Raw genomic sequence first — 52,085 nt, 5'->3', positions numbered from 1 at the left:
CGTCAGATGTTTTTCATAGACAGCCCTGGCCGACCCACGTCCTCGAACGCCGGAGGGGCTGCTCTTCAGCCCCTCCGGCGTTCGAGGAGCGGGGGTCCGGGGGCGCCGTCCCCCCGGGGACACTGGGGTCCCCGCTCGAGCGAAGCCGAGAGCGGGGAGGGAAGGGGCGGCGGGGGCGATCACGGTGGGACGGTGTGCGGGCGGCAGGCGTCCGCCGGGCCCCGCGCCGCGGACCTGACGGTGTTGGCCCCGGAGGCCGGCCGACGGGGCGGATCCCTCGCCGTGGGACGGACCTGCGTGCGGGGCGGACCGGGCGACGCGCGAAACTGTGGGGCATGAGCGAACACACCGTCCCGTCCCGCACCGTCCTGCTTCGCCGCGGGGAGGTCCACAGCCCCGCCGACCCCTTCGCGACCGCGATGGTCGTCGAGCGCGGTCAGGTCGCCTGGGTCGGCTCCGAGGGCGCCGCCGACGCCTTCGCGGACGGGGTCGACGAGGTGATCGACCTCGACGGTGCACTGGTCACGCCCGCGTTCACCGACGCGCACGTCCACACCACGGCCACGGGCCTCGCCCTCACCGGCCTCGACCTGACCACCGCCCCTTCCCTCGAGGTCGCACTGGCCCGCGTACGGGAGTTCGCCGCCGCCCGTCCGGACGACCGGGTCCTCCTCGGCCACGGCTGGGACGCCGCCCGCTGGCCCGGTGGCCGTCCCCCGACCCGCGCCGAGCTCGACGAGGCCACCGGTGGCCGTCCCCTCTACCTGAGCCGGATCGACGTCCACTCCGCGGTCGCCACCACCGCGCTCCTCGACCTCGTCCCCGCCGCGGTCACCCGCGAGGACCGCCCGCTCACCGGGGACGCCCACCACGCGGTGCGCGCCGCCGCCCTGGCCGCCGTCACGCCGGGCCAGCGCACCGGGGCCCAGCGTGCCGCCCTCGCCCACGCCGCCTCCCTCGGCATCGGCACGGTCCACGAGTGCGGGGGACCGGAGATCTCCTCCGAGGACGACTTCACCGGACTGCTGCGGCTCGCCACCGAGGAGAGCGGCCCGCGTGTCGTCGGCTACTGGGCCGAACAGGACGTCGCCAAGGCGAAGGAACTGGGCGCGATCGGCGCCGCGGGCGACCTGTTCGCCGACGGCGCCCTCGGCTCGCACACCGCGTGCCTGCACGAGCCGTACGCCGACGCCGGACACACCGGCACCGCGCACCTGGACGCGGCTGCCGTCGCGGCCCACGTCGTCGCCTGCACCGGGGCCGGTCTCCAGGCCGGCTTCCACGCCATCGGTGACGCCGCCGTGAGCACCGTCGTCGACGGTGTGCGGGCCGCCGCCGGCACACTCGGCCTCGCCCGCGTCCGCGCCGCCCGGCACCGCGTCGAGCACGCCGAGATGCTCACCCCCGAGACCGTCGCCGCCTTCGCCGAACTCGGTCTGACCGCCTCCGTCCAGCCCGCCTTCGACGCCCTGTGGGGCGGCGAGGACGGCATGTACGCGCGGCGCCTGGGACCGGAGCGGGCCCGCACCCTGAACCCCTTCGCGGCGCTGCTGCGCGCCGGTGTCCCGCTCGCCTTCGGCTCCGACAGCCCGGTCACCCCCCTCGATCCCTGGGGTACGGTCCGGGCCGCCGCCTTCCACCGCACACCTGAGCACCGCGTCTCCGTGCGTGCCGCGTTCACCGCGCACACGCGTGGCGGCTGGCGGGCGGTCGGACGCGACGACGCGGGCGTCCTGGTGCCCGGGGCATCCGCCGACTACGTCCTCTGGCGCACCGGTGAACTCGTCGTCCAGGCGCCCGACGACCGGGTGGCGCGCTGGTCCACCGATCCCCGCTCCGGCACCCCCGGCCTGCCCGACCTCGCCCCCGGCCGTGACCTGCCGGTCTGCCTGCGGACCGTGGTCGGCGGGCGTACGGTGTTCGTACGGCCGGGCGAGTGATCTACGAGGGTGGCGTGGTGACGATCGTGCGCCGCGCCCCCCGTCTCACGACCTGCGTATCCTCGCCGCTGACCAGGCATTTGAACCACATTACGCAGGTCAAACGACTGTTGACAGGCGGCGGCGGAGGGCCGGTAGGTTCGGCCGGGTCCACCACCGGACGCCCGACCGGAGAACGTCCGGCCACTCGTGTCGGCGCCGCTGGGTCAGGGACGGTGTGCCGCACCGGAGCACTGTCACTGGGAGCCAGGCTCAGCGGCGGCGCGGTACCGAGGGACGTGCCGGCCGGCCGGGGAGGTGCGACCCCGGGTGGGGCCCGGGTGCTCAGTAGACAACGGCTTCAGGTCGATCCGCAGCCGGCGGGTCCCGGGCCGGCCCGAAGGGCGCCGGGCCCCCATCCGCTGTCCCTCTTCTCGCACGCCCCAAAAGTGTGTTCTTACCCGATCTTCGGTAAACGACACCACCATATGAACGTCCCGTCACGTCGGCGCAGGCAGTGCCCACTATGGTGGGATCCTGCGCACAGGACATGAAGGGGCAGCAGTGAACGACGGCGACGGGATCCTCGCGGCAGGATCCCAGGGGAGGAACTCCGGCCCGCTCGGCACGGTTTTGGTGATCATCCCGACCTACAACGAGGCAGGGAACATCAAGGCGATCGTCGGCCGGGTGCGCGAGGCCGTTCCCGAGGCGCACGTTCTCGTGGCCGACGACAACAGCCCCGACGGCACGGGCAAGCTCGCCGACGAACTGGCCGCCGGGGACGAGCGCGTCCAGGTGCTGCACCGCAAGGGCAAGGAGGGCCTGGGTGCGGCCTATCTCGCGGGCTTCCGCTGGGGGATGGAGCACGGCTACGGCGTACTCGTCGAGATGGACGCCGACGGCTCCCACCAGCCCGAGGAACTTCCTCGTCTGCTGACCGCCCTCAAGGGCGCCGACCTGGTGCTCGGTTCGCGCTGGGTACCCGGCGGCCGGGTGGTGAACTGGCCGAAGTCCCGTGAGTTCATCTCGCGCGGAGGCAGCCTCTACTCGCGCGTGGCGCTCGATCTGCCGCTGCGCGACATCACCGGCGGCTTCCGCGCCTTCCGCCGCGAGACGCTGGAAGGGCTCGGCCTCGAGGAAGTGGCCTCCCAGGGGTACTGCTTCCAGGTCGACCTGGCCCGCCGCGCGGTGAAGGCCGGTTACCACGTGGTCGAGGTTCCCATCACCTTCGTCGAGCGCGAACTCGGCGATTCCAAGATGAGCCGCGACATCCTCGTCGAGGCGCTGTGGCGGGTCACGGCGTGGGGCGTGGGGGAGCGGGTCGGCAAGGTCCTCGGGCGCGGCGATGACAGGCAGCAGGCCGAACCGGCCGTCAAGCAGCAGGCCGAGCCGGCTGTCGGGCGGACCGGACCGGACGTCAAGCGGTCCGAGCCGTAGGCGTACGACCGCCTGCTCATCCCGGTGATCCCGCTTATCCCGTGCTGAACCGGGCCCAGGCACACTGGGAGCATGACGACTGGCGCTCAGACCCCGTATCCCGCCCGGCCCCGGCGCTCCCGGCTGCGCACCTTCCTGCCGCTGGGTGTCGCCGCATGGCTCGTGCTGGAGATCTGGCTGCTCACGGTGGTCGCCGGGGCGTCGAACGGACTGGTGGTCTTCCTGATCCTGGTGGCCGGCCTCGTCCTCGGCTCGGTTGTCATCAAGCGGGCCGGCCGGCGGGCCTTCAAGAACCTGACCGAGACGCTGCAACAGCAGCAGGGCGGGATGCTGTCCGAAGCCCGGCCGAACAGCGAGGGCAACGGCCTGACGATGCTGGGCGGCCTGCTGCTGATCATCCCCGGTGTGGTGTCGGACGCGGTGGGGCTGCTCCTGCTGGTGCCGCCGGTGCAGAAGGCCGTGAGCCGTTACGCCGAGCGCACCTTCGAGCGCAAGCTCCGCGAGGCCGCGCAGGGCTCTCTCGGGGACGCCTTCCAGCAGGCCCGTATGCGCCGGCCCGACGGCAAGGTCGTCCAGGGCGAGGTCGTCCGGGACGAACCCGGAAGCGCTCCGGGGGACACCCCGCAGGGACCGCGCCCGCCGCTCACCCGCTGAGGGCGGCCGGGCCCCGCACGCACGCAGGACCGCGGGCGCCGTACGTGATGTACGGCGCCCGCGGTCCTGTGCCGCTGTGCGTGTGTGGCTTCGCCCAGGTTCCCGGCGGGATCAAGCCGACTTTCGGCTGTCCCTGGGGTGAACCGCGATGTTCATCGCACCGGAGCGCAGAACGGCGAGACGCTCCTCGAGGACCTCTTCGAGTTCCTCTCGGGTGCGCCGCTCCATCAGCATGTCCCAATGCGTACGCGCGGGCTTGGCCTTCTTCTCCTCGGGGCCGTCACCGTCCACCAGGAGTGCCTGGGCACCACAGACCTTGCACTCCCACTCCGGCGGGATCTCCGCCTCGACCGAGAAGGGCATCTCGAAGCGGTGCCCCTTCTCGCATGCGTACTCCACGGCCTGGCGCGGGGCCAGGTCGATGCCGCGGTCCGTCTCGTAGCTGGTCACCACGAGGCGCGTGCCGCGAAGAGCTCGCTCACTCATGAATCGTGCCTCCCGGGCTTGTCGCCCACAGGACAGGTGTCGCTGTCGTCGTCATCCGGTCAACGTCCGGACGGCGGTAAAGATTCCCGTCCGGAGCCCCGATCCGGGTCATGCGTCGCCGTCGTAGCCGCAGCCTTGTCAACCAGTGCAGTACCCCCCGGCGTCCGGTTTGTCACATCTGCAAGGAGATGTGACTCAGCGTTCGGCATCTTTGACGCGCAGTAACGGTACGCCTGGCAGGCCAAACGCGTACACTACAGCCCTTTCGCGCCCAGTGCTAAATCCTTTCGGGAACCGGGTTGCCCGCTTCGGCGATCGCCCGTCGCACCGGCAGCCGCGCGAGCAGCACGAATCCCAGGACGAAGAAGCCCACCAGGGAGATGATCGCGTCCCGGTAACTGCCCGTCAGCTGGTAGGTGAGACCGAACAGCAGCGGCCCGAGCCAGCTCGTCCCGCGGTCGCTCACCTCGTACGCCGAGAAGTACTCGGCCTCCTTGCCGGGCGGTACGAGGTGGGAGAAGAGCGAGCGGGACAGCGCCTGGCTGCCGCCGAGGACCAGACCGATGCCGGCCGCCAGTACGAAGAACCACGCGGGGGCGCCGGCGGGCAGGAAGTACCCGGCGGCCAGGGTCAGGGTCCAGGCGACCAGGGAGCCGAGGATCGCGCGCTTCGCGCCGTACCGCCGGGCCAGCCGGCCCAGCGCCAGGGCGCCCGCCACCGCCAGCACCTGGACCAGCAGCACGGCCACGATGAGTGTCGACTGTCCGAGCCCCAGTTCCTTCGAGCCGTACACCGAGGCCTGGGTGATCACCGTCTGGATGCCGTCGTTGTAGACGAGGTACGCCAGCAGGAACGCCAGTGTCAGCGGGTGCCGGCGCATGTCGCGGACGGTCGCCGCCAGCTGCCGGAAGCCCGGCAGGGCCGCCTCCCGCGCGGGAGCCCGGCGGTCGCGCAGCCGGCGCAGCGGCACCAGCGCGAAGGCGCCCCACCACAGGCCGGCCGACGCCAGGCAGATGCGCACCGCCATGCCCTCGGAGACACCGAAGCTGTCGTGGCCGGTGTAGAGGACGAGGTTCGCGACGAGGACCAGGGCCCCGGCCGCGTATCCGAAGGCCCAGCCGCGCGAGGAGACCGCGTCGCGTTCCTCGGGCGGGGCGATCTGCGGGAGGTAGGAGTTGTACAGCATCATCGCGACGGACTGCGCGGCGTTCGCCACCACGAGCAGCAGGCCGCCGAGCAGGTAGCGCTCGCCGTCCAGGAAGAACATGCCCGCGGTGGCGGCGGCACCGGTGTAGGCGGCGGCCGCGAGGAGCGGCTTCTTGCGTCCGGTGCGGTCGGCGGCGGCGCCCACCAGCGGCATCACCAGCACGGCCACGATCACCGACAGGGAGACCGTGTAGGCGAAGAAGGACCCCGCGCGCACCGGTATGCCCAGCGGGTGGACGAACCCGTCCGCGTTCGCCGCCGACTCGGCGACCGACGTCAGATAGGGGCCGAGGAACACCGTGAGCACGCTCGTGGAGTACACGGAGCACGCCCAGTCGTAGACGTACCAGCCGCGCTGCTCGCGCCGCCGGCCGGCGGCCTCGTCCGGCGCCGGTGACCGCACGGTGTCGGTGCCCACCCGTGCCCTCGCTTCCCCGTGAACGCGCGCAGGCGGTCGGGCACGGGCTCTCAGACCCAGATGCCGCGGTCCTCCATGACCTTGCGCAGTGTGTCGATGTGATCGGTCATGATGCCATCCACCCCGAGGTCCAGAAGCCGGTGCATCCGTTCCGCCTCGTTGATGGTCCACACGTGTACCTGCAGGCCGTGCGCGTGGGCGGCCCGCACGAACCGGTGGTCGACCACCTGGATGCCCGACTGCTGTTCGGGCACCTGGGCGGCGACGGCCGACCGGCGCACCGCGGCCGGCATCCCCCAGGACCGCAGCCGCAGGTGCAGCACGCCCCGGGTGCCGTAGGAGGTGGCCAGCCGCGGGCCGGCCAGCCGCTGGGCGCGCACCACCCGGGCCTCCGAGAACGAGCCGAGGCAGATCCGGTCCCAGGAGCCGGTGCGTTCGACCAGGTCCAGGAAGGGCAGGAGGGCCGGTTCGGCCTTCACGTCGACGTTCCAGCGCACCTCGGGGAAGGTCTCCAGGAGCTCCTCGAACAGGGGAACCGGTTCCTCGCCCGCCACGCGCGCGTGCGCCACCTCCCGCCACGGCAGATCGGCGATCCGGCCCGCGCCGTCCGTCACCCGGTCGAGGGTCGCGTCGTGGAAGGCGACGAGCCGGCCGTCGCGCGTGGCGTGGACGTCGGTCTCGATGTACCGGTAGCCCGCCTCGACGGCGTACCGGAACTGCCGGACGGTGTTCTCCGGGCCGTCCGCCGCCCCGCCCCGGTGGGCGAAGGCGATCGGGCCGGGATGGTCGAGGTAGGGGTGGCGTATCCGCGGGGTCACGGACGCAGTATCGCGCGCCGTGGTTGACCGGCGGCAACGACCGTGCTGCCGTCGGATGCCGGGGGGACGGCGAAGACCCGCAGGAACAGCTGGGCGAGCGGACCGATCGTCACCGCGTACAACAAGGTGCCGAGGCCCACCGTGCCGCCGAGGACGAAGCCGGTGGCGACGACCGTGATCTCGATGGCCGTGCGGACCAGACGGACCGACACCCCGGTGCGCCGGTGCAGGCCCGTCATCAGTCCGTCGCGCGGGCCCGGGCCGAAGCGCGCCGCGATGTACAGCCCGGTCGCCGCGCCGTTGAGCACGATGCCCGTCACCATCAGCGGCACGCGTACGGCCATGGCGTGCGCGTCGGGGACCACGGCCAGGGTCGCGTCCATCGCCGCGCCTATCACCAGCACGTTGGAGACGGTGCCAAGGCCCGGCCGCTGACGCAGCGGGATCCACAGCAGCAGCACCGCCGCGCCCACGAGGGTCAGCACCAGGCCCATCGACAGCCCCGTCCGCTCGGACAGGCCCTGGTGCAGCACGTTCCACGGTTCGAGGCCGAGCCCCGACCGGACCAGCAGCGTCGAGCTCGCGCCGTACAGCGCCAGACCCGCGTACAGCTGGAACAGCCGCCGTGCGAGATGCCCGTGCCGGGACGAGTAACTGGCCAAAACGTGCCCCCTGTGGTGGAAGTGGACCGACACGTGACACCCTGTGGCTTGGTCGATGATGTCATCCATGGCCAATTCGGGGAAGGTGGACTGATTATCGTGGTGCAGTGGACTTCCGCAGTGGGTGCGGCGCAGCTCGCCCGGCTGCTCAACTCCCAGCAGGACCGCCCGGCCGGCCCCGGGACCCGCCGCCCGCCCGCCTACCGCGCGCTCGCCGACGGCATCCGCCTGCTGGTGCTGGAAGGGCGCGTACCGGTGGCCGCGCGGCTGCCCGCCGAGCGGGAGCTGGCCCTCGCCCTCTCCGTCAGCCGTACCACCGTCGCCGCCGCCTACGAGGCGCTGCGCACCGAGGGATTCCTGGAGTCACGGCGCGGCGCGGGCAGCTGGACCGCGGTCCCGGCCGGCAATCCGGTCCCCGCGCGGGGACTGGAACCGCTGCCGCCCGAGGCCCTCGGCTCGGTGATCGACCTCGGCTGTGCCGCGCTGCCCGCGCCCGAGCCCTGGCTCACCCGGGCCGTCCAGGGCGCGCTGGGGGAGCTTCCGCCGTACGCGCACACCCATGGCGACTATCCCGCCGGGCTGCCCGCGCTGCGCTCGACGATCGCGGACCGCTACACCGCGCGGGGCATCCCGACCATGCCCGAGCAGATCATGGTGACGACCGGCGCCATGGGCGCCATCGACGCCATCTGTCACCTCTTCGGGGGACGCGGCGAGCGCATCGCCGTCGAGTCGCCGTCCTACGCCAACATCCTCCAGCTGATGCGGGAGGCAGGCGCCCGGCTCGTCCCCGTCGCCATGGCCGAGGGACTGACCGGCTGGGACACGGACCGCTGGCGCCAGGTGCTGCGTGAGGCGGCGCCCCGTATCGCGTACGTCGTCGCCGACTTCCACAACCCGACCGGCGCGCTCGCCGACGAGGACCAGCGGCGCCGCCTGGTCGACGCGGCGCGTTCCGCGGGCACGGTGCTGGTCGCCGACGAGACGATGAGCGAGCTGTGGCTCGACGCGGACGTGGAGATGCCCCGCCCGGTGTGCGCGTTCGATCCGGCCGGGTCCACGGTGATCACGGTCGGCTCGGCGAGCAAGGCCTTCTGGGCCGGCATGCGCATCGGCTGGGTGCGCGCGGCACCCGACGTCATCCGCAGCCTCGTCGCCGCACGCGCGTACGCCGATCTGGGCACGCCCGTACTGGAACAGCTGGCCGTGAACTGGCTGTTCGGCACCGGCGGCTGGGAACAGGCGGTGGAGGTACGGCGCGCCCAGGCCCGGCAGAACCGGGACGAGCTGGTGACCGCGGTACGGCGGGAGCTGCCCGACTGGGAGTTCGAGGTGCCGCGCGGCGGGCTCACGTTGTGGGTGCGCACCGGCGGCCTCTCCGGCTCGCGCCTGGCCGAGGCGGGCGAACGAGTGGGCGTACGGGTGCCGTCCGGGCCCCGCTTCGGCGTCGACGGAGCGTTCGAGGGCTACGTACGGCTGCCCTTCACGGTGGGCGGCGCGGTGGCGGAGGAGGCGGCGGTCCGCCTCTCCACAGCGGCCCGCATCGTCGAAACGGGCGGCACATCCGGCACGGAAACCCTCCGGACGTTCGTGGCGTAGGCAAGGCATGGTCGTTCAGGCGGGCGCCAGTGCCCCTCTGACTGCGGGCAGTCGTGCCTTCCCCAGTGCCTCAAGGGACTGGGAGGTACCCCCAGGGGCGATGGGGTACCTCTCCCGCTCGAGCGAAGCCGGGAGCGGGGGAGGGCGGGCGCAGCGGCACGTGCCACAGGGCACCCGCTCCACCGGCAGGACCTGTGGGCACCGACGGCCGGCTAGGTACTGGGCTCCGCCACCGCCGCCTCGGCGCTGACAGCTTCGGAGGACGCCTCCCCCGGCCCTTCGGTTTCGGCGCCGGCCGCCGCCGCGGCCGCCTTCTCCACCCTCACCTTGTCGAGGCGCACGGCCTCCACCACACCCGCCTCCAGCCGCTCCGGCTCCTCGTCCGCAGGTGTCGTCCGCGGCGGCAGCAGGTCCAGCACCGCCTGCCGCTCCGCGTCGCTGGTCGCGTCGTCGTACGGGTCCGGGGTCGCCGGAACCTGAAGACGGTGGACCGGTCCCGAGCCCAGCCGGGCGTAGCCGCGCCCCGGCGGGACCTGGTCGACCGGCGTGGTGTGCGGCGGCGCCCCCAGAACGGCTTTCAGCTGCTCCGCCGTCGCGGGCCCGAGGACGACCCGCGCGCGCGTGTGCTGCCGTACCGGATCGCCGAGGCCCTCCAGACCGTCGAGCTGTTCGGCGACGACCACGGTGACGTTCGCCGGGCGGCCGTGCCGCAGCGGAACCTGGAGCAGCGACCGGGGATCCTTGCGACCGTCCGCGGCGGCCAGGTGCGTGAACGCGCTCGGCCGGTCCAGCAGCAGCCACAGGGGACGCCTGGTGTCCTCGGGCGGCGGGTCGCCCGCCTGATGCGCGCGGTTGGCCGCGATCAGCCGGCGCTCCGTCTCGTGCGCGGCCCACTCCAGGCTCGTCAGCGCCCCCGTCAGCCCGCACTCCACGGCGAGCACGCCGTCCCGGCCGGTCAGGCAGGCGTACTCGCCGGTGCCTCCCCCGTCGACGATCACCACGTCGCCGTGGTGGAGGGCCTGCAGGGCGATCGAGCGCAGCAGTGTCGAGGTGCCGCTGCCCGGCTGGCCGGCCACGAGCAGATGGGGCTCGGTGGAACGGATGCCGGTGCGCCAGACGACGGGCGGAACATCACGCTGCTCCTCGCCGTGGGCGCCGTGGGTGAGCGGCAGCGTCCGCTGCACCCCGGTCGGGTCGGTGAAGCCGAGGACCGTCTCGCCGGGGGCCGTGACGAAGGGCTGGGCGGCGATGTCGGTGGGCAGGGGGGCGAGGACGCGGACCGTGAGCTGGTTGGCCTCCTCGTCCCACGCGAAGTGGTACTCGCGGCCGCGCCCCGACTTCGCGCCGAGCAGATGCTCGATCCGCGTCCGTGACTCCGGCTCGCCGTCGGTGAAGTAGGCGGGGTAGCCGATCACCAGGCGAGCGATCCGGCCGGTGGAGTCGAACTCGTACTCGGAGAAGACCTTCCCCCAGTCGCCGCCGTGGGCGTAGAGCGGTTCGGGGTCCCCGGTGGCGGAGAAGTACGGCACCAGGGCCTCGTAGAGCGACTTCAGGCGCTGGGCCTGTGACGCGTCGGGCCCGGCGGGCGCCGACAGGGCGCGGTCCCGGCCCTGCCAGGCCGCCGCCGCCATCAGGGTGATGACGGCGAGCAGGGGACCGTACGGCGCGAGCGCCACGACCAGCAGGACCGACGCCACCAGGAAGAGCAGCGCGCCGCGCCGGTCCTTGGGCGTGGCGGTCCACCTGCGCCGCCCGGCCGAGGCCAGCCGGCGCAGACCGCGCGTGATGGTGATCAGCGGGTGGAGGACGTCCGTGGCGCCGTCGGCCGCCGTCCTGGCCAGCTCCCGGCTCCGGGCGAGCTGTGCGCCGCCGTTGCTCAGAACGCGGGGGAGGGGGCGCCGGGCCACTACTGTCTCCAGAGGGTGTGTACGGGTGGGCGGTGCGTGGTCGGGCGGATCAGAACTTGAATCCGCCCAGGAGGCCGGCCAGGCTTTCGCCGCCCGCCTTGATGCTGGGTGCGATGGCCGTACTGGCCAGATAGAAGCCGAAGAGCATCGCCACCAGGGCGTGCGACGCCTTCAGCCCGTCCTTGCGGAAGAAGACGAAGACGACGATGCCGAGCAGCACCACGCATGAGATCGAGATGATCATGTGAGTTCTCCTGGTTCGCGGGGACAGTCACCATGAGTACGTCCAGGATCACAGAATGTATCTATACGATAAAAGGTGCAACTGGGTCGATTTCCGTCCCTTGCCCCGAATGGACCTGCCGTGATCATTACCTCGGGCGCAGCAGGTCATGTGCCCGGCGAGCCAGTACCCTGGCGATTCACCCGTACGGCTCTGCACCGCTCGCAGACGTACGTCCTGTCCCCGATGCGTGAAGCACGTGCAGTGAGAGGCGGTCCGGCGATGACTGAAGCCCCCGACCCCGAGGTCGTGGAGCTGGCGACCAAGATCTTCGATCTGGCCCGGCGCGGCCGGACCGAGGAGCTCGTGGCCTACGTCGACGCGGGTGTGCCGGCCGACCTCACCAACGACCGGGGCGACTCCCTCGTGATGCTCGCCGCGTACCACGGTCACGCCGGGGCGGTGCGCGCGCTGCTGGAGCGCGGCGCCGACGCCGACCGCGTCAACGACCGGGGCCAGACACCACTCGCGGGAGCGGTCTTCAAGGGCGAGACCGAGGTGATCCAGGCCCTCCTGAAGGGGGGCGCGGACCCGTCCGCGGGCACCCCCTCGGCCGTCGACACGGCCCGGATGTTCGGCCGTACGGAACTGCTCGACCTCTTCGGCGAGCGCTGAGCGACACGCTCTGACCAGCGACGACACGGAAAACGGGGGAGGCGGTACAGGGCCGCCGAAATTTCGGTCGCGGTAGATGTGACCGCCGGGTCATCATGACGACGTGATTCACGGACGCGATGGCTGGGCAGGTGTTGCCGCACCGCGCGGGCCGTGATGCGGTCCGCATGGGCCACCGACGAGAGGCAGAGAGATGGTCTACAGCAAGCAGGAAACGGCGGGCGCCCCGACGCGTTGTCACGCGGCCAGGTAATGCACGTCCCCGGTTGCGTCGACGCTTGATGTGAGGCTGTTTCCCATGTTCGATCCGGTCATAGCGCCCAGCGGTACGCTGCTCGGCCTGCTCCAGCGGGGCCGTGGCGACGGCACGCTGCACGCGCTCACCGCCCCGCGCTCCGAAGCGCTCATGGCGCTGAACCACTGTGTGCTGCGCGACCCGCGCCACGACTGGCAGCTGGAGAACCGCTCCCTCTACTACGCCCGCCTCTACCTCGATCTGCACGGCGAACTGGACGCGATCGAGGCCCACCTCTTCGACCCCGAGGACGTCCTCGACACCGACGAGTCCCGCACCGGACTCGCCCTCGCGGTCCTCGGACACCTCGCCTCCTACGGCAGGCGGGACGCCCTCGACCTGTTGCGCGGGTACGCCGCCCACGGCACCAACTGGGCCTGGGCCCTGGACGAGCTGGCCCTGCGGGACGACGACGCGGGCCTGCGCGCCCTGGCCGCCCCGGTCCTCGCGCGGTTCGCCACCGACGCCGAGGGCGAGGCGGAACTCGCCGCCACCGTCCGTGACGCCTTCGAGCCACGGCCCTGGCGACTGTGGGCCGACGACCCCCGCGAGTCCGTCGCCACGCGCGTGCGCGCCGCCCAGGAGGCCGGGTCCTTCGACCGCTGGCAACGGCAGATGCGCCCCACCGGGCCCCGTCCCGGCTGGAGTGTGCGGGCGGTGTTCGAGTGGGCGCAGCAAGGCGTCGAGCGCGGCGCCGCGCTCCATGTCCCGGCCGCCCGCTGCCTCACCGCCGTGGCGGGCCCCGAGGACCGGCTCGAGATCGTCCGGGCCGCCCAGGACGGCACCGAGGGAGCCCGGTGCACCGCCCTGCGGTATCTCGCCGACCGCGACGATCCCGACGCCCTCGGCCTGATCGAGGGCGCCGTGGCCACCGGCTCGACGGTCGTCGTGGAGGCCGCCGTCGACGCCTTCGAACGCATGCGCGGTCTCGCCGCCGTCGACCGGGCGCGCGGCTGGGTCCGCCGGCCCGATCCGCTCGGCGCCGCCGCCGGCCGTGTCCTCGCCTGCCGGGGCGGTGCCCAGGACCACGACCTGGTCCTCGCGGCGCTGCGGGAGGCGGTACGGGGCGAGGGCCCCGACGCGCCCACCCTGTGGACCCTCGTCGACGGCGCCGGACGCCTCGGCATCGCCTGCGCCGCCCCCGTGCTCCGCCACGTCTACCGCGAGACCGCCTCGTCCCATCTGCGGGGCCGCGCCGCCCGCGCCCTCGCCGCGACCGACCCCTCCTACGGCACCGGCTTCGCCGTCGAGTGCCTGTGGGACTGCGAGGAGTCCACCCGCGAGATCGCCGCCCGGCACGCCGAGACCGGGGACACCCGGGTCGTGGAGCGCCTGCGCCGGCTCGCCGCGGACCCGGCCGAGGAGGCCGAGGTGCAGACCGCCGTACGCAGCCGGATCGGCCCCGAGGAGCCCGCCGTGTGACCGTCTCCCGCGCGGGCGGTGAACGACGGATGACCCGTGGGTCAGGTGTACGTGGATGCCGCCTGACCTGCGAGGGTGAGGAAGGCAACGCTCACGGCGCGTTCCCCGCCAGGAAAGATCCACGTTGACGTGACCACGTCCGGCGCGGCGACAACACCGGTATGCGTGTCGTCATCGTGACCGAGTCCTTTCCCCCCGATGTGAACGGCGTGGCCCACTGCGCGCTCCAGACCGCCCGACACCTCGTCGACCGCGGTCACGCCCCCCTCGTCGTCGCCCCCGCCATCGCGGGTGACGACCCCGACGGCGGGGCGCCCTGCCCCGTCGTCCGCGTCCCCTCCCTTCCGCTGCCCGGCTACCCGCAGGTCCGCGTCGCCCTCCCCAGCCGGCGCCTGGCCGCCGCGATCACCGAACACCGGGCCGACGTCGTCCATCTCGCCAGCCCCTTCGTCCTCGGCGTGCGCGGCATGGCGGCCGCCACCCGCCTGGGCCTGCCCGCCGTCGCCGTCTACCAGACCGACCTCGCCGGATACGCCCGTACATACGTGGGCGCCGGAGAGGCGGCGGCCTGGCGGCGCATCCGCTCCGTGCACACGGCCGCCGACCTCACCCTGGCCCCGTCCGGCGCCGCCCTGCGCGACCTGGAGGCGCACGGCGTGCCCCGGGTCCGGCTGTGGCCGCGCGGTGTGGACACCGCCCGCTTCCGGCCCGGTCTCCGCGACGAGGCACTGCGCCGCACCCTCGCCCCGAACGGCGAGCTCGTCGTCGGCTACGTGGGCCGGCTCGCCCCGGAGAAGCAGGTCGAGCTGCTGTCGGGGGCCTGTGAGCTGCCCGGCGTGCGGGTCGTGGTCGTCGGCGACGGGCCCAGCCGGCCGGCGCTGGAACAGGCGCTGCCCGGCGCGGCCTTCCTCGGCCGCCGCACCGGCGAGGACCTCGCGCGGATCTTCGCCTCACTGGACGTCTTCGTGCACACCGGACCGTTCGAGACCTTCTGCCAGACCGTGCAGGAGGCGATGGCGAGCGGGGTGCCCGTGGTCGCGCCCGCGGTGGGCGGACCGCTGGACCTGGTCGCGCACGGCCGCACCGGGCTGCTCGTCCCGCCGCGCGACGCCGCCGCCGTACGCGACGCGGTGTGGTCCATGGCCGCCGATCCCGCCCTGCGGGCCGCGTACGGGGCGGCCGGGCGCGCGGCGGTCGAGGGACGCACCTGGGCGGCCGTCGGCGACCGGCTGATCGGGTACTACGCCGATGTGCTCGCCGGACGCAGGACGGCGGTGGCGGCATGAACGGGTCACTGCGGATCGTGCGGCTGGCGAACTTCGTGGCACCCGCGTCCGGAGGGCTGCGCACCGCCCTGCGGGAACTCGGCAAGGGCTACCTGGGGGCGGGGCACCGGCCCGTGCTCATCGTCCCCGGTGAGCGGGAGAGCGACCACGAGACCGAGCAGGGGCGGGTGATCACCCTCCCGGGCCCGCTGCTGCCCGGCACCGGCGGCTACCGCGTCCTCACCGACAGACAGCGGATCGCCGGCCTGCTCCAGGACCTGGCCCCCGACCGGCTCGAGGTGTCCGACCGCACGACCCTGCGCTGGACCGGCCGATGGGCCCGGCGGGCCCGGGTCCCGGCGGTCATGGTCTCCCACGAGACCGCCGACGGAGTGCTGCGCACCTGGGGACTGCCGGAACGGGCCGCCCGGCGCACCGCCGACGCCCTCAACACCCGTACCGCGCACACGTACGCGCGCGTGGTGTGCACCACCGAGTTCGCCGAGCGGGAGTTCGTACGCATCGGGGCCCGTAACGTCGTACGCGCCCCGCTGGGCGTCGATCTGGCGGAACGGCACCCCGCGCTGCGCGACCCGGCGCTGCGCGCCCGGTACGCGCGCGTGCCGGAGACGCTGCTCGTGATGTGCTCCAGGCTGTCCCTGGAGAAACGGCCGGGGACCGCGCTGGACGCGCTGGAGGCGCTGCTGCGGCGCGGGCGGCGGGCGGTGCTGGCCGTCGCCGGGGACGGGCCGCTGCGGGCGCGGCTCGAACAGCGCGCGCGGGAGCGCGGGCTGCCGGTCGCCTTCCTGGGGCACGTCCGCGACCGGAGGACGCTGGGCGCGCTCCAGGCGTCCGCCGACGTGTGTCTGGCACCGGGACCCGCAGAGACCTTCGGGCTCGCCGCGCTGGAGGCGATGGCGTGCGGCACCCCCGTGGTGGCGAGCGCGTCCTCGGCGCTCCCGGAGGTGATCGGCGCGGCGGGCGCGGTCGCCGAGGACCGCGGGGAGGCCTTCGCGTCCGCCGTCGAGCTGCTGCTGGAGCGTGCGGAGACGGACCGGCGCGAGGCGGCACGCGCGCGTGCGGAGCGTTTCGGATGGGGGACGGCGGTGACGGCGTTCCTCGCGGCGCACGACGCGCCGGCGACGGTGCCGGAAGCGGCGACCGACGGTGCTGCCCCGGTGCGGCCGGTCGTGTCCCGGGGGCTCTCGTGAGACCGCTGCGGTTCGTGGCCCTCGGGGACTCGCTGACCGAGGGGATCGGGGACCGGACCGGCGGCGGATGGCGCGGGTGGGCCGCGCTGCTCGCGCCGTCGCTGGATGCCGGGCCCGTGCGGTTCACCAACCTCGCGGTGAGCGGGGCACAGACGCGCGACGTGCTCGAACGGCAACTGCCCGCCGCGCTGGAGCTGCGGCCCGACCTCGTCTCCGTCGTCGTCGGCGTCAACGACACCCTGCGCCGCACCTTCGACATCCGTGACGTGGTGGCACGGCTGGACCGGGTGTACGCGGCCTGCACCGGCCAGGGTGCCGTGCTGCTGACCGCGTGCCTGCCCGATCCCGGCGGGATGCTGGGACTGCCGGGGGCGCTGGCCCGCCCGCTCGCCCGGCGGCAACGGGCGGTGAACACCGTGGTCCACGCCCTGTCCGACCGGTACGGCGCGGTGCACCTGCACGCCTGCGAGGGCGACTGGATCACCGACCGCGCGATGTGGAGCGCGGACCGGCTGCACCCCGGTGAGCCGGGGCACCGTCAACTGGCCCTGCGCTTCCACGGGCTGCTGACGGAACACGGTCTCGCGACCGGGCCCGCCCCGTCGCCCGAGCCGGACTGCCCGGCTCCCACCGGGTGGGCGAACCTGCGGTGGCTGGCCACGGCCGGCACCGGCTGGGTGGCCCGCCGGTGCACCGACCTGCTGCCGCAGCTGCTCTCCCTGGCCGTCGACGACATGCGCCACCACGCGCGGGGCACCGGCGTCCGCCTGGACCTGCGCACCTCCGCCGCGGTCTCGGCGGCCCTGGCCGCATGGTCGACGGGGGAACAACGCCCCGGCGCCGCCTAGGAGTGCCGGCGGCGGCGTACGGCGACGAAGCGGACCGGCGTGCCGGGGCGTGCCTGGGCGGCGGCCGGGAGGCCGGCGGGGTGGACGACCGCGATCACCGGGTAGCCCCCGGTGGTCGGATGGTCGGCCAGGAAGACCACCGGTGTGCCGTCGGGCGGCACCTGGACCGCCCCCAGCACCATGCCCTCGCTGGGGAGTTCGTCCCGCCGGGCCCGTTCCAGGGCCGGCCCGGTCGTGCGCAGCCCGATGCGGTTGCTCGCCGGCGACACGTGGTAGGCGCGGGACGTGAAGAGCCGTACGGCGGCCGGGGTGAACCAGTCGTCGCGCGGGCCCGGCGTCACCCGCAGCACGAGCTCGTCCGGGGGCGCCGGCTGCGGGGCGACGTCCACGCGTGCGTGGCCCTCCCGCGGAGGGCCGAGGGGGAGCACGGCACCGTCCGTGAGGGGGGCCGGGCCGAGGCCGGAGAGCAGATCCGTGGAGCGGCTGCCGAGCACCGGTTCGACGGCGACCCCGCCGGAGACGGCCACATAGGCGCGTACTCCGGAGACCGCCGCCCCGACGTCCAGCACGGACCCGGCGCGCACGCGTACCGGCGCGCCCCAGGCGGCCGGCCGGCCGTCCACGGTGACCGGGCAGGGGGCCCCGGTGACCGCCACGGTGACCGTCGAGCGGGGCCGCAGGGAACAGCCGTCGAGGGTCGTCTCCAGGACGGCCGCGTCCGGCGGGTTGCCGGTCAGCCGGTTGGCGAGCGCCGCCGCGGGCCCGTCCAGCGCCCCGGAACGGGGCACACCGAGGTGGGCGTGCCCAGGGCGGCCCCGGTCCTGCACGGTGGTGAGGGCTCCCGCGCGGACGACGGCGAGCGCACGGTCCGTCATGTCGCGGACCCCGCCGCGGCCACCGGGACGAAGCGCACCCGCGTACCGGGGGAGAGCAGCGCCGCGGGCACGCGCGCGTGGTCCCACAGCACGAGGTCGGTCGTACCGATCAGCTGCCAGCCGCCCGGCGAGGACCGCGGGTACACGCCCGTGTAGGGACCCGCCAGCGCCACCGAGCCGGCCGGGACGGCGGTGCGCGGAGTGGTCCGGCGGGGCACGTCGTAGCGGGCCGGCAGACCGGTGAGGTAGCCGAAACCGGGCGCGAACCCGCAGAAGGCGACACGGAACTCGGTGCCCGCGTGGACGCGGGCCACCTCCCGCGCGGGGACCCCCCAGTGCGCGGCGACGTCCGCGAGGTCCGGGCCGTCGTAGCGCACCGGGATCTCGACCGTCTCCCGCGCGTGCGGGGGCACGGGCGGGAGACGGAGGGCGGTCAGCTCGGCGGCCAGCCGGGCCGGATCGGACAGGCCGTCGAGCAGCACCGTGCGCGCTGCCGGGACGATCTCGCCGACCGGCAACGAGCCCTCCGCGCGGCGCCGCAGCAGCTCCGCGTGGAGCGCCTGGGCCTCGTCGCCCGAGGAGACCTCGACGAGCAGGGCGTCCTCGCCGACGGGCAGCACCCTCATACGAAGGCCTCCACCCTGACCCCGGACGCCTCCAGCGCGTCCCGCACCCGTCGCGCCAGATCCACCGCGCCGGGCGTGTCACCGTGCAGGCACAGGGAACGCGCCCGCACCTCGATACGCCGTCCCGAGTGCGCGTCGACCTCCCCGTGGCGGGCCAGGTCCACCGAGCGGGCCACCACCGACTCCGGGTCGGTGACCACGGCGCCCTCCTGACGGCGTGGCACCAGCGTGCCCCCGTCGGTGTACGCCCGGTCGGCGAACGCCTCCGTGACCACCGGCAGACCCGCTTTCCGGGCCAGTTCCAGCAGCCGGGAGCCGGGCAGGCCGAGCACGGGCAGCGTGGCGTCCGCCAGGAGCACCCCGTCGACGACCGCGCCGGCCTGCTCCTCGTCGCGCACCACCCGGTTGTACAGCGCCCCGTGCGGTTTGACGTACGCCACGCGGGCGCCCGCCGCGCGGGCGAACACCTCCAGGGCGCCGATCTGGTAGGCGACCTCGGCCGCCAGTTCGGCGGGCGGCACGTCCATCGCGCGCCGCCCGAACCCGGCCAGGTCCCGGTAGGAGACCTGGGCGCCGATCCGCACCCCGCGCCCGACCGCGAGCTCGCACACCCGGCGCATGGTGACCGCGTCCCCGGCGTGGAAACCGCACGCCACGTTGGCACTGGTCACCACGGACAGCAGTCGCTCGTCGTCGGTGAGCCGCCAGCGGCCGAACCCCTCGCCGAGGTCGGCGTTCAGATCGATCGACGTCATGGGTCCTTCGTTTCTCCTGTTTCGTGCCGCACAGGCCGGTCAGGCCACGCGGAACTGCTCGTCGCGGGCGTCGCTGAGGAACATCTGTCCCGGTGCGTGCGTGAGGGCGAACGGCGGGCGGGAGGCCATGACCGCGGCCTGCGGGGTCACCCCGCAGGCCCAGAACACCGGGATGTCGTCCGGCTCGAGGTCCACCGGGTCACCGAAGTCCGGGCGGCCGAGGTCGTCGATGCCCAGCCCGGAGGGGGTGCCGCAGTGCACGGGCCCGCCGTGCACCGCCGGCAGCAGACTGCTCTCCCGGATCGCCGCGGAGAGGTGCTCCGGCGGCACCGGCCGCATGGACACCACCATCGGCCCGCGCAGCCGCCCCGCCGGACGGCACTGCCAACTCGTCACGTACATGGGAACGTTGCGGCCCTGCTCGACGTGCCGGACCGGGACGCCCGCCGCCGTCAGCGCCCACTCGAAGGTGAAGCTGCAGCCGATCAGGAACGACACCAGATCACCGCGCCAGTGCGCCCGCACGTCCGTCGGCTCGTCCACCAGCTCGCCGTGCTCCCACACGCGGTAGCGCGGCAGATCGGTGCGCAGGTCCGCGTCCGGGGCGAGGACGGTGGTCGTGGACCCGGCGTCGGTGACGTCCAGGACCGGACAGGGCTTGGGGTTGCGCTGGCAGAACAGCAGCATGTCGTACGCCCAGTCGGCGGGCACCGAGATCAGATTGGCCTGCGTGTACCCCGCGGCCACGCCGGCCGTGGGGCCCGCCAGCCCCTCCCGGAAACGGGCGCGCGCCGTTCGCGGGCTCCACGCGGGCGCCTGCCCGTCGACCAGCGCCACAGGGCGGTCGTCCACGACGGTCGGCGTACGGTCGTCGGTGTGGTTCACTCCAGTTCCTTCCCGCGCGTCTCCGGCAGCCCCAGCAGCGCCAGCGCCGCGATGCCGTAACCGATCGCGCCGAAGACCAGCGCCCCGCCCACGCCCCAGCTGTCGGCCAGGAAGCCGACCGTCGTGGGGAAGACGGCGCCCACGGCGCGTCCGGTGTTGTACGTGAAGCCCTGCCCCGTACCGCGCACCGCCGTCGGGTACAGCTCGCTCAGGTAGGAGCCGAAGCCGCTGAAGATCGCCGACATGCAGAACCCGAGCGGGAAACCGAGCACGAGGACCACGGTGTCGGCGCCGCTCGGGATGTTGGCGTACGCCAGGATGCAGATCGCGGACAGCAGCGCGAACAGCCAGATGTTGCGCCGCCGGCCCAGCCGGTCGGTGAGGTGGCCGCCGGTCAGATAGCCGATGAAGGCACCCGAGATCAGGAACGTCAGATAGCCGCCGGTGCCGACGACCGACAGGTCGCGCTCCGTCTTCAGATAGGTCGGCACCCAGGTGGCGAGGGTGTAGTAGCCGCCCTGGACGCCGGTGGAGAGCAGCACGGCGAAGAGCGTGGTGCGCAGCAGGCCCGGTGATCCCGCCCGGCCGGGCCGGAAGATCACCGCGAACGAGCCCTTCTGCGCGCTCCTCTCCCGCGCGGCGGCCGCCTCGGGCGCGTCCCGCACACTGCGCCGCACCCACACCACGAGCAGCGCCGGCAGCGCGCCGGTCCAGAACATCACGCGCCAGGCCAGGTCGTCGTCGGCCAGCGAGAAGATCATCGTGTACACGATCACGGCCAGCGCCCAGCCCACGGCCCAGGAGCTCTGGACCGCGCCGAGGGTGCGACCGCGGTGCCGGGCGCTCGCGTACTCGGCGACCAGGATCGCGCCGACCGCCCACTCACCGCCGAAGCCGAGGCCCTGCAGCGCGCGGAACACCAGCAGCGTCTCGTAGTTGGGCGCGAAGCCGCAGGCCACGGTGAACACCGCGTACGTGATCACGGTCAGCAGCAGCGCCTTGACCCGGCCGACGCGGTCCGCCAGTACGCCGGCGAGGGCGCCGCCGACCGCGGAGACCACCAGGGTGACGGTCGTCAGCAGGCCGGTCTGGCCGCTGTTCAGACCGAAGTACGCCGACAGCGCGACCATCGTCAGTGGCAGCGTGAAGTAGTCGTACGAGTCCAGGGCGTAGCCGCCGAACGCGCCGCCGAAGGCGCGTCGGCCGCGCGGTCCCAGTGCCCGCAGCCAGCCGAACGCCCCGTCGTCAAAGGCTTGTTCTGGCGGTGCGGGGCGTGGGGTGTCGGTCAGGGCCCGCGGTGGTGGGGTCGTGCTCATGGGCACCTCGCAGAGGGAGGACGAAGGGTGCGGGAAGGAGTGAGCCGTGCCACTGCCGAGCAAGGTAGAGGATCGTTGAACGATCCTTCAATACCCGTGTTGTCTCGTCCTTTCATGTGCGATTGAATTCCGGCATGGCAGAGCAGTTGAGCGGACTGGCCGACGACCGTGCCCTGCTGGGTCGTACCAGCACCGCCGAGCGGGTCGCGGACATCCTCAGGAGCCGTATCGCCGAGGGCTACTTCCCGCCGGGAACGCGGCTGTCGGAGGACAGCATCGGCGGCGCGCTCGGCGTCTCCCGCAACACGCTGCGCGAGGCGTTCCGGCTGCTCACGCACGAACGGCTGCTCGTCCACGAGCTGAACCGGGGCGTGTTCGTCCGGGTGCTGACCGTCGAGGACGTCGAGGACATCTACCGCACCCGCCGGCTCGTCGAGTGTGCCGTCGTACGCGGGCTCGGCGACCCGCCCTACGCGCTCGACGCGCTCGCCGAGGTGGTGGAACAGGGGCGCGCGGCGGCGCGCGAAGGTGACTGGAAAGGTGTGGGCACGGCCAATATCCACTTCCATCGGGAACTGGTGGCGCTCGCCGCCAGCGAGCGCACGGACGAGCTGATGCGCAGCGTCTTCGCCGAACTGCGGCTCGCCTTCCACGTCGTGGACGAGCCGCAGCGGCTGCACGAACCGTATATCGCCCGTAATGTCGGTATTCTTCAGGCTCTTCAGGACGGGGACCGCGACAAGGCCGAGACGCTGCTGGCGGCTTACCTCGAGGTCTCGCTGGAACGGGTCGTCGAGGTGTACCGGCGGCGCGTCGGCGAGGACGGCCAGGACGGCCGGCCGGCGGTGTGACGACCGTCGCGCCGGGGCACAACACGGTCGTTTGGGTCGTTGTCAGACCGAGGACCTAGTCTGTTCACCGTGACCTCGCCATCATCGACGGACAGCGTTCCGCCCCAGCTCAGCGCGGGGCCGCGGCCCGCGCCGGGCCCGGCCGCCGACGAAGGGCTGGCGCGACGGCTGCGCGCGCTCGCGTGCACCGCGCCGCTGCACGACCTCGACGCGCGCAAGGCCAACCTCGCCGGTGAGTACTCGGTGTACGGCATGGCGGAGATCGCTCTCGCGGCCATCGACCTCGTCACCCTGAACATGGACTTCGACACGGGCGCGGACCACGACCAGATAGTCGCCCGGATCGTCCCGCGCATCGCCGCCCAGGCCCCGCGCCGCTCCGCCGCCGAGCACGAGCGGGTGGCCCGGTGGGTCCTGGAGAACCTGATCAACGTCGGCAGCGTCGACCGCGGCTTCCGCGCGGTGTACGGCGTGTTCGGCGCGGACGGCACCTACGTGCGCCGCGACTACGACTTCAAGCTGATCGAGGAGGTCCCCGGTCCCGGCGGCACCGTGTACCTGCGGACCACCGACGAGGCGGTCAACGTCCTGGTCGGAGCCCTGGACACCGACGTCACCAGCGCGCAGATCGCCGCCGAGGTCAAGCTGGAGGTGCTGATCAGCCGGGGCAGGCTCGCCGACGCCCAGCTCGCCGCCGAGCAGGCCCGCTACCGGACCGTGCAGTACTCCGAGACCCTGCGCCGGGCCCTGGACGCCACCCGCCGCAACGTCCGCGCGGTGGACTGGCTGGGCGCCGTGCCCGACATGATCGCCGAGGCCCTCGACCACGTGGCGGACCGCTACCGCCACGAGAACGCGATCCTCACCAACATCCGCAAGGCCCGGGACGAGTCCGAGGACCCCGAGCACAAGCGCCGGGCGGCCGAGCTGGTGGACATCGTCAAGGACTGCATCCGGCGCCACACACAGCTGCAGTCCCGGCTGCTGGAGGCCGGACCGCTGTTCCGCGCCGAACAGGACCGGCAGGCCTTCGCCACCCCCACGTCGGCCTCGGGCACCGACCTCTACGGCCACCTCCTCGCGCCCCTGCTGCCGCTGCCCGTGGAGCGGGCGGCCCGGGTCACCGACGCCTTCTTCGCCCATGGCACCGGACTGCGCACCCCGGTCTCCGTCCGGGTCGCCGATCTCGTCGAGATCCTGCTGACACCGCCCGTGGAGCGGGAACACCTCGGCGCCGAGATGCCCGAGCCCGACCTGATCGCCACGCCCGACGACAGCCGCTTCAGCGAGGAGCAGCTGGCGGCCGCCACGGAGCTGCTGGACCTGCCGGCCGACGCACCGCGCCGGCTGTCCGGACTGCTCGCCGACGCCCGCCGCCAGGACCCCGAACTGCCCTACCTGGTCGCCCTGCTGGCCATCCACGCCGCCAGCCCTCCGGTCGGCACCGCCTACCGCCAGGGCGAGCGGAAGCTGCTGTTCGCCGTGGACGACGGAACCGACCTCGACGACCCCGAGTTCGGCGGCGCCGACCTCATCGTCGGCACGGCCCTGCTGGACGCGGCGGGGATGGCCGCGGACCGGACGGAGGCGGCATGACGGAGGAAACAGTCCGCACCGAGGTGTCCCAGAGCAAGGAGTCCCGACCGTGACCGAGCACGTCGAGTGGAGTGAGCCGGAGGCCGTGGCCGCACCGGCGAGTGCCGCCGTCACACCCGCCGACGCCGCCGACGCCGCGCGGCTCGTCGCCTTCGGCCTCCAGCCCAAACTCCAGCCCGCCCGGGACCAGGAGTACGCCGACCTGCTGCGCCGCTACCGCGAGGACCCGCCGTTCGCACGGCTCGCCGACGCCGTGGCCACCGGCCTCGGACTGATCGTGCTGGAGGTGTCCCCGCGCGCGGGCATGGCCGTCACCGCCGCCGAGGACTCCGTCTTCGCCGTCCGCATGGGCGACTACGCGCGCCGTACCTCCGCCGACGGCAGCGACCGGTTCCTGCACGGGCTCGCCCACCTCGCCGTCGCCGCCATGGCCTTCCCGCGCCCCGAGGACCTCGCCGACGACGGCTACATCGGGCGCGTCACGGTCAACGGCGTCGACGCCTTCGTCCGCCAGGCCTGCCACCGGCTGGAGGAGCGGGCCGCCGAACAGGGCGAGAACACCGACCCGGCCAGCGACGCCCCCGGCCTGGAGGCCGCGTGGCGGATCTGGGCCAGGCGCAGCTCGACCGGCGCCACCAAGGACGCACGCCGGCTCGCGGGATCGACCACCGGCATCGTCGCCAAGGCCGTCGGCTTCCTCACCGACTCCGGCTTCCTGCAGCGCACCGGCGACGACAACGGCGGCACGTACCGCACCACGGCCCGCTACCAGCTCCAGGTCCGTGACATGGCGGGCGGCGCCGCCATGGCCGAACTGCTGGAGCTGGGGGTCGTCCCCGTCACCGACGGTACGCCCACCCTGCTGCCGCCCGAGGACGGCGACGACCTGGAGCTGGTCGCCGACGCCGGCCTGCCGTTCCACTCCGCCTGACCCCCACTTCACGAAGCCTCACGAGAGTCCGCCATGTACGAGCTGTCCCGGGTCCGCCTCTACTCCATCGGGCCGGCCGGTGCGCGCTACGCCGACACCGTGCTCGACCTGCGCGGTGTCGGCGCGGCCGTGCCGGACCCCGCCCCGACGCAGGCGGAGTTCTTCGAGGAGGAGCCCGTCGGCCCGCCGCGCCGGCCCGCCCCCGCCGGGGTGCTCTTCCTGGAGAACGGCGGCGGCAAGTCGGTCCTGCTGAAGCTGATCTTCTCCGTGATGCTCCCGGGCCACCGCAACACCCTCGGCGGCGCCAGCTCCGGCGTGCTGCGCAAGTTCCTGCTCGCCGACGACTGCGGCCATGTGGCGCTGGAGTGGCAGCACGTGCAGACCGGCGAGTGCGTCGTCGTCGGCAAGGTCAGCGAGTGGCGGGGCCGCCAGGTCTCGGGTGACCCGAGGAAGTTCGCCGAGGCCTGGTACTCCTTCCGGCCCGGCCCCGGTCTCGGCCTGGACAACCTCCCCGTCGCCGAGTCCACGGCCGTACGGCCTTCCGTCGAGGGCCAGTCGGGCGCGCGGGGACGGCGCCGCACCATGAAGGGCTTCCGGGACGCCCTCACGGAGGCCGGCAAGAACTACCCGCATCTGGAGGTGCACTGGGAGGAGATCCACGAGCGCTGGACCGAACACCTCGGCGACCTGGGACTCGACCCCGAACTCTTCCGCTACCAGCGGGAGATGAACGCCGACGAGGGTGAGGCCGCCGGCCTCTTCGCGGTCAAGAAGGACTCCGACTTCACCGACCTGCTGCTGCGTGCCGTCACCGACACCCGGGACACCGACGGACTCGCCGACCTGGTCGGCGGCTTCGGCAACAAGCTGGGCCGGCGCGCCGAACTGATCGCCGAACGCGACTTCACCGCCGGGTCCGTCGACCTGCTCGGCCGGATCGTCGAGGCGACCGGGACCCGCACCCGCGCGAGAGAGATCCACACCGCCGCCGAGCGCCGCACCCGTACCCTGGCCCGCCGGCTCTCCGCGCGCGGCGCCCAGGAACGCGTCCGCGCGGCCGACCTGGCCGGGCGGGTCACCGCCGCCGCGTACGCCGTCACCCATGCCGAGTCGGCACGCGAGCACAGCGCGCTGATCTCCGCCGAACTCGCCTACCGGCACGCCTCCCTGGCGCTCGCCGCCGCCGAGAAGTCCGCCGCCGCCCAGAAACGCGAACTCGCCGACGCACGCACCCTGTACTCCGCCTGGCAGGCCGCCGAGGCCGTACTGCGCCACCGCGCCGCCGCCGACCGCGTCGCCCGCGTCTCCGTCGCGATCCAGGAGGCCGAGCGGGACGCGGCCCCCGCGCTGGCCGCGCGCGCCAAGGCCGCCGTCGACCTGGTACGCGCCCTGCACGCGGCCGCGCAGAACGCCGAGAACCTCGCCAACGAGGAGGAGGCGCGGTCCGCCGCCCTCCAGGAGGTCAGCGACGGCGCCTACCGCGACTCCACCGCCGCCGCCACCGAGGCGCAGCGGGCCCGCAGCGAGGTCGGGCACCTGAGGCAGCGGCTCACCGAGGTCGAGCAGGAGACCGCAGAGGCCGTGCGGGCGGGCTGGCTCGACGACAGTGCCCCGGACGCCGACCCCGCCAGGGCGGCCCTCGCGGCCAGCGACGCCGAGAAGACGGCGGTCGCCGCCTGGGACACCGCCCGCGAGGCGGCCCGCCGGGCCACCGAGCACGCGCGGGAGGCGGCCGCCGCCGAGAGCCGCGCGGAACTCACCGCGGCCCGCGCGGCGGACGCGGCCACGGCGGCCGAGCGCGCCCACGAGGGCGACCGCCGCACGGCCGAGGCCCTCGCCGCCGAACAACGGCTGACGGAACTGCTGAGCCTGCCGGGAGCTGCCGGCCGGCGGCGGGCCGGTGTGCCGGGACAGCGCACGGACACGGACCGCGCCACGGGCGGTTCCGAGGCCGGGCCTTCCTCCGGCGAAGGTGCCCTGACCGCCGAGGAACTCGACCGCTTCGCCGACGAGCTGCGCGAACTGCTCGACGACGCCGTCTCCTCCGCCGAACGGCAGCTGTTCGACCTGCGCACCGCCGCCGCGGACGACGCCCGCATCCTCGGCGCCCTCGGTGACGGCGGGCTGTTGCCGCCCGGCCCGGACGTGCTGGCTACGGTCGAGTTCCTCGGCGAGCACGGCATCCCGGCACTCCCGGGGTGGCGCTACCTCGCCCAGGCCGTCGACCCGGCCGACCACGCGCGCGTGCTGGCCGCCCGCCCCGAGCTGGTCGACGGCGTCATCATCACCGACCCGGACTCCCACCACCGTGCCCGTGAGGCACTGGGCGACGCCGCCCTGCTGCCCCGGTCCGCCGTCGCCGTCGGTACCGCCGCCGCCCTGCTCGCCCCCACTCCCGCACCGGACACGGACACCGGGGACGTCTTCCTCGTACCGCCGAACCCGGCCATGCACGACGAGCACGCCGCCGACGAGGAACGGCAGACGCTGCGCGCGCGGGCGACCGAGCGGGACGAGGAGATCCGCGCGCTCGCCGCCCGGCTCGGCAAGGACCGGGAGCTGGCCGCGCGACTCGCCTCCTGGCGCACCGGCTGCCCCGCCGGGCGGCTCACGGAGCTGGCCGGCACGGTCCACGAGGCGCGGGCGTTCGCCGAGGAGTCCGAGGCCGAGCTGGCCGAGGCGCGCACCGTGCGGGCGGAGGCCGAGGAGGCCGCCGCCGAGGCCGTCGGCGTCCGTGACGAGCGGCAGGAAGCCGCGCAGAAGGCCCGGCGCGCGGCCGACGCCCTCGCCGGACTCGCCTTCCGGCTGCGCGAACGGGCCGGCTGGCAGGTCAAGCTGCGCGAACTCGCCGACGACGCGACCGAGGCGGAGGCCCGCGCCCAGACCTGCCTGGAACGGGCGCGCGCCGCCGACGAGGACCGGCGCGGCGCCCAGCGAGCCGCCGACGACGCCCGGCGCACCGCACGCGCGCTGCGCGCCGAGCGCTCCGAGATCGCGGGTGCCCCCGACGACGTGCCCGAGGACGGCACCGGAGCACCGCAGGCGTCCCTGCCCGCACTGCGCGAGGCCTACCGCGCCGCGTCCCAGGTGTACGAGAAAGTCGGCGTCGGCGCCGATCTGCGCGCCGAACAGGCCCGCGCGGAGAGCGACGAGAGCGCGGCCCGAGCCGAACTGGACCGGCTCAGCAACAAGGTCCGTACCCGCGCCGAGCAGTTGCTCCAGTCGCCCGACGGCTCCGACGGCCCCAGCCGGCAGGCCGCCGCCGCCCGTGCCGAGGAGCTGGTGCAGCTCCTGGAGACCCGCATGTCCAGTGCGAGCGAGCAGCTCGGACGGCTGCGCGGCGAGGCCGAACGGCTCGCGCCCGGGGACGGCGAGGCGCACACCGGACTCCCCGAGGAACTGGTGCCGCGCGACGCCGAGCACGCACAGGCCCTCCTGCGCACCGCCACCACCGAACTCGCCTCCCGCAACGAGGCCCTGAGCCAGGCACGGGAGGCCCACGCCGAACTGCTCGACGCGCACCGCGCCGCCGAGGACGCGGCCGGCGGCTTCGACGAGATCGCCGCCATGCTCCGCGACCTGCTGCGCGAACACGCCCCCGAGGAGGAACAGGAACAGCCCGAGCCCTACCCGGGCGGCCTGGACGAGGCCCGGCAGTCCGCCGCCGAGTCCCGCCGCTCGCTGCGCGGCTGCGCCGCCGATCTGTCCGCCGCCGAGTCCGCCGTGCGCGAGGCGAGCGACATCCTCGTCCGGCACGCCAACTCCACGCGCTACGAGCAGGTCCGCACGCCCGCGCGCCAGCAGATCCGCGAACTGCCCGCCTCCGCGCTGCCCGAGCACGCCCAGAAGTGGGCGGACGCCTTCGCGCCCCGGCTGCGGGTCCTCACCGACGAGCTGGAGCAGCTGGAGCGCAACCGTGACTCGATTGTGGACCGGCTGCGGGGCCTGGTCGAGTCCGCCCTCGCCACCCTCCGCTCCGCCCAGCGGCTGTCCCGGCTGCCGGAAGGCCTCGGTGAGTGGTCCGGACAGGAGTTCCTGCGTATCCGCTTCGAGGAACCCGACCAGGCCACCCTCACCGAGCGGCTCGGCGAGGTCGTCGACGAGGCCACCCGGGCGGCCGTCAGGAAGAACTCCGACCTGCGGCGCGACGGCATGTCCCTGCTGTTGCGCGGGGTCGCCGCCGCCCTCCAGCCGAAGGGCGTCGCCGTCGAGATCCTCAAGCCCGACGCGGTACTGCGCGCCGAACGCGTACCCGTCGGTCAGATGGGTGACGTGTTCTCCGGCGGCCAGCTGCTCACCGCGGCCATCGCCCTGTACTGCACGATGGCCGCGCTGCGCTCCAATGACCGCGGCCGGGACAAGCACCGCCACGCCGGCACGCTGTTCCTGGACAACCCCATCGGCCGCGCCAACGCCACCTACCTCCTGGAGCTCCAGCGCGCGGTCGCCGACGCGCTCGGCGTCCAGCTCCTGTACACCACCGGTCTGTTCGACACGACGGCGCTCGCGGAGTTCCCGCTGGTCATCCGGCTGCGGAACGACGCCGACCTGCGGGCCGGCCTGAAGTACATCAGTGTGGAGGAACACCTCAGGCCGGGACTTCCCCAGCAGGACCCGGCCGAGGAGGCGCACAGCGAGATCACGGCGACCCGCATGTTCAAGCGGTCTGCGATGGTGAGTGGCTGATCAGGCGTCACCCCGGACGTGGCTCAGAAGCCGTAGCCCATGCGCCGGGACAGCTCGGCCGCCGCTGTCGCCGTCCGGCTGCCCAGCTCGGGCAGCCGGTCCGCACGCAGCCGGTACACCGGCCCCGAGACACTGATCGCCGCGATCACCGTGCCGTCGTGCGAGCGGACCGGCGCCGCGACGGCCGCGAGCCCCAGCTCCAGCTCCTCGAGCGTGGCGGCGTACCCGTGCTCGATCACCGTCTCCAGCTCACCGCGCAGCTCCGAAGCAGTGGTGAGCGTCCGCTCCGTGAACCGGCGCAGCGGGCGCGTGAGGTGGCTCTCACGAACGGCGGGCGGCAGGTGGGCCAGGAACACCTTGCCACCGGCGGTGGCGTGCAGCGGGGTGCGCCTGCCGAGCCAGTTCTGCGCGGTGACCGACGCCGTGCCCCGGGCCTGCATGATGTTGACGGCGGCGTCGTCGTCCAGCACTGCTATGTTCACCGTCTCGCCCAGCTCGTCGGCGAGCTCCCGGCACACCGGGACGCCCTCCTGCGAGATGTCCAGCCGCACGGCGGCCGCCCCCGCGAGGCGCAGCACACCGGCACCCAGGTGGTACTTGCCGCGATCCTTCGCCTGGGTCACAAGACCGCGGTTCTCCAGGACGCCGAGCAGCCGGAAGGCCGTGGACTTGTGCACGCCCAGTTCGCCGGCGATCTCCGTGACACCCGCCTCGCCGTGCCGCGCCAGGATCTCCAGCACGCTCACCGCACGGTCCACCGACTGCACGGCACTCGTGGTGCCCCTCCCGTTCCCCTCAAGATGTTTCCGCTCGCCGGTCATGGCTCGGCTCTCACCATCTGTCGGCCCGGTGCGGGCCGATGCCGGCCGTCCTCGCTGCGACGGTCACCCGCCCGGGAACTGTTGCGCGCAGTGCCTGCAGACGCGGCATCAGCCTACCGAGAGCCCGTGTTCCGGTGGGGGTGCCGTCAGGAGTGCGACAGCTGCCCGGCTCCGCCCCGCCGGCGTATTCGCGCCTGCGCCCGCTGGGCGCCCCGCTGCTGACGGCGGGTGCGGCGCCGCTCGCGCCGCAGGGCCCGCGCGGTGCTGCTGGGCACGGACACCACGCCATTGCGCTGATTCCAGACCTGGCGGGTCACCCAGACGTCCAGGACTCCCCAGGTCGCCAGGATCGTACTGACGACACTGCTGATGACCATGGGGAATGCCAGCCAGGACCCGGCCAGCGTGCACAGGAAGGCCACCATGGCCTGAATCAGCGTCACCGCGATGATGAGCACCGCCCGCACGGCCGCCGTCCGTACCGGGTCCGGCAACCGGCGCCGCCGGGCCGGCTCCTCGACCCACAGTGGCTGGTGCGGGCCCTTCCGGCTGGAGCCGCCGGGCTCGCCGGTGCTCCCTCTGGCCTCCCGCGCCACAGCGCTGTCACGACCCCCACGTGCCGCTCCGCGCGCGGCGCCGCGTTCGCCGACAGCCGCGCGCCCGGACGCGGCTGCACCGGGTCCGGGCACCCCGGCCTCCGACCGCGTCGTCACCTGCGCCGCCGCGCCCTCTTCGGGCGCCTCGCGCCGCTCCGCCGTGCCCATCAACGTGTCACTCCCCACCGCCAGCAGACCGCTCACTCGTGTCCGAAGACCCGGTTCTCCAGTGGCTGCCCGGCTTGCGCTGTTCTACGCCGCCCAGGTGCGGGACACGGCTCTTGTGGCCGATTCCGCCCCCATTTCCCACAGAGAAGGACGAACGGCACGTCGCGAAGATTCCCATTGGAAAAGAAATCGGCCAACCCTCCTCGCGTGTCCGGGAGATCGGCCCGAGCATCGCACCCCCGATTCCGGGAGGCAATCTCCCGCAATGCCCGGACAACTCGCCATCTCCCGCCCTCGGCGCGGAACTACAGCTTCCGGACGGCTCTTCGAGTTCACCTCGGCGCGGTAGTAGGCTCGCGCCGTTTGTTGACGCACATGTGTACCCCCGTTCGGTCGGGGGCCGAGCTGGGGGAGGCCATGCGCTTTCGCGGGAAGTCCGTCCGCCGGAAGATCGTGGCGCTGCTTCTCGTGCCGCTGTTGTCCCTGACGACGATCTGGGCCTTCACCACGGTGCTCACGGGCCGCGAGGCAAGCCATCTGTTCGACGTGTCGTCGGTGATGGAGGAGGTCGGCTACCCCGTCGAGGACGCCGTCCGCGTCCTCCAGCAGGAGCGCCGACAGACCCTCGTCCATCTCGCCGACCCCCGCGCCGCCGAAGGGCTCGCCGCACTTCGGCGCAGTCGCGCCGCCACCGACGAGGCCATCGACAGCGTCCGCAGGAGTGCGGCGAACGCCGACGTGCGCGAGGCCATGCACGGGGACTCCGGAGAGCTGAGCGCGGTGCTGGACTCCTTCGAGGGCGTCGAGTCCCTGCGCCGCAGCGTCGAGGACGGCGCCGTCAACCGCTCCCAGGCCCTCGACCTCTACAACCGGCTGGTCGACCCGTGTTACGTCCTGCTGGCCAATCTGCACGTGGTCGACGACGTCGGGCTTGACAAGCAGTACCGCGCCCTTGTCAGTCTCGCCCGTGCGCGGGAACTGCTCTCCCGCGAGGACGCCCTGCTCGGTTCCGCCCTGATCGTCGGCGAACTGTCCCGTGCCGAAGTGCGGCAGATCTCCGACCTCGTGGCCCAGCGCACACTGATGTACGACGCCGGCCTGCCGCAACTGCCCGCGTCCGAGCGCGACCGCTACGAGGCCTTCTGGAAGAACGCCGCGTCCGCCCCGCTGCGCGTGGGCGAGGAGGCGGTCGTCTCCTCCGGCAGCGGGGAGCCCCGCGGGATCACGGCCAAGAGCTGGGACATCGCCGCCGGCAACGTGCTCTCCGAACTCGGCACCCTCAACGACCAGGCCGCCGACCGCTACCAGGACCGCGTCCGCCCCGTCGCCGTGGGCGTCATCACCCAGGCCGTCGTCGCCGGTGTCCTCGGACTGATCGCCCTCCTGGTCTCCCTCATCCTCTCCGTACGGGTGGGCCGCGGACTCATCCGGGATCTCCGGCAGCTGCGCCTGGAGGCCCACGAGGCGTCCGGCGTACGGCTGCCCAGCGTGATGCGCCGCCTCTCGGCGGGCGAACAGGTCGACGTCGAGACCGAGGTCCCGCGTCTGGAGTACGACAAGAACGAGATGGGAGAGGTCGGCCAGGCCCTCAACACCCTTCAGCGCGCCGCCGTGGAGGCCGCCGTCAAACAGGCCGAACTGCGCGCCGGTGTCTCCGAGGTGTTCGTCAACCTCGCCCGCCGCAGCCAGGTCCTGCTGCACAAGCAGCTCACCCTGCTGGACACCATGGAACGCCGGACCGAGGACACCGAGGAACTCGCCGACCTGTTCCGGCTGGACCACCTCACCACCCGCATGCGCCGGCACGCCGAGGGCCTGGTGATCCTCTCCGGCGCCGCGCCCTCCCGGCAGTGGCGCAAGCCCGTCCAGCTCATGGACGTCGTACGCGCCTCCGTCGCCGAGGTCGAGGACTACGAACGCATCGAGGTCCGTCGGCTGCCCAGAGTCGCCGTCACCGGTCCGGCCGTCGCCGACCTCACCCACCTCGTGGCCGAACTGCTGGAGAACGCCACGGTGTTCTCCCCGCCGCACACCGCCGTCCAGGTCCTCGGGGAGCGCGTGGCCAATGGTTTCACCCTGGAGATCCACGACCGCGGACTCGGCATGGCGGCCGACGCTCTCCTGGACGCCAACCTCAGACTCGCCGAGACCCCCGAGTTCGAGCTCTCCGACACCGACCGGCTCGGACTGTTCGTGGTCAGCCGCCTCGCCCAGCGCCAGAACGTCCGGGTCTCCTTGCAGCCCTCCCCGTACGGCGGTACCACAGCGGTCGTCTTCATCCCCGACGCACTGCTGGCGGACGACGTCCCGGACACCAACGGCGTCGGCTTCCGCCTCGACCGACCCCGGCGCTCCACGGACCGCGAACCGGAGGAGACCCGCCGCGCCGCGCTCTCCCAGGTGCCCGTACGGCTGCCCCGGCTCCCCGCCTCGCTGCTGGACGGACCGGTCGAACTGGAAGCCCCCGTCGACCTGGACGCACTCGACGGCCTCCCCGGCGCCCTGGACGACGAGGACAACCGACGCGGCGGCCTCTTCCGCGCCCGCCGCTCCCTCACCGGCACCCAGGAGGAGCGGCCCGGCCGCGAACACCATCAGCAGACCCCCGGCACGCCCGAGGGCGCGGACCCGGGCGGGGACGACCGGAGCGCCCCGGTCCCGCTGGCCCGCAGGGGAGCACCCAAGCTGGTCAGCTCGCACGGGCGCCCGGTCCGCGACGCGCGCACCCGCGCGGAGCGCACGGACGAGGAGGGCACGCCCGCCGCGTCCACCCGGCCCGAGCCGGAAGCAGCGTCTCCGCCGCCCGCCCGCCGGGGTGAGGACTCCCCGGGACGCCGGGGCCCCGCCCGCCCGGGGGTGGAGGCACTGTCCCCGCTCCCGGCACGCCGCCGCACCGAACGGCTCTCCTCCGACGCCGAGCACGAACAGCCGGACGCGGAGTCACTGCCTCCGCTGCCCGCCCGCCGACGGGGCCCAGACCCCTCCCGCCCCAGGACCGGAACCGGAACCGGGGACCAGAGCGGGACTCCGGCGCCCTCCGGCCCCGTGCGCGACGACCGGCCGGAGTCCCCTGCCGGTCTTCCCCAGCGCACCCGCCGCCCCGCCATCGCGGCGAGCGGCCCCGACGACTCCTCGCCGTCGGCAGGCGGCACGGGCACCGACGCCGCACAACCCGGTGGCGGATCGCTGCCCCGGCGCGTACGGCAGGCCAGCCTCGCCCCGCAGCTCAAGCGCAGTACCGAACCGCGGAACGAGGACAGGGCCCGGCCCGTTGAACGGGATGCCGACGAAGTCCGCAGCCGTATGGCCTCGCTCCAGCGAGGCTGGCAGCGCGGACGCGAGGAGAACGCCGCCGGCGACGAAGCCGACAGCGGCACAGCACCACGACGAACGACAGAGGGGGACGGTCGATGACCGCACCGAGGGCCACCGGCCACACCACGACCGACAAGGGGGAGCTGAACTGGCTCCTCGACGACCTGGTGGACCGCGTCGCCAGCATCCGCAAGGCGATCGTGCTCTCCGGCGACGGCCTGCCCACGGGCGCGTCGAAGGACCTCACCCGGGAGGACAGCGAGCATCTGGCCGCCGTCGCCTCCGGCTTCCACAGCCTCGCCAAGGGCGTGGGCCGCCACTTCGAGGCCGGCGACGTCCGCCAGACCGTCGTCGAACTCGACGAGGCGTTCCTCTTCGTCACCGCCGCCGGTGACGGCAGCTGCCTTGCCGTCCTCGCGGACGCCGACTCGGACGTCGGACAGGTCGCCTACGAGATGACGCTTCTCGTGAAGCGGGTCGGTGTGCATCTGGGCGCCGCACCGCGCACCGATCTGCCCTCGGGCGGGTAGTGGGATGACATGAGCGCTGACGGTCAGGGTAGAAGCCACTGGTTCGACGACGAGGCCGGACCGGTCGTCCGTCCGTACGCCATGACGCGGGGCCGCACCACCAGTGCGGCCCAGCACCGCCTCGACCTGATCGCGGTGGTCGTCACGGAGCCGCACGCGGACGATCCGGAGGCCGATCCCACGCTCTCCCCGGAACATGTGGACATCGTCGAACTGTGCCGCGACAGCTCGCAGACGGTCGCCGAACTCTCCGCCGAACTCGATCTGCCGATCGGGGTGGTCCGGGTCCTCGTCGGAGATCTCGTGGAATCGGAATTGGTCCATGTGAACCGGCCAGTACCCCCGGCCGAGCTGCCGGACGAGAGTATTCTGCGCGACGTGATCAACGGCCTCCGGGCGCTGTGACCGGCGCGGAAGCGGGATACTGACGTGACAGGCTGGCAGTTCTGGGTCGACCGAGGCGGCACCTTCACCGACATCGTCGCGAGGCGCCCCGACGGCCGGCTGCTGACGCACAAGGTGCTGTCCGACAACCCGGCTCCGGAACACACCCGGCACCGCGGGAGCCGGGGGACACGCGGCACCGACGCGGCGGTCGTGGGTGTCCGCGAACTGCTGGCCGGATCCGACGGCCCAGTCGACGCCGTGCGCATGGGGACCACCGTCGCCACCAACGCCCTCCTCGAGCGCAAGGGCGAACGGACCCTGCTGGTCGTCACCCGCGGCTTCCGCGACGCGCTGCGCATCGCCTACCAGAACCGCCCGCACATCTTCGCCCGCCGTATCGACCTGCCCGAGCTGCTGCACGAACGGGTCGTCGAGGTGGACGAACGCATCGCAGCCGACGGCACCGTCCTGCGCGCCCCCGACCTGGACGCTCTCACCGGACCGCTGCGACAGGCGTACGACGACGGCATCCGGGCCGTTGCCGTGGTCTGCGTGCACAGCCATCTCCACCCCGCCCACGAACAAGCGGTCGGGGAACTCGCCGCCCGCATCGGCTTCCCGCAGATCTCGCTGTCCAGCGAGGTCAGTCCCCTGATGAAGCTCGTCCCGCGCGGCGACACCGCCGTCGTGGACGCCTACCTCTCGCCCGTGCTGCGCCGCTACGTCCGCCATGTCGCCGACGAGCTCGACGGTGTACGGCTGATGTTCATGCAGTCCAACGGCGGCCTCACCGAAGCCGGCCGGTTCCGCGGCAAGGACGCCGTCCTGTCCGGGCCGGCCGGCGGCATCGTCGGCATGGCCCGCATGTCGCAGCTCGCCGGCTTCGACCGCGTCATCGGCTTCGACATGGGCGGCACCTCCACCGACGTCTCGCACTTCGCGGGCGAGTACGAACGCGTCTTCACCACACAGATCGCCGGCGTCCGGCTGCGCGCGCCCATGCTGGACATCCACACCGTCGCCGCCGGCGGCGGCTCGGTCCTCCACTTCGACGGCTCCCGCTACCGCGTGGGGCCGGACTCGGCGGGCGCCGACCCGGGCCCCGCCTGCTACCGGCGTGGCGGCCCGCTCACGGTCACCGACGCCAACGTCATGCTCGGCCGTATCCAGCCCGCCCACTTCCCCGCGGTGTTCGGCCCGGACGGCGGCCGGTCCCTCGATGCCGCGCTCGTCCACGACCGCTTCACGGCTCTCACCCGCGAGATCCACGAGCAGACCGGCGACGACCGCACCCCCGAGCAGGTCGCCGAGGGCTACCTGCGGATCGCCGTCGCCGGCATCGCCGGCGCGGTGAAGCGGATCTCCGTGCAAAAAGGCCACGACGTCACCCGGTACGCCCTCACCACCTTCGGCGGAGCGGGCGGACAGCACGCGTGCATGGTCGCCGACTCCCTCGGCATCCGCACCGTCCTCGTCCCGCCCATGGCCGGCGTCCTGTCCGCGCTCGGCATCGGCCTCGCCGACACCACGGCCATGCGGGAACGCTCCGTCGAGGCCCTCCTGGAACCGGCCTCCATGGCCGGCGTCCACAAGACCGCCGACGACCTCGAAGCGGCGGCCCGCGCGGAGCTCCTCGCCGAGGACGTCCCCGAGGAGCGCGTCCAGGTCACCCGCCGCGCCCAACTCCGCTACGACGGCACCGACACCACCCTCACCGTCGAGCTGACCGAGCCCGGCACGATGCGGCAGACCTTCGAAGAACGTCATCGCGCCACGTACTCCTTCACGCTCGACCGCCCGATCGTCGTCGAAGCCCTCTCCGTCGAAGCCACCGGCATCACCGAACCCCCCGATCTCTCCGCCCTCGCTCCCTACGAAGGCACCCCGCGACACCCCACCGTCACCCCGCGGACCGTCCGCCTCCACACCGGCGGCACCTGGTGCGACGTACCCCTCCGCCGCCGTGAGGATCTTCCCCCCGGCGAAACCGTCACCGGCCCGGCGATCATCACCGAGTCCGGAGCGACGACCGTCGTCGACGACGGCTGGCGGGCCGCGGCGACCGACGACGGGCATCTGGTCATGGAACGCGTCGCGGTTACGCAGAGTTCCCGAACCGACACAAAAGCGGACCCCGTGCTGCTCGAGGTCTTCAACAACCTCTTCATGTCCATCGCCGAACAAATGGGCGCCCGCCTCGAGTCCACCGCCCAGTCCGTCAACATCAAGGAACGCCTGGACTTCTCCTGCGCCCTCTTCGACCCCGACGGAAACCTGGTGGCCAACGCCCCGCACATCCCCGTCCACCTGGGCTCGATGGGCACCAGCGTCAAAGAGGTCATCCGACGGCGCGGCCCGGCCATGCGGCCCGGCGACACCTACGCCGTCAACGACCCGTACCACGGCGGCACCCACCTTCCCGACGTCACCGTCATCACCCCGGTCTTCGGCACCAGGTCCACCGACGGCACGGAGCGTGACCGGAAGGTCCTCTTCCATGTCGCCTCACGCGGCCACCACGCCGAGATCGGCGGCATCGCCCCGGGCTCCATGCCGGCCGACAGCCGCACCATCGACGAGGAGGGCGTCCTCTTCGACGACTGGCTGCTCACCGAGAACGGCCGCTTCCGTGAGGAGGAGACCCTCCGCCTCCTCACCGAGGCACTCCACCCCTCCCGCAACCCGAAGACCAATCTCGCCGACCTGCGCGCCCAGATCGCCGCCAACCACAAGGGCGTCGACGAGGTCGGCCGCATGATCGAGGACTTCGGCCTCGACGTCGTCCAGGCCTATATGAAGCACGTCCAGGACAACGCCGAAGAGGCGGTGCGTCGCGTCATCGACGCCCTCGACGACGGCGCGTACGCCTACGAGACCGACTCGGGCGCCGTCATTCGCGTACGCGTCCGCGTGGACCGGGAGAACCGCGGCGCGACCATCGACTTCACCGGTACCTCCGCCCAGTTGCCCACCAACTTCAACGCCCCCTTCTCCGTCGTCAACGCGGCCGTCCTGTACGTCTTCCGCACCCTGGTCGCCGATGACATCCCGCTCAACGACGGCTGTCTGCGCCCGCTGGACATCATCGTGCCGCCGGGCTCCATGCTGGCTCCCGAGCCGCCGGCCGCCGTCGTCGCAGGCAACGTGGAGACTTCCCAGGCCATCACCGGTGCCCTCTACGCCGCCCTCGGCGTCCAGGCGGAGGGCTCCGGCACCATGAACAACGTCACCTTCGGCAACGCCCGTCACCAGTACTACGAGACCGTCGCCTCCGGCTCGGGCGCCGGAGACGGTTTCCCCGGGGCATCCGTCGTACAGACCCACATGACCAACTCCCGGCTCACCGACCCCGAGATCCTGGAGTGGCGACTGCCCGTCCGTCTCGAGGAGTTCGCGGTCCGCCGCGGCAGTGGCGGCGCCGGACGGTGGCGCGGCGGGGACGGAGCCGTGCGCCGCATCCGCTTCCTGGAGCGCATGACGGTCTCCACGCTGTCCCAGCACCGCAGGATCCCCCCGTACGGCATGGCCGGAGGTGAACCCGGCGCACCGGGTGCCCACCGGATCGAACGAGCGGACGGCACGGTCACCCGGCTCGCCGGAAGCGACTCGGCGGACGTCGGCCCCGGCGACGTACTCGTCATCGAAACCCCCGGCGGCGGCGGATACGGCCCGCCGCCCGATCCCCATCAAGCAGGAGAAGAGATCGATGATCTTCGGGTGTTCTGAGCGCGGCAAGCCCCCGGTCGAGCCCGTCACGCTCAAGATCCTGGTGGCCGGCGGCTTCGGCGTGGGCAAGACCACGCTCGTCGGCGCGGTCAGCGAGATCAGGCCGCTGCGCACCGAGGAACTCCTCACCGAGGCCGGGCGCCCGGTCGACGACACCTCCGGTGTGGAAGCCAAGAACACCACCACCGTGGCCATGGACTTCGGCCGCATCACCCTCCGCGAGGACCTGGTGCTGTACCTCTTCGGCACGCCCGGTCAGGAGCGGTTCTGGTTCATGTGGGACGAGCTGTCCGAGGGCGCCCTCGGAGCCGTCGTCCTCGCCGACACCCGGCGCCTGGAGGACTGCTTCGCGGCCATCGACTACTTCGAGCGGCGCGCCATCCCGTTCCTCGTCGGCGTCAACTGCTTCGACGGAGCGGCGCGCTACCCGGCCGGCGACGTCCGCCGCGCCCTCGACCTCGACGACCACGTACCGCTGCTGATGTGCGACGCGCGGGACCGCGAGTCGGTCAAGGAGACCCTCATCAGCGTTGTCCAGCACGCCATGGCCCAGGCCGCACAGCGACGCCAGACGGTCGGTACCTGAGACGGCGGCAGGTCCGCGGCCCGTACTCCCACCGACCGGAGCACGGGCCGCGGACCTGGAGAACGACGCACCACGCGCGCGTGGTCAGCCGTCACCCTCCTCCATCCAGTCGAGGCTCTTCTCCACCGCCTTGCGCCAGTTGCGGTACTCCCGGTTCCGCACCGGCGCCTCCATGACCGGCGTCCACTCGGCGTCCTTCTGCCAGTGGGACTTCAGCTCGTCCAGGCCGTTCCACACGCCCGTGGCGAGCCCCGCCGCGTAGGCGGCGCCCAGGCAGGTCGTCTCGGAGACCCTGGGCCGGATCACCGGCACCCCGAGGACATCCGCCTGGTGCTGCATCAGCAGGTTGTTCCTCGTCATGCCTCCGTCGACCTTCAGGGTGGTGATCCGCACTCCGGAGTCCTGGTACATGGCGTCCACGACCTCGCGTGTCTGCCAGCTCGTCGCCTCGAGCACCGCACGCGCGAGATGTGCTTTCGTCACGTAGCGGGTGAGCCCCGTGACCACACCGCGCGCGTCGGAGCGCCAGTAGGGCGCGAAGAGGCCGGAGAACGCGGGCACGATGTAGGCGCCGCCGTTGTCCTCCACGCTTGCCGCCAGCGGCTCGATCTCGTCGGCGGTCCGGATGATGCCGAGCTGGTCGCGGAACCATTGCACCAGCGCGCCCGTTATGGCGATCGACCCCTCCAGACAGTAGACGGGCGCCTCGTCGCCGATCTTGTAACCCATCGTCGTGAGCAGCCCGCTCTTCGACGGCACCGGCCGGTTGCCGGTGTTGAGCAGCAGGAAGCTGCCCGTGCCGTAGGTGTTCTTCGCCGTGCCCGCGTCGTAACAGGCCTGCCCGAAAACCGCTGCCTGCTGGTCGCCCAGCGCGGAGGCGACGGGCACGCCGGAGAGCTGGCCCACCGCGGTGCCGTAGACCTCGGCGGAGGACCTGATCTCCGGCAGCATCACCTCGGGCACGTGCATCGCGGCGAGGATGGACGCGTCCCACTGCAGCGTCTCCAGGTTCATCAGCATGGTCCGCCCGGCGTTGGTCACGTCGGTGACGTGCCGTCCGCCGTCGGTGCCGCCGGTGAGGTTCCAGATCAGCCAGGAGTCGATGGTGCCGAACGCGATCTCGCCGTTCTCCGCGCGGGCCCTGAGCCCGGGCACGTTGTCGAGCAGCCAGGCCGCCTTCGGCCCGGAGAAGTAGCTGGCCAGCGGCAGCCCGGTCTGCTCGCGGAAACGGTCCTGCCCGTCCGGCCCGCCCAACTGGTCGCAGAGCGTGGCGGTCCGCGTGTCCTGCCACACGATCGCGTTGTGCACGGGCTTGCCCGTGGCGCGGTCCCACAGGACCGTCGTCTCCCGCTGGTTGGTGATGCCCAGCGCGCTCAACTGGCCGGCGCGCAGACCGGCCCTGGCGAGTGCCCCGGCGACCACGGCCTGCACCTTGGACCAGATCTCGGTGGCGTCGTGCTCCACCCAGCCCGGCTTCGGGAAGATCTGGCGGTGCTCGCGCTGGTCGACGGCGACGATCGCGCCGTGCCGGTTGAAGACGATGCACCGGCTGGAAGTGGTGCCCTGATCGATCGCGGCGACGAACTTGTCTGTCATGACGTACCTTTCGTCGTTCGTGCGGAGGTTCGTTCAGAAGGCTGCGTTGAAGACCAGCCCGGACAGCGCCCCGCCGATGAGTGGTCCCACGATCGGAACCCACGCGTAGCCCCAGTCGGAGGTGCCCTTGTTGGGAATCGGGAGCAGCGCGTGCACGACGCGCGGCCCGAGGTCGCGGGCCGGATTGATGGCGTACCCCGTGGGGCCGCCGAGCGACAGACCGACGCCGACCACAAGGAACGAGACGATCAGGATGGCCGTGCCCGACTCGCCGAGCCCCTTGGTCAGGCCGAAGGCCAGGATCGGCAGTACCAGGCCCATGGTCGCGATGATCTCGGTGACGAGGTTCGCGACGGGGTTGCGGATCGCCGGAACCGTGGAGAAGACGCCGAGCGTCGGCTGGGCGATGTCCTCCTCGGCGTTGGCCTGGAACTGCGCCTAGTAGACCAGCCAGCACAGCACGGCGCCCGGCATCGCGCCGACCATCTGCCCGGCGATGTAGACGTGGACGTGGTCCCATTCCCCGGTGTCGATGGCGATCCCGAGGGTGACCGCCGGGTTGAGATGCCCGCCCGACAGCGGAGCGGCGGTGTACGCCCCGGCCATCACGCCGAAACCCCAGCCCAGCGCGATGACGACCCAGCCGGCGTCCTTCGCCTTCGAGTAGTTGAGTACGACGGCGGCGACCACACCGGCGCCGAACAGGATCAGGATCGCGGTGCCGATGATCTCCCCGACGAATATGTCTCCGTTGCTCATGGCGGCTCCTGGGCCCCGGTCCGGGAAGATCCGCCCCGGACCTCGCGTGCAGGGTGCGTTTCCCACGGCGACTTCAGCCGGAGGCAGGGAGGATCCGCGTCCCGCCCGGCGTCCGTGATGAGCGTGCCGTCGCAGCCGAATCGCCCGTGGGGAAGTGGGCCGTGCCGCAGGAGGACCCAGCGGTGGCGTGCCGGAATGCGCCGAGATGTACGGTGATGTCGACTGACACCGGGAAGTGTTCACCGGCACTCAGAGGGCGTCAAGGTCGCCGACCGCAACGGTTATCGGCCACCCGGCCGGAAGCGCCACCTCCGCGGCGACACGGGCGCTCGGCGGCCGGGGGAGGGATCCTTCCCCGGAGGAGCCGACTCCTGATAGATGCAGGAGACATGACACGACTCTCCCTCTCGGTACGCGGTCTGGTCACCGTGGTCGCCACCCTGATCGCCGCGACCGCCGCCTCCGCCACCGCCCAGGCGAAGCCCGAACCCAAGGCTCCCCGCGACTTCGTGGCACTGAACAGCGTGGACCCGACGATCATCCAGGAGATCCGTTACTTCACCCGGCACAACTTCGTCGGCGAGCCCATCGACGGTTACCGGCAGCCGCTGTGCGTCCTCACCCGCCCCGCAGCCGAGGCCCTCCACACGGCGCAGCGGAAGCTGCTGCGGCAGGGCTACTCCCTGAAGGTGTACGACTGTTACCGGCCGCAGCGCGCGGTGGACCACTTCGTGCGCTGGGCCAAGGACCTCGACGACCAGAGGATGAAGGCCGAGTTCTATCCGAACGTCGACAAGACCCGGTTGTTCGCCGACGGCTACATCGCGGAGAAATCCGGCCACAGCCGTGGCTCGACCGTGGACCTCACCATCGTGGAACTCCCCACGAAGCCGACAAGGCCCTACCACCCCGGACAGCCCCTCACCCCCTGCTTCGCCCCCGAGGACGAGCGGTTTCCCGACACCTCCGTCGACATGGGCACCGGCTACGACTGCTTCGACACCCTCAGCCACACCCTCGACCCGCGTGTCCAGGGCGGACAACGCGCCAACCGGCTGCTCCTCAAGAGCACCCTGGAGGATCTCGGCTTCGTGAACCTCGCCGAGGAGTGGTGGCACTACACCTTCAAGCCGGAGGCCCACCCGGACACCTACTTCGACTTCCCGGTGTCCCGGAGGTCACTCACCGGCCACAACTGACCGGCCCCGCAGACGCCCCCACCGTGGTCGGATACAGTCCGCGCGTGTCCGAAACTCCTGCCATGGCTCCCGACTCCGCGCCGGACTCCCACTGTTCGAGCTGCGGCACGGCCTTCGGAGAGGGCGTCTCCGGCTGGCCCCGCACCTGCCCGTCCTGCGGCACCGTCGCCTACCGCAACCCGCTGCCGGTCGCGGTCGCCCTCCAGCCCGTGTACGACACGCAGGGCACCGGCCTCGTCGTCATCACCCGCACCATCGCGCCCGCGCGCGGGCGTACGGCCCTGCCCGGCGGCTACCTGGACGACCGGGAGGACTGGCGCCAGGCCGTCGTCCGTGAACTCAAGGAGGAGACCGGTATCGACGCGGCGAGCCGCGACGTACGGCTCGCCGACGCCATGAGCTCGCCCGACGGACACCTGCTGCTGTTCGGGCTCCTCCCGGAACGCCCCGCGGAAGACCTGCCGCCCTTCACCGCCACCGACGAGACCGAGGACCGCCACCTGCTGCGCCGCCCGGAGGAACTCGCGTTCCCCCTGCACACCTTGGCCGCACGGGCCTGGTTCGAGGGCCGCTACATCTGATTCCCGCCCGTGCCCACCCCGCGGACGCGCACCGGGCAGGACGGCTCCACGCCGCCGTCCTCGCCCTCCCGCTCGACGACGATCCGCGGACCCGACCACCGCACCGTGTAACGCTCGATCTCCGGCTCCTCCCAGCCCTCGCCGGCATCCGGCACCACCAGCCCGCCCCCGGTCCGCCCCCGGGCCGGTGCCCACACCTCCAGCTCCGGACCGCCGTCCTCCCCCCGCACCGGAAGAACGGCGCCCCCGCGCGCGAACACCGGTATCCGCCCCAGCGGCGCGTCGGCCCACACCCGGGCCGGCCCGTCGTACGCACGTCCCGTCGCCGTGTCGTACCACCGCCCGCGCGGCAGCTGGACCGCCCGCCGCTTCACACCCGGCGCGAGCACCGGCGCCACCAGCAGACAGTCACCCAGCAGAAAGGCGTCCTCACAGTCGCGCAACGCGCGCTCCTCGGGCGCCGACCACCACAACGGCCGCACATACGGCGCTCCGGTACGCCGGGCCAGATACGCCAGCGTCATGAAGTACGGCAGCAACCGCCGGCGTTCGACGAGCGCCACGCGCGCGTGCCCGAGAACGTCCGCGCCGAACTCCCACGGCTCACCCCGGCCCGCACGCGCACCGCCATGGGTGCGGAAGAACGGAAGATAGGCCCCCAACTGGAGCCCGCGCAGATACAGCTCGGGCGACGCCTCCCCGTCGAAGCCGCCGACGTCCGGACCCGCATAGGGAACACCGCACAGGCCCAGCCCCATGACCAGCGACAATGCCGCCCGCACCCCGGGCCACCCCGTCATCACCCCGCCCGACCACGCCCCGCCGTGACGCTGCATACCGGCCCACCCGGAACGCGAGAACACGAACGGCCGCTCCTGGGGAGCCTGCTCCCGCAGCCCTTCGTACGCCGCCCGTGCCATGCACAGCCCGTACACGTTGTGCGCCTCGCGATGGTCACCTCCGCGCCCGTCCAGCGCGTGGCGAGCCGACCGTGGCAGCGTCGGCTCGCCGAAGGCCGCGAAGGACGTCGGCTCGTCCATGCTGTGCCAGAAACCGGCGAACCCCTGTGCCAGCCGCTCCGTGTACAGGTCCCCCCACCACGCACGCACGCGCGCGTGCGTGAAGTCCGGAAAGACCACCTCACCGGCCCGCCCGACCCCTTTCACGACCTCCCCGGAGGCGTCCCGCACGAACACGTCCCGCTCCACCCCCTCGTCGTACACGGTGGTGCCGGGCGCGGCCCCGACCACCGGACCGACGACCGACACCAGCCTGATTCCCTCGCGCCGCAGCTCGTCCGCGAGAACCGGCAGCTTGGGGAACCGCTCCTGGTCCACGGTGAACGCCTGACGGGCATCGAAGTGATCGATGCCGAGGTGCACGGCGTCGAGCGGCAGCTCGTGCTCCCGGTGCTCCGCGACGATCCGCCGCACCTCCTCCTCGCTGCCGAAAGCCCCTCGCGTGTGATGGTGACCGAGCGCCCACGCGGGCGGCAGCACCGGCGCACCGGTGAGCGAGGTCCAGGCGAGCAGCACCCGCGCGGGAGCCCCCACCATCACCCAGCAGCGCAGCGGGCCACCCTCCATGCGCAGCTCACTGGTCCCGGCCCGGTCGTGTCCGGAACCTGCGCCCTCCTCGCCCTCCCGCAGCGTCACGGTGCCGTCCCACGAACTGTCGTAGAACACCAGATGCGTGCCCGCGTCGGCCACCACCATCTGCACCGGCATCGGGACGGACAGCGGATCGTCGCCGGGACCGCCGGCACGACCGGGCGAGGCGTTCCACAACCGGTACGTGCCGTCCCGCAGCCGGGGACCCGACGCAGGCCCCCCGAGCCCGAAGAAACGCGCGTCGGCCGGCACCTCGGACCGCTGCATCCAATGCGCGGCACCACCGCCCACCGGTTCCCACCACCGCGGCGGAAGATCGCGCCGCAGCATCACACCCCCCGGGGTGAGCACCTCCACCGCGCCGTACCGCGAGACCACCACCGTCACCCGCTCGGCCACCACCCGCCAGCCACCGTCCTTGTCCGGCTCCAGCGCGGCCCGCGGATCCGGATCGGGACAGCGGCCGGCCAGTGCGTACGACGGCTCCGGAGCGGCCCCGTCCCAGCCCCAGAAGACCGCCCCGTTCACCGCCACGAAAATCCGCAACTCCGAGCGGCCGAACCTGACCAGCCCACCACCGAGCCCCGGCTCCACCTCCCGCACGGTCCCGGGCACCCGTGCCCGCACCGGCCCTCGCGGCGGCAGCCCAGTGGCGTCGGCCCGCCGCCTGCGCCACGCTGCTCGTACGGTACGCAACCCCTGAGCCGCCCTCACCGAACCGACCGATTTCATCGAACGCACCAGGTCACGACCGTCCATGCTGCTCACCCTGCCACTGACCGCGCCCATCATGCGGGTCGTTCAACTGCCGTTCACCTGTGATCGGACCACATCTTCACGACACGGACTATGTGGGGGACTCCCTGGTGCGGAAGTCGATCACATGGCATCGTCCCTGTCAGCCGCGTCACGCGCACACCCCAGCCCGTGCGCGGAGGACGCACACGACGCGCACAGTCCGGGAGCCGCCCCATGTCGACCGTGAACCCCCAGCCGCTCTGGCAGCCGAGCCGGGACCAGATCGCTCAGGCACGGATCACCACGTTCCAGACGTGGGCCGCCGAACACCACGGCGCCCCCGCCGAGGGCGGCTACACGGCGCTCCACCGCTGGTCGGTGGACGAGCTGGAGACCTTCTGGAAAGCGGTCACGGAGTGGTTCGACGTCCGCTTCTCGACTCCTTGCACGCGTGTGCTGGGCGACCGCTCGATGCCCGGCGCCCAGTGGTTTCCCGGAGCCACACTGAACTACGCCGAACACGCGCTGCGCGCCACCGCCTCCCGCGCGGAGGAAGCGGCCCTGCTGTACGTCGACGAAACCCATGACCCGCGCCCCGTCACCTGGGCCGAGCTGCGCCGCCAGGTCGGCTCCGTGGCAGCCGAGCTGCGCTCCCTCGGCGTGCGCCCCGGAGACCGTGTCAGCGGATACCTCCCGAACATCCCGCAGGCCGTCGTCGCCCTCCTCGCCACGGCGGCCGTGGGCGGCGTGTGGACCTCCTGCGCACCCGACTTCGGCGCCCGCAGCGTCCTCGACCGCTTCCAGCAGGTGGAACCCGTCGTCCTGTTCACCGTCGACGGCTACCGCTACGGCGGCAAGGAGCACGACCGCCGCGACGTCGTCGCCGAACTGTGCCGCGAACTGCCCACCCTGCGCGCCGTCGTACACATCCCCCTGCTCGGCACCGAGGCCCCCGACGGCGCACTGGACTGGTCGGCCCTCACCGCCGCGGACACCGAACCGGTTTTCGAGCAGGTGCCCTTCGACCACCCGCTGTGGGTGCTCTACTCCTCCGGCACCACCGGACTGCCCAAGGCGATCGTCCAGTCCCAGGGCGGGATCCTCGTCGAACACCTCAAGCAACTCGGACTCCACTGCGACCTGGGCCCCGAGGACCGCTTCTTCTGGTACACCTCCACCGGCTGGATGATGTGGAACTTCCTCGTCTCCGGCCTCCTGACCGGAACGACGATCGTCCTGTACGACGGCAGCCCCGGCCACCCGGACACAGGCGCCCAGTGGCGCATCGCCGAACGCACCGGCGCCACCCTCTACGGCACCTCCGCCGCCTACGTCATGGCGTGCCGCAAGGCCGGCGTGCACCCCGCGCGCGACTTCGACCTCTCCGCGGTGAAGTGCGTCGCGACCACCGGCTCCCCCCTGCCCCCCGACGGCTTCCGCTGGCTGCACGACGAGTTCGCCGAGAACGGGGCCGACCTGTGGATCGCCTCGGTCAGCGGCGGGACGGACGTCTGCTCCTGCTTCGCCGGAGCCGTACCGACCCTCCCCGTCCACATCGGCGAGCTCCAGGCACCCGGCCTGGGCACGGACCTTCAGTCCTGGGACGCCGTAGGCAAGCCCCTGACCGACGAGGTCGGCGAACTCGTGGTCACCAACCCGATGCCCTCCATGCCGATCCACTTCTGGAACGACCCCGACGGCACCCGCTACCACGACAGCTACTTCGACACCTACCCCGGCGTCTGGCGGCACGGCGACTGGATCACCATCACCTCCCGGGGCTCCGTCGTCATCCACGGCCGCTCCGACTCCACGCTCAACCGCCAGGGCGTCCGCATGGGATCGGCCGACATCTACGAGGCCGTGGAACGCCTCCCCGAGATCAGGGAATCCCTCGTCGTCGGCATCGAACAGCCCGACGGCGGCTACTGGATGCCCCTGTTCGTCCACCTGGCACCCGGATCCACCCTCGACGAGGACCTGCGCAGCCGCATCAAGCAGGTCATCCGCGAACAACTCTCACCGCGTCACGTCCCCGACGAGATCATCGAGGTCCCCGGCGTCCCGCACACGCTCACCGGCAAGCGCATCGAGGTCCCGGTCAAGCGTCTCCTCCAGGGCACCCCGCTGGAGAAGGCGGTCAACCCGGGATCCATCGACGACCTCGACCTGCTCGCCTTCTACGAGGAAATCGCCCGCAAGCGCGCTTGATTCCGTCCCACGGAGGAGACCGGCTCCCCCTTCGGCCCACCCGGCCGACCGCCGTTGTCAGTGCCGCCGATTACTGTGAGTGAGCATTGATCGACTGTGCACAGGGGGAGACATGGCGTACACCGACCACCGAATCTTGCGACGCGTCCTGCGCCGCGAAGTCGCGGGCACCATCGGCCTGCTGGCCGACGAGCACGACTTCCGTGCCATGCGGCGCTACGAGAGCTTCGTCTTCGACGACCACACCACCTACCTCAAACACATGGAAGCCGTCCTCAGGTCGCGCGCACTGCAGGGCAGCCACACCACGGTGGCCCTCTTCGACCCCGAGGACTACGCCGAGTACTGCGCGGAAACGGGCCTCGACCCCGACAGCCACACCAGCCGCACACAGTTCACGGCCGCACTCGCGTCCACCGGCCCCACGGTCCCCTACGACGGCCGCCCGCTGGCCGACCTCCTGCCCGTCCTCGTCGACGAGGCCGTACGCCGGGCCACCTGGGAGTACGCGGCCACGCTCCTCGCCCGCCTCGGCGCCTGCGCCTCGTGCGGCGAGGACCTGGGCCGCGCCGCTTTCACCCGCGCCTCACACCTCCTCGTCCGCATCCTCGACACGGCCCCACCCGGCGAGCGGCACCTCGTGTGCAGCGTCTCCGGACCACCCGAAACGCTCGTCGCCGTCCTGCACGCCGACGACATCGCCGGCCGTATGGAACTCGACGAGTCCGAAGTCCTCGAATTCACCACCGTCCTGGCCGTCGGCCTCGCCACCGAGAGCCCCGGCGGACTGGTCATGCGGACCAGCGAAGCCGGCAGCCCCGACCGTATCCACGGCTGGCGACTGCGCGCCCACGGCCTCGAACCTCTCACCGCCGGCGAGGTCTTCGACGCCTACTGCACCGACGCCGAGTCCGGAGACCTCATCTCCCCGGAGTCCAATGTCGACTACTGCGAGCCGCCCGACCTCGGCGAGGGACCGAGTCAGGCCCACCACCACTGAGCCGGGAACGCCTGTGGGGCGCCCCACCTCCAGGTGGAGCGCCCCACAGGGACACAGATCGCGCCGACCGGCCCGGTCCGGCTACTCGCCCGACAGCACCGCCTGAGCGGCGTCACGGGCATCCGCGGCACTGTCCGCTGCCCGGGCCGCCGTCGCGGCCCGCTCACACTGCGCCAGCGTGAACTTCGCCAGCGAAGCCCGCACATACGGAATGGACGCCGCGCCCATGGAGAGAGAGGTGACACCCAGACCGGTCAGCACACACGCGAGCAACGGGTCGGAAGCGGCCTCACCGCAGACCCCACAGCTCTTTCCCTCGGCCTTCGCCGCCTCGGCGGACAGCGCCACCAGGTCGAGCAGCGCGGGCTGCCACGGATCCTGCAGCCGGGAGACCGCACCCACCTGACGGTCCGCGGCGAACGTGTACTGCGCGAGGTCGTTCGTGCCCAGCGACAGGAACTCCACCTCTTGCAGCACCGAGCGTGCCCGTAGCGCGGCCGACGGAATCTCGACCATCGCGCCGAACTTCGTCCGCAGCCCCGCCTCCCTGCAGGCGTCCGCGAAAGCCTTGGCATCGGCCCGGTCCGCCACCATCGGGGCCATGACCTCGAGGTGGACGGGCAGCCCCTCGGCGGCCTTGGCCAGCGCCGTCAGCTGCGTACGCAGCACCCCGGGGTGGTCGAGCAGCGTCCGCAGACCACGCACGCCCAGCGCCGGGTTCGGCTCGTCCGCCGGAGTGAGGAAGTCCAGCGGCTTGTCCGCGCCCGCGTCCAGCACCCGCACCACGACACGGCCCTCGGGGAATGCCTCGAGCACCTGACGATAGGCCGCGACCTGCTTCTCCTCGGAAGGAGCCTTCTTGCTGTCGTCCAGGAACAGGAACTCGGTACGGAAGAGACCGATGCCCTCCGCACCTGCCTCCACGGCGGCCGCCACATCCGCCGGGCCACCGATGTTGGCCAGCAGCGGCACCTTGTGACCGTCGGCGGTCGCACCGGGCCCGGTCGACGCCGCCAGCGCCGCCTTGCGCTCGGCCGCCGCCGCCTCGAGCTGAGCCTTCTTCTCGTCGCTCGGGTTCACGAAGATCTCGCCGGTACTGCCGTCGACCGCTATCAGCGTGCCCTCGGCGAGTTCACCGGCACCCGGCAGGGCGACCACGGCCGGGACACCGAGAGCGCGGGCCAGGATCGCGCTGTGGCTGGTGGGACCGCCCTCCTCGGTCACGAAGCCGAGCACCAGCGTCGGGTCGAGCAGCGCCGTGTCCGCCGGCGCGAGATCACGGGCCACGAGGACATACGGCTCGTCGCTGTCCGGCACACCCGGCATCGGTACCCCGAGCAGCCGCGCGACGATACGGTTCCGCACGTCGTCGAGGTCGGCCACGCGGCCCGCCAGGTACTCACCGGCATTCGAGAGCAGCTCGCGGTAAGCGGCGAACGCGTCGTACACCGCCCGCTCAGCGGTGCTACCGACGGCGATGCGCCGTTCCACATCAGCCATCAGCTCAGGGTCCCGAGCCATCATCGCCTGAGCCTCGAGTACCGCCTGGGCCTCGCCCCCGGCGAGGTTGCCGCGCGCCACCAGATCGGCCGCGACCGCCTCCACGGCCTTGCGGGCGCGCCCCTGCTCACGCTCCGCCTCGTCGGCCGGGATCTGCTTGGCCGGAGGTTCGAGCACCGCCGTACCCATGTGCCGTACCTCGCCGATCGCCACACCGTGGCTGACACCGACGCCTCGCAGCGTTGTCTCCATCTCACCCGTCTCCGATAGAGCGGCGGGCTCCGCCGCCGCGTTGGTTGTCCTGATGGCCGTCATCGGACGACGCCGCGTCACTTCCAGAGGAAGAGGGTGTCGCCGGCCTTCACATCGCCGTCGTCGCGAAGCTCAAAGAGAGCGTCCGCCGTGGCCTCCAGGGCAACGACCGGGCACACCGGGGACTTGCCGGCGGCCTCGACGGCGGCCGGATCCCAACGCACGATGCGCTGGCCGCGGGTCACGGTGTCACCCTTGTTGACGAGCAGCTCGAAGCCCTCGCCGTTGAGCTGCACGGTGTCGATGCCGAGGTGGGTGAGTACGCCGTGTCCGCTCTCGTCGACGACGACGAACGCGTGCGGGTGCAAAGAGACGATCACACCGTCGACGGGGGAGACGGCCTCGGCGGGCTCTCGTGCGGGGTCGATCGCCGTACCCGGGCCGACCATGGCCCCGGAGAAGACCGGGTCGGGTACGGACGCCAGTCCGATGGCCCGTCCTGCAAGCGGGGACGTCACGGTGGTCATGGGAAGCCTCCCAGGCGTGGAGATCTGTACGTACGCCGCCGTCACTGCCTGCCTCCGGCGCGCTGTTCAGCAGCGTATGTCATGCGACGTACCGGTTCCGGGGGACAGGTCCGGATCGGTGGTCTAGACGAGAGGTCTAGACCACCCACTCTAATCGATTTGCACGCGGTCCGCGACCCTGTGTAGAGTTGTACTCCTGCTCGGGGACGAGCGGTGCGAACAGGCGCCTCTCGCTCGACAGCAATCCAATCTGTCAGATCCTGTCTTTGAGTCACTTCTTGCATGCCTGCGAGATAGTGGTCAGAAGATCGAAAAAAGACTGATAGAGTCGGAAACGCAAGACCGAAGGGAAGCGCCCGGAGGAAAGCCCGAGAGGGTGAGTACAAAGGAAGCGTCCGTTCCTTGAGAACTCAA

The 52,085-nt window shown here is 72.5% G+C and carries 39 protein-coding genes and 1 pseudogene; 22 read left to right on the top strand and 18 right to left on the bottom strand.

Annotation, left to right across the window (positions count from 1 at the left end; translation table 11 throughout):
* The first annotated feature begins 335 nt into the window (after positions 1-335).
* The 3 genes from ACFXAE_RS28150 (at position 336) to fxsA (ending at position 4,013) form a co-directional block, all read left to right on the top strand.
* Positions 336-1,940 carry an amidohydrolase gene (locus tag ACFXAE_RS28150; RefSeq protein ID WP_384719787.1) on the top strand — a complete coding sequence of 535 codons (1,605 nt, stop codon included), beginning with the start codon at positions 336-338 and terminating at the stop codon, positions 1,938-1,940.
* 543 nt (positions 1,941-2,483) lie between these two features.
* Entirely contained in the window at positions 2,484-3,359 is an 876-nt protein-coding gene (locus tag ACFXAE_RS28145) for a polyprenol monophosphomannose synthase (RefSeq protein WP_384719785.1), read from the top strand.
* 72 nt (positions 3,360-3,431) lie between these two features.
* Positions 3,432-4,013 carry an FxsA family membrane protein gene (fxsA, locus tag ACFXAE_RS28140; RefSeq protein WP_384719783.1) on the top strand — a complete coding sequence of 194 codons (582 nt, stop codon included), beginning with the start codon at positions 3,432-3,434 and terminating at the stop codon, positions 4,011-4,013.
* Positions 4,014-4,124: 111 nt separating this feature from the next.
* Here the strand turns inward: fxsA and ACFXAE_RS28135 are convergent, their stop codons facing one another.
* From ACFXAE_RS28135 to ACFXAE_RS28120, 4 genes are all read right to left on the bottom strand, one after another.
* On the bottom strand, positions 4,125-4,499 hold the full coding sequence (locus ACFXAE_RS28135) for an RNA polymerase-binding protein RbpA (RefSeq protein ID WP_003977404.1): 375 nt from the start codon (positions 4,497-4,499) through the stop codon (positions 4,125-4,127).
* 277 nt (positions 4,500-4,776) lie between these two features.
* Positions 4,777-6,123: an MFS transporter gene (locus ACFXAE_RS28130; protein ID WP_384719781.1), complete on the bottom strand. Its 1,347-nt coding sequence runs from the start codon at positions 6,121-6,123 to the stop codon at positions 4,777-4,779.
* A 50-nt stretch (positions 6,124-6,173) separates the two neighbouring features.
* On the bottom strand, positions 6,174-6,941 hold the full coding sequence (locus ACFXAE_RS28125) for a glycerophosphodiester phosphodiesterase (RefSeq protein WP_384719779.1): 768 nt from the start codon (positions 6,939-6,941) through the stop codon (positions 6,174-6,176).
* The gene (locus tag ACFXAE_RS28120; RefSeq protein ID WP_384719777.1) at positions 6,938-7,603 is read right to left on the bottom strand and encodes a YitT family protein; all 666 of its coding nucleotides are present in this window, start codon (positions 7,601-7,603) and stop codon (positions 6,938-6,940) included. Before ACFXAE_RS28120 ends, ACFXAE_RS28125 begins: the two co-directional genes overlap by 4 nt.
* A 99-nt stretch (positions 7,604-7,702) precedes the next feature.
* Here ACFXAE_RS28120 and ACFXAE_RS28115 point away from each other — a divergent pair, with 99 nt between their 5' ends.
* Positions 7,703-9,202 carry a PLP-dependent aminotransferase family protein gene (locus ACFXAE_RS28115; protein ID WP_384719775.1) on the top strand — a complete coding sequence of 500 codons (1,500 nt, stop codon included), beginning with the start codon at positions 7,703-7,705 and terminating at the stop codon, positions 9,200-9,202.
* Between the two features lie 212 nt (positions 9,203-9,414).
* Here the strand turns inward: ACFXAE_RS28115 and ACFXAE_RS28110 are convergent, their stop codons facing one another.
* Together ACFXAE_RS28110 and ACFXAE_RS28105 are read right to left on the bottom strand one after the other, a co-directional pair.
* On the bottom strand, positions 9,415-11,109 hold the full coding sequence (locus ACFXAE_RS28110; protein ID WP_384719773.1) for a hypothetical protein: 1,695 nt from the start codon (positions 11,107-11,109) through the stop codon (positions 9,415-9,417).
* A gap of 49 nt (positions 11,110-11,158) precedes the next feature.
* Complete coding sequence (locus tag ACFXAE_RS28105) at positions 11,159-11,353, bottom strand: hypothetical protein (protein WP_371240167.1); 195 nt, start codon at positions 11,351-11,353, stop codon at positions 11,159-11,161.
* A 261-nt stretch (positions 11,354-11,614) separates the two neighbouring features.
* Here ACFXAE_RS28105 and ACFXAE_RS28100 point away from each other — a divergent pair, with 261 nt between their 5' ends.
* The 5 genes from ACFXAE_RS28100 (at position 11,615) to ACFXAE_RS28080 (ending at position 17,048) form a co-directional block, all read left to right on the top strand.
* Positions 11,615-12,007 (top strand): ankyrin repeat domain-containing protein, encoded by a 393-nt coding sequence (locus ACFXAE_RS28100; protein WP_384719771.1) that lies wholly within the window; start codon positions 11,615-11,617, stop codon positions 12,005-12,007.
* A 298-nt stretch (positions 12,008-12,305) separates the two neighbouring features.
* On the top strand, positions 12,306-13,724 hold the full coding sequence (locus tag ACFXAE_RS28095; RefSeq protein ID WP_384719769.1) for a HEAT repeat domain-containing protein: 1,419 nt from the start codon (positions 12,306-12,308) through the stop codon (positions 13,722-13,724).
* A gap of 161 nt (positions 13,725-13,885) precedes the next feature.
* Entirely contained in the window at positions 13,886-15,010 is a 1,125-nt protein-coding gene (locus tag ACFXAE_RS28090; protein ID WP_384719767.1) for a glycosyltransferase family 4 protein, read from the top strand.
* Positions 15,007-16,200 carry a glycosyltransferase gene (locus ACFXAE_RS28085; RefSeq protein ID WP_384719765.1) on the top strand — a complete coding sequence of 398 codons (1,194 nt, stop codon included), beginning with the start codon at positions 15,007-15,009 and terminating at the stop codon, positions 16,198-16,200. The genes ACFXAE_RS28090 and ACFXAE_RS28085 overlap by 4 nt, the downstream gene beginning before the upstream one ends.
* Positions 16,197-17,048 (top strand): SGNH/GDSL hydrolase family protein, encoded by an 852-nt coding sequence (locus tag ACFXAE_RS28080; protein WP_384719763.1) that lies wholly within the window; start codon positions 16,197-16,199, stop codon positions 17,046-17,048. Before ACFXAE_RS28085 ends, ACFXAE_RS28080 begins: the two co-directional genes overlap by 4 nt.
* Here the strand turns inward: ACFXAE_RS28080 and ACFXAE_RS28075 are convergent.
* From ACFXAE_RS28075 to ACFXAE_RS28055, 5 genes are read right to left on the bottom strand one after another with little or no spacing between them, the layout of a single operon-like run.
* On the bottom strand, positions 17,045-17,923 hold the full coding sequence (locus ACFXAE_RS28075) for a biotin-dependent carboxyltransferase family protein (RefSeq protein WP_384719761.1): 879 nt from the start codon (positions 17,921-17,923) through the stop codon (positions 17,045-17,047). The two genes, ACFXAE_RS28080 and ACFXAE_RS28075, sit on opposite strands and share 4 nt — an antisense overlap.
* Entirely contained in the window at positions 17,920-18,549 is a 630-nt protein-coding gene (locus ACFXAE_RS28070) for an allophanate hydrolase subunit 1 (protein WP_384719759.1), read from the bottom strand. Before ACFXAE_RS28070 ends, ACFXAE_RS28075 begins: the two co-directional genes overlap by 4 nt.
* Positions 18,546-19,304, bottom strand: a complete 759-nt coding sequence (locus ACFXAE_RS28065; RefSeq protein WP_384719757.1) for a LamB/YcsF family protein — start codon at positions 19,302-19,304, stop codon at positions 18,546-18,548. The genes ACFXAE_RS28070 and ACFXAE_RS28065 overlap by 4 nt, the downstream gene beginning before the upstream one ends.
* A gap of 39 nt (positions 19,305-19,343) precedes the next feature.
* On the bottom strand, positions 19,344-20,189 hold the full coding sequence (locus tag ACFXAE_RS28060) for a putative hydro-lyase (RefSeq protein ID WP_384719755.1): 846 nt from the start codon (positions 20,187-20,189) through the stop codon (positions 19,344-19,346).
* Positions 20,186-21,505 (bottom strand): MFS transporter, encoded by a 1,320-nt coding sequence (locus tag ACFXAE_RS28055; protein ID WP_384719753.1) that lies wholly within the window; start codon positions 21,503-21,505, stop codon positions 20,186-20,188. The genes ACFXAE_RS28060 and ACFXAE_RS28055 overlap by 4 nt, the downstream gene beginning before the upstream one ends.
* A gap of 134 nt (positions 21,506-21,639) precedes the next feature.
* On the opposite strand from ACFXAE_RS28055, the gene ACFXAE_RS28050 reads away from it, so the two are divergent.
* From ACFXAE_RS28050 to ACFXAE_RS28035, 4 genes are all read left to right on the top strand, one after another.
* Entirely contained in the window at positions 21,640-22,356 is a 717-nt protein-coding gene (locus ACFXAE_RS28050; RefSeq protein ID WP_384719751.1) for a GntR family transcriptional regulator, read from the top strand.
* A 69-nt stretch (positions 22,357-22,425) separates the two neighbouring features.
* Complete coding sequence (locus ACFXAE_RS28045; protein WP_384719749.1) at positions 22,426-23,952, top strand: hypothetical protein; 1,527 nt, start codon at positions 22,426-22,428, stop codon at positions 23,950-23,952.
* Between the two features lie 49 nt (positions 23,953-24,001).
* A complete protein-coding gene (locus tag ACFXAE_RS28040; RefSeq protein WP_073933846.1) occupies positions 24,002-24,883 on the top strand; it encodes a hypothetical protein in 882 nt (293 codons plus the stop codon).
* Between the two features lie 33 nt (positions 24,884-24,916).
* A complete protein-coding gene (locus ACFXAE_RS28035; protein WP_384719747.1) occupies positions 24,917-29,569 on the top strand; it encodes a hypothetical protein in 4,653 nt (1,550 codons plus the stop codon).
* A 23-nt stretch (positions 29,570-29,592) separates the two neighbouring features.
* On the opposite strand, the gene ACFXAE_RS28030 is transcribed toward ACFXAE_RS28035, so the two are convergent.
* A complete protein-coding gene (locus ACFXAE_RS28030; protein WP_384719745.1) occupies positions 29,593-30,390 on the bottom strand; it encodes an IclR family transcriptional regulator in 798 nt (265 codons plus the stop codon).
* Positions 30,391-30,536: 146 nt separating this feature from the next.
* A complete protein-coding gene (locus ACFXAE_RS28025) occupies positions 30,537-31,154 on the bottom strand; it encodes a hypothetical protein (RefSeq protein ID WP_384719743.1) in 618 nt (205 codons plus the stop codon).
* A gap of 417 nt (positions 31,155-31,571) precedes the next feature.
* On the opposite strand from ACFXAE_RS28025, the gene ACFXAE_RS28020 reads away from it, so the two are divergent.
* Genes ACFXAE_RS28020 through ACFXAE_RS28000 form a run of 5 tightly spaced genes read left to right on the top strand, consistent with a single transcriptional unit; the run spans position 31,572 to position 39,698 of the window.
* The gene (locus ACFXAE_RS28020) at positions 31,572-34,568 is read left to right on the top strand and encodes a nitrate- and nitrite sensing domain-containing protein (protein ID WP_384719741.1); all 2,997 of its coding nucleotides are present in this window, start codon (positions 31,572-31,574) and stop codon (positions 34,566-34,568) included.
* Entirely contained in the window at positions 34,565-34,999 is a 435-nt protein-coding gene (locus ACFXAE_RS28015) for a roadblock/LC7 domain-containing protein (protein WP_217129918.1), read from the top strand. Before ACFXAE_RS28020 ends, ACFXAE_RS28015 begins: the two co-directional genes overlap by 4 nt.
* A gap of 9 nt (positions 35,000-35,008) precedes the next feature.
* Positions 35,009-35,404, top strand: a complete 396-nt coding sequence (locus ACFXAE_RS28010; RefSeq protein ID WP_384719739.1) for a DUF742 domain-containing protein — start codon at positions 35,009-35,011, stop codon at positions 35,402-35,404.
* A 24-nt stretch (positions 35,405-35,428) separates the two neighbouring features.
* Positions 35,429-39,112: a hydantoinase B/oxoprolinase family protein gene (locus tag ACFXAE_RS28005; protein ID WP_384719737.1), complete on the top strand. Its 3,684-nt coding sequence runs from the start codon at positions 35,429-35,431 to the stop codon at positions 39,110-39,112.
* Positions 39,093-39,698 carry an ATP/GTP-binding protein gene (locus ACFXAE_RS28000; protein WP_384719735.1) on the top strand — a complete coding sequence of 202 codons (606 nt, stop codon included), beginning with the start codon at positions 39,093-39,095 and terminating at the stop codon, positions 39,696-39,698. Before ACFXAE_RS28005 ends, ACFXAE_RS28000 begins: the two co-directional genes overlap by 20 nt.
* 84 nt (positions 39,699-39,782) lie before the next feature.
* Here the strand turns inward: ACFXAE_RS28000 and glpK are convergent, their stop codons facing one another.
* Both glpK and ACFXAE_RS27990 read right to left on the bottom strand, forming a co-directional pair.
* A complete protein-coding gene (glpK, locus tag ACFXAE_RS27995) occupies positions 39,783-41,294 on the bottom strand; it encodes a glycerol kinase GlpK (RefSeq protein ID WP_384719733.1) in 1,512 nt (503 codons plus the stop codon).
* A 33-nt stretch (positions 41,295-41,327) separates the two neighbouring features.
* Positions 41,328-42,053, bottom strand: a pseudogene (locus ACFXAE_RS27990) (MIP/aquaporin family protein).
* 389 nt (positions 42,054-42,442) lie between these two features.
* Here ACFXAE_RS27990 and ACFXAE_RS27985 point away from each other — a divergent pair.
* On the top strand, positions 42,443-43,252 hold the full coding sequence (locus tag ACFXAE_RS27985) for a M15 family metallopeptidase (RefSeq protein ID WP_384719731.1): 810 nt from the start codon (positions 42,443-42,445) through the stop codon (positions 43,250-43,252).
* Between the two features lie 62 nt (positions 43,253-43,314).
* Positions 43,315-43,833 (top strand): NUDIX domain-containing protein, encoded by a 519-nt coding sequence (locus tag ACFXAE_RS27980; protein ID WP_384719789.1) that lies wholly within the window; start codon positions 43,315-43,317, stop codon positions 43,831-43,833.
* On the opposite strand, the gene ACFXAE_RS27975 is transcribed toward ACFXAE_RS27980, so the two are convergent.
* Positions 43,824-46,202 carry a glycoside hydrolase family 31 protein gene (locus tag ACFXAE_RS27975; RefSeq protein ID WP_384719729.1) on the bottom strand — a complete coding sequence of 793 codons (2,379 nt, stop codon included), beginning with the start codon at positions 46,200-46,202 and terminating at the stop codon, positions 43,824-43,826. The genes ACFXAE_RS27980 and ACFXAE_RS27975 overlap by 10 nt on opposite strands.
* Positions 46,203-46,415: 213 nt before the next feature.
* On the opposite strand from ACFXAE_RS27975, the gene ACFXAE_RS27970 reads away from it, so the two are divergent.
* Together ACFXAE_RS27970 and ACFXAE_RS27965 are read left to right on the top strand one after the other, a co-directional pair.
* Positions 46,416-48,392 (top strand): acetoacetate--CoA ligase, encoded by a 1,977-nt coding sequence (locus ACFXAE_RS27970; RefSeq protein ID WP_384719727.1) that lies wholly within the window; start codon positions 46,416-46,418, stop codon positions 48,390-48,392.
* A 112-nt stretch (positions 48,393-48,504) separates the two neighbouring features.
* On the top strand, positions 48,505-49,392 hold the full coding sequence (locus ACFXAE_RS27965; protein WP_384719725.1) for a hypothetical protein: 888 nt from the start codon (positions 48,505-48,507) through the stop codon (positions 49,390-49,392).
* An 81-nt stretch (positions 49,393-49,473) separates the two neighbouring features.
* Here ACFXAE_RS27965 and ptsP read toward each other — a convergent pair whose 3' ends face one another.
* Together ptsP and ACFXAE_RS27955 are read right to left on the bottom strand one after the other, a co-directional pair.
* On the bottom strand, positions 49,474-51,144 hold the full coding sequence (ptsP, locus tag ACFXAE_RS27960) for a phosphoenolpyruvate--protein phosphotransferase (protein ID WP_384719723.1): 1,671 nt from the start codon (positions 51,142-51,144) through the stop codon (positions 49,474-49,476).
* Between the two features lie 77 nt (positions 51,145-51,221).
* The gene (locus tag ACFXAE_RS27955) at positions 51,222-51,671 is read right to left on the bottom strand and encodes a PTS glucose transporter subunit IIA (RefSeq protein ID WP_384719721.1); all 450 of its coding nucleotides are present in this window, start codon (positions 51,669-51,671) and stop codon (positions 51,222-51,224) included.
* Between the last annotated feature and the right edge of the window lie 414 nt (positions 51,672-52,085).

The organism is Streptomyces sp. NPDC059454 (assembly GCF_042749965.1).
In the GTDB taxonomy this organism is placed as follows: Bacteria; Actinomycetota; Actinomycetes; order Streptomycetales; family Streptomycetaceae; genus Streptomyces.
The sequence above is the reverse complement of the archived record's forward strand: the minus strand, read 5'-3'. Positions and strand labels throughout refer to the sequence as shown.

Coding starts and splice junctions, on each gene's coding strand:
- ACFXAE_RS28150 (WP_384719787.1), top strand. CDS start 336: ATGAGCGAACACACCGTCCCGTCCCGCACCGTCCTGCTTCGCCGCGGG.
- fxsA (WP_384719783.1), top strand. CDS start 3,432: ATGACGACTGGCGCTCAGACCCCGTATCCCGCCCGGCCCCGGCGCTCC.
- ACFXAE_RS28135 (WP_003977404.1), bottom strand. CDS start 4,499: ATGAGTGAGCGAGCTCTTCGCGGCACGCGCCTCGTGGTGACCAGCTAC.
- ACFXAE_RS28105 (WP_371240167.1), bottom strand. CDS start 11,353: ATGATCATCTCGATCTCATGCGTGGTGCTGCTCGGCATCGTCGTCTTC.
- ACFXAE_RS28100 (WP_384719771.1), top strand. CDS start 11,615: ATGACTGAAGCCCCCGACCCCGAGGTCGTGGAGCTGGCGACCAAGATC.
- ACFXAE_RS28095 (WP_384719769.1), top strand. CDS start 12,306: ATGTTCGATCCGGTCATAGCGCCCAGCGGTACGCTGCTCGGCCTGCTC.
- ACFXAE_RS28090 (WP_384719767.1), top strand. CDS start 13,886: ATGCGTGTCGTCATCGTGACCGAGTCCTTTCCCCCCGATGTGAACGGC.
- ACFXAE_RS28085 (WP_384719765.1), top strand. CDS start 15,007: ATGAACGGGTCACTGCGGATCGTGCGGCTGGCGAACTTCGTGGCACCC.
- ACFXAE_RS28075 (WP_384719761.1), bottom strand. CDS start 17,923: ATGACGGACCGTGCGCTCGCCGTCGTCCGCGCGGGAGCCCTCACCACC.
- ACFXAE_RS28070 (WP_384719759.1), bottom strand. CDS start 18,549: ATGAGGGTGCTGCCCGTCGGCGAGGACGCCCTGCTCGTCGAGGTCTCC.
- ACFXAE_RS28065 (WP_384719757.1), bottom strand. CDS start 19,304: ATGACGTCGATCGATCTGAACGCCGACCTCGGCGAGGGGTTCGGCCGC.
- ACFXAE_RS28055 (WP_384719753.1), bottom strand. CDS start 21,505: ATGAGCACGACCCCACCACCGCGGGCCCTGACCGACACCCCACGCCCC.
- ACFXAE_RS28050 (WP_384719751.1), top strand. CDS start 21,640: ATGGCAGAGCAGTTGAGCGGACTGGCCGACGACCGTGCCCTGCTGGGT.
- ACFXAE_RS28035 (WP_384719747.1), top strand. CDS start 24,917: ATGTACGAGCTGTCCCGGGTCCGCCTCTACTCCATCGGGCCGGCCGGT.
- ACFXAE_RS28030 (WP_384719745.1), bottom strand. CDS start 30,390: ATGACCGGCGAGCGGAAACATCTTGAGGGGAACGGGAGGGGCACCACG.
- ACFXAE_RS28025 (WP_384719743.1), bottom strand. CDS start 31,154: ATGGGCACGGCGGAGCGGCGCGAGGCGCCCGAAGAGGGCGCGGCGGCG.
- ACFXAE_RS28020 (WP_384719741.1), top strand. CDS start 31,572: ATGCGCTTTCGCGGGAAGTCCGTCCGCCGGAAGATCGTGGCGCTGCTT.
- ACFXAE_RS28015 (WP_217129918.1), top strand. CDS start 34,565: ATGACCGCACCGAGGGCCACCGGCCACACCACGACCGACAAGGGGGAG.
- ACFXAE_RS28010 (WP_384719739.1), top strand. CDS start 35,009: ATGAGCGCTGACGGTCAGGGTAGAAGCCACTGGTTCGACGACGAGGCC.
- ACFXAE_RS28000 (WP_384719735.1), top strand. CDS start 39,093: ATGATCTTCGGGTGTTCTGAGCGCGGCAAGCCCCCGGTCGAGCCCGTC.
- glpK (WP_384719733.1), bottom strand. CDS start 41,294: ATGACAGACAAGTTCGTCGCCGCGATCGATCAGGGCACCACTTCCAGC.
- ACFXAE_RS27985 (WP_384719731.1), top strand. CDS start 42,443: ATGACACGACTCTCCCTCTCGGTACGCGGTCTGGTCACCGTGGTCGCC.
- ACFXAE_RS27980 (WP_384719789.1), top strand. CDS start 43,315: ATGGCTCCCGACTCCGCGCCGGACTCCCACTGTTCGAGCTGCGGCACG.
- ACFXAE_RS27975 (WP_384719729.1), bottom strand. CDS start 46,202: ATGGACGGTCGTGACCTGGTGCGTTCGATGAAATCGGTCGGTTCGGTG.
- ACFXAE_RS27970 (WP_384719727.1), top strand. CDS start 46,416: ATGTCGACCGTGAACCCCCAGCCGCTCTGGCAGCCGAGCCGGGACCAG.
- ACFXAE_RS27965 (WP_384719725.1), top strand. CDS start 48,505: ATGGCGTACACCGACCACCGAATCTTGCGACGCGTCCTGCGCCGCGAA.
- ptsP (WP_384719723.1), bottom strand. CDS start 51,144: ATGGAGACAACGCTGCGAGGCGTCGGTGTCAGCCACGGTGTGGCGATC.
- ACFXAE_RS27955 (WP_384719721.1), bottom strand. CDS start 51,671: ATGACCACCGTGACGTCCCCGCTTGCAGGACGGGCCATCGGACTGGCG.